The following is a 57671-nucleotide window of genomic DNA, read 5'->3' as shown; positions in this document are numbered from 1 at the left end:
CTATGGCTGGCCACACCAACCCTATACGTGGGCGAACCACAACCTTCCGTCCGGCCCACTTGTACGTTTACTCGATGGTTCGCGGCACGTTCCGGTTGCGGTCCTCTTCCGAGACCCAGGTCTCTTCGTCCTCGACCAGGTAGTCGGGACGGTCGCCCTGGTTCTTCTCCTTCTCAGACCGTCGGCCCTTGCCACCCGCGCCGGCTGCACCTGCCTGCGTTCCACCTCGGCTGCCGTGCAAGCCCGCACCGCCACCAGCACCCTTGCCGACCCCCTTGGCCGCGCCGACCACGCCACCACGGGCCCTCGCGAGGGCTCCACGACCACCGGCGCTGGCGCCGCCGCGGCCAGCTGCACCGAGTCCACCGCCCATGCCGCCCATACCAGCTCTGCCTCCGGCACCACGGCCTGCCGCCGCTCCACCGGTAAGCCCGCCGCGCCCGCCCATGGCTCCAATGCCGCCAGCGGCACCGCCGGCAAGACCGGCAGTTCCGCCAGCAGCTCCGATGCCGGGGCTTTGCGCTCCACCAGTACCGAACCCACCACCAACACCTGCGCCGGCTCCGCCAACGCCCGTACCAGCACCGCTCCCAGGCAAGGGAGAAATGCTGTCCACGTTCGTCCCGGTTGTTGGGAGACTCGTCTTGGTCGTCGGCAGCTGGGAGCCTCCTGTGATTCCCGGGTCCCGGGGCACCGTGGGCGTCGGCTTAATGTTTGCCGTCGGCCCTGCACTCCACGGCTTGGCGGTATAGCTCCCACTCCCTGGACTTGAACTACCGGAAGACGGCATGGAAATGGGTGTGGGCATCGGTGTTTGCGGATTCGGAGGCGAGAAGATGTCCTTCTGATCGTCAATTCCGCCGGGCGGCTTGGCGTAGACCTTGTAATTGACCCCAAGTTGCTCCATGATTGCCACCCCCTTCAGCTGCTCTTCCTTGCCCTTCGACAACGAGTCCGCATTCGCCTGGCGGGCGGCATCGGTACTCACGCCCTTGTTGATGTCGGCCAGCAGTTGCTCATCGCTACGATTGTCGTCCGTGAGCTTGTCCCAAGCCCTGTCCCAACCGGAAGGCTCGTTGACGTCGCGCATCTTGGCCATTGAGTTGCGCAGGTCATTCTGAACGGCGTGCATGATTTCGCCGTAGTGGTTGGCCCACGCGGCTCCGGTCCGAATGTTTCCCATAATCTCGTTGGCCTTCTTGCGGAACGCCTCGGCCGCGTCGCCCTCCCAATGTTCGAGGACATTCTCCACAGCGCTCTGCATCATGCCCGCGACACTGTCCTTCGCGGAGACCGAGTCCACACCGCCGGTCTTGCCATCGCCGTCGCCACCGGACAGGATGTTATGGACCGACTTCCAGTGCTGGCTGACCTCGTAGATACGGTTGGGATCCGCGTCGAGGATCATGGATCGCAGCTCGGGGATACCCATCTTCATGAAGGGCGTGTCGAGCTTGCTGCGATCCGGCCCACCCATACCCCCGTTTGGGAGCGACTCTAGCTTTTCGTCGTGCTTGTCCTTGATCCGCTGCTTTTCTGCCTGCTGCTGAGCCTCGATCTGCTCTGCAGTCGGCGTGTAACCGTAGCCGTACATTCTTGAACATCCCCTCCGTCAGTGACCGGTCGCCGAACCGCTTAGTTGATCGAACCCTTGGAAGTAGTACTCACACCCTGCGAGTTCGCCTGCTCCTGGTTGCTGTACTTGTCTCTGACCTTCGAGGTGCTTGAGCCGAAGTCGTCGATCAGCCCGTGCAGGGCCTTGATGATGTTCTCGATCCTGGTCTTCTGCTTTTGGTGAGCGTCGTGAAGTTCATTGGACTCCAAGAACTTCGCGCTGCCGAACGCCGTACTCGGGATGTCCGTCTCGTACTTGGCCTTCGTGTTGGCCTTGTCCATGTCCGAGAGAAGGCCGTTGAGCTTCCGGATAACCTCATCCAGCGCGCTCAGATCAACCCGCATTCCGTTGCTCATACCCCGTTGTCCTCTCCCCTGTAACTCAAGTTGTCAGCAGCACTCAATGGCCGCGTCATCGCCCGGCCCGTCCAACCCGTCGCCCACGCCAGTCCCGCACAGCCACCCCGCTCCCCGCAACCACCAACACCAGCGCCAACCCGGTCCCCAGGACGTAGATGGCCGTCCGTCGCTGCCGTTCCGCCTCGCTCTCGCCCATGGTCACTGCCATGGGCACGGCCCCGCCGGCCCCGGCCTTCACCACCGGGTCCGGGGTCGGGGAAGACGCCGGGGTCGAGTCGTCGGACAGTGCTGCCACCGGGTCCACCACGCCCCAGCCGATGAAGCGGTTGGGGCCGCGGCCCGTCCGTTGTGCCGTCTCCTCGATCCGGGTGGCGATCTGGGCCGCCTTCCACGTGGGGTGCTTCTCCTTCAGCAGGGCTGCGACCCCCGCCACGTACGGTGCCGCGAAGCTCGTGCCGTCGGCCGTGCACTGGCCGCCCTTCGGGACCGTCGACACCATGTCCACGCCCGGGGCCGCCACGTCCACGAAATCGCCGGACTGCGAGAAGTACGCGCGTTCGTCGTTGCGGTCGGACGCCGCCACCGCCAGCACGCCCGGATACGACGCCGGGTACGTGTCCGCCGACTTGCCGTCCGCCCCGTCATTGCCGGCCGCCGCCACGATCAAGGCGCCCGCGTTCACGGCATCGGACACGGCGCTCTCCAGCGTCGCGTCCGGCTTCTTGTTCGCCGTGTCCGAGGAGATGTTGATGATGCGAGCGCCGGCCGCAACCGCCGCCCGGATCGCCTGGGACATCGTTCCCGAGTTGCCCTGCTTCTCCTCGCCGCCCGTGTAGCGGTACGAGATGATCTTGGCGTCCGGCGCGATGCCCTCGAAGCCCGTGCCCTTGATCGGGCGGGCCGCGATGATGCCCGCCACCCGGGTGCCGTGGCCCTCCAGGTCCTGGGTGCCGGAGCCGCCGACGTACGACTTGCTGCCCGTCGCCATCGCACCGCTCAGCTGGGGGTTGGAGGCGTCGACGCCCGTGTCGATCACCGCCACCGTGACGCCCTTGCCCGTCGCCTGAGCCCAGAGCTGGTCCAGGAGGATGCGCTGGAGCGACCACGGCGTCGACTTGATGACGTCGCCGCCGAAGACGCACTCCGTGCTCGCGGCGAGACCGAAGTCCGCGCCCTTGCCCGCGCCCCCGGAGCTGCCCGTGTCCGCCAGTGCGGGCTGGGCCGGCAGTGCCGTCACCACGCTGATCCCGGCCGCCGCCAGCACGCCGAACACCCGCTGCAACGGGCGGGTTGCCGTGTTCTTGCCGGCGCGGCTACGCGAACGGGCGCTGTGGCCCTTCACGTTCAGGCCCCTCATGTCCAGGCCCCCAGGGCTTCCTCGACGTACCAATGACGGACGTACCGATAACGAATGTGAAGATTTGCCGGAATTGCTGTGTACGACCCCGAAGCAGAGGTCGGCCCAGCGGTCGCGTTGGCGTCCGCTGGGCCGATTCTCTTCATCTCAGGTCCCTTAGGTCCCTCGGGTCGCCGGCGGGCTCAGCCCCAGGTCGCGGCGTTGCTCTTCTCGGTGGACTGGTAGTTCTCGGCCGCGTTCTGCAGGGCGGTCGAGATCTTCAGCAGGGTCGAGTGCAGGTCCTGCGCGGTCTGGTCCCATTCGCGCTGCTTGCGCTGGTAACCCTCCTGCGCCTCACCCTCCCAGGTGGCGGCGACGCGCTTGACCGAGGCCTCGAGGTCCTCGAGCTGCTGCTTGATACGGCCGGCGGTGCTGCGCACGTCCGTGGAGGCGTTGGTGATGGTCGCGTAATTGACGAGGATCGACATCGTCATTCCCTTTCAGGAAGTGATCAGGAAGTGATCAGGAAGACATCAAGCTGGGAAGCGTGTGGCGAGTTCGGTGATCCGGCTCTGTCAGCCGAAGTCCGACATGATCTTGCTGATCTCGGAGTTCTGCTGCTCTTCCGACGCGGAGTAGTTGCTCCGCGTGGAGTCCACGGCTTCCTTGATGTCGTTGAGGATGTCGCTCATCTTCTTCGCGTCCGCGTTCCAGCGCTCCTGCAGCTGGTGGTACGACGTGGCCGCCTGGCCCTTCCAGCCACCCGCGATCTGCTCGATCACTCCGTTGAGACGGCGGATCTCGCCCTGCAGCTGCCCGTTGACCGTGTTGATGTCATTGGAGAGCTTGGTGAGTTCGTCCTCTGTTACCCGGAACTGGCCGGCCATGTTGACCTTCCCCCATGTCGTCGTTCGTGTTGATGGATCCGGGAAACCGAAACCCTGCCTGGTGCCCGGAAGACTTCGCACCGTTGAGCGCTGCAAACACTCTATCGTCAGCCTGTCACTCATCCACAGACAGGACCAATCAGTTACACGGCTCACACACTTGAGCGATCGACTTGTGACCCACAGGCCGTCTTACCCTCAAGTGCCCCTGCTGACCCGTCCGTTGACGGGTCAACGGCTTCACCGACTCACCGATTCACCGACTCACTGGCTCTGTTCCTGCGCCGCGCTGCCGGTGTCCAGAGTCGGGCCCTTCGGGATGAATGTCGCCCATGTCTGCGGCACCACCGCGGGGTTGGAGACGTCCTCGTACCCCAGTCGCGTACGCGCCTTGTCCGTCTCGCTCGCGTCACCCGACGAGGACGAGGACGACGAGGACGACGTGTCCGTGCCGCTCGCCGCCGCCTCGCTGTCGTTGTTCGCCGGCAGCGCGTACCGCAGGCCCGTGTCGGTCAGCAGGTACGTCGCACCGCCGCCCACCGCCGTGCCGGAGACCTCGCGGAAGAGCAGGCCGGAGCCCGAAGAGACGTACGCGCTCAGCGAGTTGGAGACGGCCCGCTTCGGGAACGCCGTGCCCGCCCAGGCGGCTAGCTCCGGCTTCTTGTCCGCGCCGATCGTGCCGTCGTACACGCTGCAGGAAGTGGTACGGGCCTCGCCCGTGCCGGTCGCGGCGGCGGGGTTCGCCTGTCGCGGTACCTGCTGGGGCCAGCCCTTGTCGCCGTAGAAGGACTCCGCGGCACCGCCGTTCGCGGCCGAGATCGTCTGGGACGGGACCTCGACGGCGGAGGTGCCGACCGCGTCCGGCGACGCCATGAGGAGGGCGGCGACGAACGGGGTGATCGCGGCGACCTTGTCCTTGAGCACGACGAAGTAGCCCTCGCCCTGGGCGTCCTGGGACTTGACCACCTGGCCGACCTTGCCCGCCTCGGCGGGCAGTCCCTGGACCGAGGTCGCGGCACCGGCGTCCGGGACCGTCGGGAAGGTGATGACCCCGTCGTAGTTGAGGGTCTTCAGCCACTCCTGGCTCACCGGCTGCGCCTCGGCCCGGCCGCCGATGACCGCGGACTTCAGCTGCTGCATGGTCGTGTCGTCGAGCGGCGTGGTGCCGCCCAGCAGGAAGGCGTTGCCCTTGCCGTCGACCAGGTACTCCCGCCCGGTCTTCTTGTCGACGACGTACAGGGCCTCGCGGGAGTCCACCTTGCCCGGGCCGGCCAGCGTCTTGGCGTCGTCGGCGTCGAGGACGAAGACGGCGCGGGAGATGGCGTCGTCCGAGCCCTCGGCCGGGCGCTCGCACACCGCCCAGGTCTTCGTCTTCTGCGCGTCGTCCGCGGAGGGCAGCCGGTCGGGCGCGTACGGGATGCCGAGGGTCGCGCCGTGCGCGATGCCGCTCTTGTCGATCTCCTTGCCGGAGACCTCCAGCACGCTGCCCTTGCCCTTGTCCAACAGGAGCTTGGCCGAGGCGTAGTTGAGGACGGGGTGCAGCGTCGGGACCTTCTTGCCGCTCGACGTCTTGTCGTTGAGGACGACGTAGCGCGTCGTGGAGTCGCTGTCGACGATGATGTACTCGCCGGGCTTGTCCCAGCCCGCGGGCGCCGTCGGCTTGATCACGCCCCAGGCGATGAAGCCGACGACCAGGACCACGCCGAGCGCCAGACTCGGCGTCACCGTGCGCATGGGCCGCGGCGCGCCCTCCTCCGAACCGCCCGGCGACGGTGCCAGGAAGGCCGCGACGGTGCGCTTGCGAGCGAAGTTGTAGGCGGCGAGCTCGTCCTGACGCTTGGCCATGGTCCCCGTTTCTCCCGTTTTGTCCTGCACAGCGGGCCTCTCCGGCCCCGCAGGCCCCTACTATGCCCTGCGCCACGGGAGGCCGGTCCACCAGGTGTACGGCCGCCCCCGCATCTTCACAGAGCTTCTCCACAGCGCGCCTTCACCCGGCGCCGGTCCGTGAAAGGCTGGCCACCTGGGGTTTCGGTGTCCCCTGTGTCGCCTCACGATTCGCAGCGGGTACCGTGAGCCACTCGCATCGACGAGCCCGCTCGACGGGCATGTGCGAGCACTGACGACGTAGGCCCGGCGAACGGCCACTACTTCGCGAAAGGGATGTCCCGGGGGATGAGCAGCGCTACGAGCACTCGGCGCGGACGCCGCGCACCGCAGCAACAGGGAGGTCCGGGCGGCAGACGTACGCCGGCCGCTCCGGCCGCGTCCACCGCCGCGTCGCCGCGCACGCTCCCCCGCCCCGGCGGGCTGGGGCCGGTACGGCTGCAGCAGCTCGTCCTCGTGGAGCTCGCGGCCGCGGTCATGCTGGCCGCCTGGGCCGCCGACACCTCCTGGCTGCTGGCCCCGGCCGGCGGCGTCGCCGCGCTGCTGCTGCTCCTCGCGGTGCTGCGCCGCGGCCGCCGTCCGCTGCCCGAGTGGTACGAGACCACCCGCGCCCTGCGGCAGCGCCGCCGCGACGCCAAGCTGCCCGTGCCGCCGGGTACGGACGCGATGCTCGCCCCGGTCGTGGAGTGCGACCCGGCCCTGCGGACGTATGCCTTCGTCTCCCGGGACAACCGCTCGATCGGCATGATCGGCGACGGGACCTTCCTGACCGCCGTCCTCTTCGTGCAGCCTGCGGACGAGCCGCTGCGCCCCGCGGCCGCCGGACGCCAGCTGCCGCTGCGGCTGATCCAGGACGCCCTGGAGGTCGACGGGATCCGCCTCGCCTCCGCGCAGGTCGTCCAGCACACCCAGCCCGCACCTGCCCCGCACCTGCCCCAGCAGTCGCTCGCCGCGCGGTCGTACGGCCCCCTGCAGGCGCAGGTCGGCTCGCCCGCGCTGCGGCTGACCTGGGTCGCCCTCAAGCTCGACCCGGAGCTGTGCCCGGAGGCCGTGCAGGCGCGCGGCGACGGGGTCCCCGGCGCGCAGCGGGCGCTGCTGCGGGTGGCGGACCAGCTGACCAGCCGGCTGGCCGGCGCCGGGTTCAAGGCGACGATCCTGGACGAGACCGAGCTGGTCCAGGCACTGGCCACGTCCAGCTGCCTCAACCCGCGCGCCAACCAGCAGCACTCCGCACAGGACGGGCGCACCCAGCGCCGTACCGTCGAAGCGGTGAAGACCTGGCGGGTCGACGACCGGTGGCACACCACCTACTGGGTGTCCCGCTGGCCGCAGTTGGGCAGCGGCGGGGTCCAACTGCCCGAGCTGGTCACGCGGTTCACCTCGCTGCCGGTGCTCGCCACGACGTTCAGCATGACCCTGAGCAAGGCCGGCAACCGAGGCGTCTCGCTCACCGGGCACATCCGGGTCACCGCGCGCGGTGACAGTGAACTCGGCCAGGTGGGAAGGGAGTTGGAGCGGGCCGCGGGTGCCGCGAAGGTCGGCCTGGTCCGTCTCGACCGCGAACAGGTGCCCGGCGCCCTCGCCACTCTGCCGCTCGGAGGTACGTACTGATGTCGCATCCCGCTCCTCCCATGCCGCCGGGACAGCAGGGCCGTACCCCCGGACGCACGCCCGCGCACGTGGCCTCGCCCACCGACACCGGCATGATCCCGATCATCCGGCAGCCGGAGACCGCGCAGCAGCAACGGCGCATCTTCAGCCCGGGGTTCGGGTTGCGCGGCCCGCGCCGGGGCCGGCACGTCGTCACCGCCGACGAACTCGCGGCGATCAGCATGCCGATCGGCGACGACGGTGTGCTCATCGGCAATGACGCGGAGGGGCAGCCGGCCGTGCTCGGCCTGTCCCGCCCGACTCCCTTCGACGTCGTACTGGTCGGCGGTCTCTGGCTCGCCCAGGTGCTGGCGCTGCGCGCCGCCGCGACCGGCGCCCGCGTGGGCGTGGAGACCGGACGCCCGCAGGCCTGGCAGCAGTTGGCGCAGGCGGCGGGCGGCGGCCAGCAGTGCGTGACGGTGTACCCGGTGGGCCGCGTGCCCGCGCAGGGACCGTCGGTGTCGAGTCCGGTCGTCCTGATCCGCGACTGCGGCATCCGTCCGCCGCGCGGCCGTGTGACGTCCGTGCCGTGGCAGGCGGTCGTCACCGTGCTGCCGTTCGTCAGCGAGCACGCGCCGCGCTGGCTGTCGCAGGCCCATCTGGTCGGCATCCAGCGGATCTCGCCGCAGGAGACCGAGATCGTACGGGACACTCTGGGCATCCCGGGCGAACAGCTTCAGCATCTGCCGACCCTGCACGACGCGGTCGCCATGTGGTGCACCCGCAAGCACCAGAAGTTCGTCATGACGGAGTCCACGGACGCGGAGACGGGGCTGCTGGGCGTGGCCCGCCGGATGGACTGAACGGACCGGGACGGGTCGTCGTCCACGCGGACGGACCGGCCCCTCGGAGCAACCGGTGGAGCAACCGGTTTGCTCGTACGAGGGGTTGGGCGCCCTGGGCCGGGGCTTCGGCCCGGTGCCCGCGAGGCTTCGGCCTCGGTGGCTCCGGGGGCTTTTCCGTCCCGCCATGCGAGTGATTAGGCTTCTGGTGGTGCGGTGACGATCGCAGTCGCGTGGGACTCGCCACTCGGTCCGCCCGGCCGCGACGACGACCAGCTCAGCAGCAGTGGCTGACCAGGAGGCAAGCAGTGAACAGGGATCGGTCCGAGTACAACGGCGGTGCCGCCTCGGACGGGGACGATCACGAGGTGGATCTCACCGGCGAGTTCGAGATCGTCTACGAGCCGCCCGCCTGGTACGCCCAAAGCACACAGGGTGGCTCTTCGGGCGGGGGACAGCAGGACACCGGCCGCACGTCCCCACCACCTCCGACGGGCCCGCCCATCGGCTCACCCACGGGGCCCCCGGGCATCGCTCCCCAGGGTCCCGCGCGCACCACTCCCCCACCCGCGCAGGGCCAGGGCGCCGGCCAGGGCCCGAGTGGCTACGGCTTCCCCCAGCAGCAGCCCGGCCCCGGCGCACCGGCGGCCGCGCCGGGCAGCGGCTACGGCTACCCACAGCAGCCCGGCCCCGGCACGCCACCACAGGGCCAGGACACGCCCGCCGCTTTCGGCACGCCTCAGCCGAGCCAGGGCACGTCCGGCGGTTTCGGGGCGCCCCAGCAGCCGGGTCAGCCCGGTGGTTTCGGGGCGCCGGCACAGGCGGGCCAGCCCGGCGGCTTCGGGACGCCCCCGCAGGCGGGCCAGGACACCTCGGGCGGATTCGGAACTCCACCGCAGCCCGGGCAGGACCCTTCGGGCGGATACGGAACTCCCCCGCAATCGGGTCAGGACACCTCCGGCGGCTTCACCGCACCCCAGCAGCCGGGTCAACCGGGTCAAGACGCGCCCGGCGGTTTCGGCGTGCCCCCGCAGTCCACGCCCGCCGCCGCTCAGCAGCCGACGGCCGCCCAGCCGCCCGCGGCACCCGCGCAGTCGCCCGCCGCGCCCCAACAGCCCCCGGCTGCCCCGCCCGCCGCCGCGCCCGGCTTCCCCGTGCTGCGGCCGGTCGACGAGGACACCCAGGGCGGCGCGTCCGCCACGGCCACTCCGCCCGCCGGAGTCCCGTCAACCGGCGTCCCCTCGACCAACACCCCCGCAGCGGGCGTCCCGGCGCCGTCCACCCCGGCGGCAGGCGTGCCGACATCAGCCACCCCCGCCGCGGGCACCCCCGCAACGACCACCCCTGCGGCGGGCGTTCCAGCGACGTCCACCCCCACCGCAGGCACCCCCACATCCACCACCCCCGCCGCAGGCGCAGGCACCCCCGCGTCCGCCACCCCGGCAGCCGGCGTCCCCGCGGCCGACGCCCCTGAACACCCCGCCCCCGTCCCCGCCACCGCCCCCTCCCCGGAGCCCGAGCTGAACTACGCCGCGGCCGACGCCGAGGCGGCGCGGCTGTTCGGCGGTGCGGACGAGGACGAGCCGGAGGCGGACGGCACCGCCGAGGCGGAGTCGGCCGAGGTGGCCGCTTCCGACGCCGACGAGCCCGCCCAGCACGGCCAGTCCGACGCGGACGCGCCCGCGCAGACCGACCCCGAAGCAGCCCAGGCGACAGCTGCGGCGACGCCGGACGCGACCCGGGACGCAGCCGCCGCGCAGCCGCCCGCGGCCCCGGCCCAGCCCCCGGCCCCGCAAGCCCCGGCACCGCCCCAAGCCGCCACCCCCGGCCTCCCCCCGCTGCCGCAGGGCTTCACCCCCGCGCACCCCGCCGAGGGCGCCCCGCAGCAGCCCGGCCACCCGGACCAGCACGCGGCCGCCGCCGCGGGCCAGCCCCCAACACCCGGCTACGGCACGCCCACCCACCCCGGCCAGGCCACCCCCCAGCACCCCGGCCACCCGGACCAGGCCGCAGCAGCAACCGCAGCCCAGCCCGCCGCCGGTCAACCACAGCCCGCCGCCTACGGCTACCCCCAGCAGGCCCCCCAGGCAGACCCGCAAGCCGCCCCGGGCCAGCCGCACCCGACGACCGGCCAGCCGCAGCCCACCCCCGGTCAACCGCACGCCGCCCCGGGCCAGCCGCCCCAGCCCGCCGGCTACGGCTACCCGCAGCCCCCCGCCCAGCCACAACCCGGCCAGCCCGGCCACCCCGGCCAGCAGCCCCCGCCCCAGGGCGCCTTCGGCCCGGCCCAACCGCAGCCCGGTCACCCGGCGCAGCCCGGTCAGCCCGCGCCCGTCGACCCCCGCTTGGCCGGCCGGCCGGGACAACCCCAGCCGCCTCAGCCGCCCCAGCCCGAGGCCGGCGGTTACGGCTACCCCCCGCAGGCCCCCGGCCAGCCGCCGCAGCAGCCCGCGCAGCCGCAGCCCCACCCCGGTCAGCCGCCCGCCGCCGGATACGGCTACCCCTCGCAGCCGGGTCAGCCCGAGCAGCCAGGGCAGCAGCCCGGTTACGGCTACCCGCCCCCGCCGCAGCCCGGCTACGGCTACCCCCAGCCCGACCAGCAGCAGCCCGCCCCCTACGGGAACCAGGGCGGCCAGGGCTGGACCGCGCCCCCCGGCCCCCAGTCCGGTCCCGGTGCCCCCCAGCAGCAGCAAGCCGCCCCCGGCACGCCCCTCGGCTACAACGCCGCCGTCGAGCTGTCCTCCGACCGGCTGCTGCGCAACCAGCCCAAGGCCCGCAAGAACAACCAGGGCCCGTCCCGCTTCAAGCTCGGCGCCAAGAAGGAGCAGGCCGAGCGGGAGCGGAAGCTCGGGCTGATCCGCACGCCCGTGATGTCCTGCTACCGCATCGCCGTCATCAGCCTCAAGGGCGGCGTCGGCAAGACGACCACGACCATGTCGCTGGGCGCCACGCTCGCCACCGAGCGGCAGGACAAGATCCTGGCGATCGACGCCAACCCGGACGCCGGCACCCTCGGCCGCCGGGTGCGGCGCGAGACCGGTGCCACCATCCGTGACCTGGTCCAGGCGATCCCGCAGCTCAACAGCTACATGGACATCCGCCGCTTCACCTCGCAGGCTCCCTCGGGCCTGGAGATCATCGCCAACGACGTGGACCCGGCGGTCTCCACCACCTTCAACGACCAGGACTACCGCAGCGCGCTCGACGTGCTGGGCCGTCAGTACCCGATCATCCTCACGGACTCGGGCACCGGTCTGCTCTACAGCGCGATGCGCGGAGTGCTCGACCTGGCCGACCAGTTGATCATCATCTCCACCCCGTCGGTGGACGGCGCGAGCAGCGCCTCGACCACGCTCGACTGGCTGTCGGCGAACGGCTTCGCCGACCTCGTCCAGCGCTCGGTCACCGTGATCTCCGGTGTCCGCGAGACGGGCAAGATGATCAAGGTGGAGGACATCGTCGCGCACTTCGAGACCCGTTGCCGCGGTGTCGTCGTGATCCCCTTCGACGAGCATCTCGCGGCGGGCGCCGAGGTGGACCTCGACATGATGCGGCCGAAGACCCGTGAGGCGTACTTCGACCTGGCCGCCCTCATCGCCGAGGACATCGCGCGCACCCAGCAGGGCTTCGGCAACCCGAACATGCAGTACCAGCAGCAGCCGCAGCCGGGTTACCCGGCCCCGCCGCAGCAGCCCCAGCAGCCGTACGCCCAGCCCGGCGGCGCCCCGCAGCCGGGTCAGGGCTGGGGCCAGCCCCCGCAGCAGCCCGCTCCGGGCCAGGGCTGGCAGCAGCCACCGGCACCGCAGCAGGACCAGGGGCAGCAGCCGCCTCCGCCGGGTGCCGTACCTCCCGGGTGGACACAGCAGTAGCCTCAACAGCGAAGGGCGGCCGGTGCGTTGAAGCACCGGCCGCCCTTCGTCGTCGTAACAACACCAGAGCCGGAACGGCTACTCGGCGGCCGCGATCAGCTCCCGGCACCGCTTCACGTCCTCGGCCATCTGCTCCAGCAGGGCCTCGAGGGAGTCGAACTTGGCCTGGCCGCGGACGTAGGCGAGGAAGTCGACGGCGACGTGCAGGCCGTACAGGTCGAGTCCGACGCGGTCGATGGCGTACGCCTCCACCGTGCGCTCGGTGCCGTCGAACTGCGGGTTGGTGCCGACGGAGATCGCCGCCGGCATCGCCTCGCCCGCCGCGTGCAGCCAGCCGGCGTAGACGCCGTCGGCCGGGATGGCGGTGTGCGGGAGGGTCTCGACGTTCGCGGTCGGGAAGCCCAGCTCCCGTCCGCGCTGAGCACCCCGTACGACGACCCCCTCCACGCGGTGCGGGCGGCCGAGGATCTCCGCGGCCCCCTCGACGTCTCCCTCGGCGACCAGGCGCCGGGTGAGGGTGGAGGAGAAGGGCTCGCCGCCCCCGGCCTCACCGCGCACGTACAGGTCGACGACCTCGACCTCGAAGTCGTACGTCTTGCCCTGCTCGGCGAGGAACTCGACGTTGCCCGCGGCCTTGTGGCCGAAGCGGAAGTTCGGGCCCTCGACGACCGCCTTGGCGTGCAGCTTGTCGACCAGGACCTTGACGACGAACTCGGCGGGAGAGAGCTTCGAGAACTCCGTCGTGAACGGCAGGATCAGCAGCGCGTCCACGCCCAGCTCCGCCATCAGCTCGGCGCGCCGGTGGTGCGGGGCGAGGAGCGGCGGGTGGCTGCCCGGCCGCACGACCTCGCTGGGGTGCGGGTCGAACGTGACGACGACGGAGGGGACGCCCAGCTCACGGGCGCGGTCCACGGCATGCCGGATGATCAACTGGTGACCGCGGTGGACTCCGTCGTACGAGCCGATGGTGACGACGCTGCGCCCCCAGTCCTCGGGGATGTCCTCCAAGCCACGCCAGCGCTGCACTGTGACCGCTCCTCGAACCCGTGTCCGTGTGTACCGACTCTTACGCAGGTCTAAGGGTGCCATGCCGGACCCGTCCCGCCCGCATCGGCATGGGGGCTGTGACCCGACGCACGCGGCGACGAGGGCTCACGCGGGCACGCGTACGCCCGACAGGTTCTCGATCATCCGGCGGGTGCTGGGGCCGACCACGGCCGCCCAGGTCTGCGGGGCGTCGGTCAGCCAGCCCGCCATCCGGGCCGCGAAGCCGGGGACCCGGCGGCCCAGGTCGACCAGGCCGCGGTCGAAACGGGCCGCGCCGTCCGGGGTGCGGACCAGGAGCAGTCCGGTGCGGTGGACGAGGTCGCGGATCTCGTCGCCGGTGTGCAGGGCGGTGGCGTGCAGCAGGGCGTCCAGGACGGCCGGGGCGTGCTCGTGGGCCAGCAGGAACTCCAGGAGTTCACGGCGGAGCGGGCGGGAGGCGGGGGTGCCGGGGGCGGCGAGTACAGCGGCGAGCGCGGCCCGGACGTCCTCCGTGCCGCCGTCCAGCAGCCCGGTCACGAGCGGGAGGAGAACGGCCCGCGCCCCCGCCCCCTGGTCGAGCCGCCGGTCCACGTACGCGGCCACGTCGGCGGCCGTCTCCGGGCGTCGCTCGACGGCCTCCCGCACCAGCGCGGCGACCCGTCGGGCCAGCGGGGGCGTGGTGACGTCGGCGAGCGTGCGCAGCGCCGCGCCCGCGTCCGGGCCGCCGAGCCGTGCCCGGAAGGCCTCGAGGACCGGCTCGGGGTGGGTCGTGAGGGCGGCGACGAGGGCGCTCGGCGGGAAGTGCGGGTCACCGGCCGCGAAGTGCCGCAGCGCCTGCGGGAGATGGCGGGCCCGGGTCTGCGGGTCGCGGACGAGGAGGGCGAGCGCGCCGCCGTGCAGGGTGCAGTCGGCGGGGCGGGCGAGCAGGGCGAGGGCGACGTACCGGAGCAGCTCGCGGTCGGCGTCCGTACGCACGTGCGGGGCGGCCCGCAGGCCGTACGCCACCGCCGCCACCCGCCGGGCCGGCCGCTCGTCGTGCGCCCACCGGTCCACGGCCCGGCACACCGCCGAGGGCTCGTCCTCCGCCAGCACGGCCAGCAACTCGTCGGCCCGCCGGTGCGCACACTCCACCAGCGCCTCGGTGAGATCGTCCAGCGCGAGATGCCGATGCGTGTGCAACAGCGCCTGCGCGGCCTTGGCGACGGTCGCGTGCGGGGTCGCGGGGAGCGGACGGTCGTCGTCGAACCAGTGGGTGAGGAGCGGTTGTACGGCGGTGGGGTCGGCGGCGAGGAGACGGGAGACGGTGTCGAGGAAGCGGGGGGTCGGGGCGGTGGTGGTGGGCTCCGGGGGGCCGTCGGCGAGGAGGAGACGGCGGAGGAGGTCGAAGCGTGGGCCTTCCGGCAGGGGGAGTTCGGTCCAGAAGGCGGGATCGAAGGTGCCGGCCAGGGGGTTCGGACTCTGGCCGGAAACGGACCGTGAGGTGTCCCGTGCCCTCGCCACCAGCCAGTCCGCGAGCCGTTGCAGCACACGCAGATACGGCATGGCGTCCGGCACCCGCAGCAGCGTCCCGGCGAGGAGGTGGGCGGGCCACCAGGAGTGCGGGTCGGTCTCGAGGGCCTGCACCAACTCCTCCAGGCGGGCGGCGAGTCGGTCGGTGCCGTGTTCCCGGGCGAGGAGGAGCAGGGCCTGTACGACGGGGCCGATGCGGTGGCGCGGAACGGGGAGGGGGTGGCCGGTGTCGTCCGGGGCGCGGCGGCGGTGGACCAGGACGTGCAGGGCCTCGTCGAGGTCGAGGTGCATGCCCTGGATCCAGTCGGCGAGTTCCTCGTGGGCGAAGCGGTAGCCGTTGCCGGCGGGCACGAGGAGGCCCTCGGTGAGGACGGCGGACGCCCAGCCGGTGCCGCCGCCGAGCCCGGCCGGGGCCTGGCCCCAGGGGAAGACGGCCTCGAAGGACGCCCGGTCCAGCTCGCCCTGTCCGGGGCCGAGGCTGCGGCGGGCGGCCTCGTGCACCTGGCCGGAGACCTTCGCGGCGAGGCGGCGTACGGCGGTGCCGCGCAGGCCGTTCCCGGCGGCGAGGCGGACGGCGACGCGGAGGCACATCAGGTCGAGGTAGGCCGAGAAGACGTCGTCGCGGTCGAGGTGGGGGTGGGGATGGGGGGTGGTGTCGGGAAGGGCGGTGCGGACCTCGGAGAGGAGACGGAGGGTGAGGGGGTGGCGGGCGTCGGGATCACCGAGGGCCCCCTCCGGGACGCGGTACCGCGCACGGGCCTTGCGGGCCTCCTCCGGTTGCAGGTCACCGAGGTGCACACAGGGCTGCGGACCGCCGCCGGACGACGAGGTGGGCCTGTGCAGCAACTCCCCCGGAAACTCCGCCCCGGCCCCCTCCCAGTACTCCGCCCGGCACGCCACCACCAACCGCGCCCCGGTCTCCCGCAGCCAACTCGCCGTCCCCTCCGACCACTTGCCGAGCCGATGCGCCAACACGGGCGGCATCTCCTCGGGCCCGTCGAGCAGAAGAAGCAGAGCCCGCCCGGCAGCCTGGGCGACGCCGGCCACACGGGTCGGGCCGGTGTCGCCGAGGGGGGTGGGGTCGGGGTCGCCGGGGCGGGTCGGGTCGGTGCCGCCGGGGCGGGTGGGGTCGGTGCCGCCGAAGCAAGCACGGCCGGCGCCGGCGAGGCGAGCGGTGCCGGTGCAAGCACGGCCGGCTCCGTCGAAGCAAGCGGGGTCGGTGCCGCCGCAGCAAGCGCGGCCGGTGCCGCCAAAGCAAGCAGGGCCGGTGCCGTCGAAGCGAGTGAAGTCGGTGCCGTCCAGGTGGCCCGAGTCGGTCGCGTTGCCCGCTCCCGCTCCCGCCCCCATCCCCACCTCCGCTCCCGCGTCCACCTCCGCTCCCGCGTCCACCTCCGCTCCCGCGTCCGCCCCCGCTCCTGCGCCCGCGCCAGCTCCCGCTCCCGCTCCTGCGCCTGCGCCCGCGCCTGCTCCCGCCCCCAGCCCCGCCACAATGCGCGCGGCACGCGTCAGTGCGCGCTCCGCCGCGTCCGCGATCGACGTGTCGTCCTCGTGTAGATCGGCGCCGCGGAGCCACAGCGTGGGGGCCGGTTCGGGGGCGCGGTTGCGGCGGGCGGCGAGGGTCGCGAGTTCCGTCGTACGGCCGCTGCCGGGTGCGCCGACGAGGCCCAGGACCGCGGCCGACCCTTGCGTGAACGCCGCGAACTCCCTTGCCGGCGCCGCCCGTTCGACCGGCTCCACGCACGCGGGCGGCGTGGCGGCGGCCCGCCCGACGTATCCGGCCAGCGTCCCCGGCGGGCCGTCCTGCCCCACCGACGTGGCCGTCAGCTCCAGTACGCCGGCCAGGTTGAGGTCGGCCCCGTACGCCGGGACGGTCGCCGCGTTGCGGGCGAGCAGCTCGGCGAGCGGACCGTCCGGCGCGGGGCGCAGCGGCACGGCGAACCCGGTGTCGCGGTGCCCGGACTGCAGGGCGGTTCCGAGTACGGCGATGACCGCGCCCGTCTCCGCGTCGATCACCGGTCCCCCGGCCGCTCCCCCGCCCAGCCGCAGCGCGTCCTGGCCCGCGGTGCCGATCGCCAGCTCCAACGCCTCGTCCACGATCCGGAATCGGTCCGTGGCCGCGTAGGTCACCGACGTCGTACCCAGCACCCGCGCCTCGCGCCAGCACCCGGCGGCCAGCCGTACGTACGTCCCGGTCTCGACGCGCTCCCGGACGGTGACCGGCAGGGGATCGACCCCGAGCCCCTCGGTCCGTACGAGGGCCAGGTCCAGCTCCGGCAACGGGGTCACGGCATCGGCGGTGACCAGACAGCTCCGGTCCCCGGCGGCGTGCAGCACGAGCCTGGGCAGCCCGTCGACCGCCTCGTGACTGGTGACGACGGTGCCGTGGTGATCGGCGACGAACCCGGTGCCGCGGGGGCGGCCGGCGAGGTCGTGGATGCGGACGAGGGCGAGGGCGAGAGAGGCTTCGGGATCCCGACCGCCGGAAACCCGCGCATCGGCGACCCGCCCGCCAGAAGCACGCCCACCGGAGGCACGCCCGCCAGAACCCTGACCACGCCCGCCAGACGCCTGAGCCGACCCGTCAGAAGCACGTCCCCCAGAAGCCTGAGCACGCCCGCCGAAAGCTTGCCCGCCCGAAGCCCGTCCGCCCGAAGCCCGTCCGCCCGAGGCCTGCCCCTGCCCCTGCCCCTGCCCCTGCTCTGCGGATCCCCGCCCCCCAGAACCCAGCCCGCCGGAATCCCGCCCAGCCTCAGCCCGCCCCCCGGCCGCCGATTCCTCGCCGCCCCGCCCCGCGCGGTCCCGCCCCCGATGCGCCCCACCACGCCCGGCCTGCTCCCGCTGCGCACCACCGCGCCCGGCCTGCTCCCGAGACCCCCGCTCGGCGCCCCCCGTCGCCCGCCGGGACCGCTCTCGTCCCGTCATGGCCGAACCTCCCCGCCGTACACCTGTGCCCTGCTCTTCGACCGTAGGCGCGTGGTGATCAGTGGGACAGATCGCGTGGCGAACGCGCCCCCTTCCACTCCCTCGGTTCACTCCGAGCGCCTGCCCGGACGGGTGAACAGGCGGGGGTCGCTGGATACACCCTAGGGGTGGGGGGAACCGAGGGGGGACCGTGGAGCGGCGATGCAACCCCGTGATCGCCGCTCCACGGTCGGGCAGCCTCGGTGACCCCGGCCCCCGGACCGACCGGTGTCAGGCGAAGACGGCCAGGCTCTTGGCCTTGCCCTTCTCCGCCTCGACCAGCGCGAGAAGGCGGCCGTCGGGGTCGAAGACGGCCACCGGGCCGGCGCCAGCGTACTCGTCCGGCATGTCCAGACGTACGCCGTTGGTCAGCAGCCGGGCCCGCTTGGTGTCCACGTTCCAGCGCCGGAAGGCGGCCGTGGCGGCCTCGGCGATCGGCATGACCGTCAGCTCCTGCTGGAGCTGGTCGAGCGTCCTCGCCGCGTCCAGCTTGTAGGGGCCGACGCGGGTGCGCCGCAGTGCGGTGAGATGGCCGCCCACGCCCAGGTCGGCGCCCAGGTCGCGGGCGAGGGCCCGGATGTAGGTGCCGGAGGAGCAGACCACCGAGACGACCAGGTCGAGGACCGGGGTGCCGTCCTCGGCTACGGCGTCCCGGACGTCGTACACCGAGAAGGACGAGACGGTCACCGGCCTGGCCGGGATCTCGAACTCCTCGCCCTCGCGGGCCCGTTTGTAGGACCGGACGCCGTTGATCTTGATGGCGCTGACCTTGGACGGCACCTGCATGATCTCGCCGGTGAGCTTGGCGATCCCGGCGTCGACGGCCTCCCGGGTGACCTTCGAGGCGTCGGCCGACCCCGTGATCTCGCCCTCGGCGTCGTCGGTCAGGGTCGTCTGGCCCAGGCGGATCGTGCCCAGGTACTCCTTCTCGGTCAGCGCGAGGTGCCCGAGGAGCTTGGTCGCGCGCTCGACACCCAGGACGAGCACGCCGGTCGCCATCGGGTCGAGGGTGCCGGCGTGGCCGACGCGCCGCGTCCTCGCGATGCCGCGCATCTTCGCGACCACGTCGTGCGAAGTGAAGCCCGACGGCTTGTCGACGATGACAAGCCCGTCGGGCGTCCGGTTCTGCTGGGTCATTCGGCGGTGTCGTCCGTCTCGTCCTCGTCGCCCGGCTTCTTGTACGGGTCGGCGTCGCCCGCGTAGGTGGCGCCGGCCGAGACCTCACGCACCTTCTCGTCGGACAGGCGCGCCTTGTCGAGGAGGTCCTCGATGGTACGGGCGGTGTCCGGCAGGGCGTCGGCCACGAAGGTGAGCGTCGGCGTGAACTTCACGCCCGCAGCCGCGCCGACCGCGGAGCGGAGCACGCCCTTGGCGCTCTCCAGGCCGGCCGCCGCGGCCGCCCGCTCCTCGTCGTCCCCGTACACCGTGTAGAAGACGGTCGCCTCCCTCAGGTCCCCGGTGACCCGGGTGTCCGTGATGGTGACGTGCGAGCCGAGCCGCGGGTCCTTGATCCCACGCTGCAGCTTCTGGGCCACCACCTCTCGGATGAGGTCCGCCAGCCTCTTGGCACGCGCGTTGTCGGCCACTGGTCCGTCTCCTTAAGTGCTTACTTCTTGCTTCAGTCTTCGTCGCTGTGGAGCCTGCGTCGAACCGAGAGCAGTTCCACCTCGGGCCGCCCGGCGACCAGCCGCTCGCAGCGGTCCAGTACGTCGGAGAGGTGTCCCGTGTCCCCGGAGACCATCGCGAGCCCGATCTCGGCCCTGCGATGGAGGTTCTGGCTGCCCGTCTCCGCCACGCTCACCGCGTACTTGCGCTGGAGCTCGGCCACGATCGGACGGACGAGAGAGCGTTTCTCCTTCAGCGAGTGGACGTCGCCGAGGAGCAGGTCGAAGGACAGAGTCCCCACATACATGTGTGTCCGGATGTCCCGCCGGTTCGGGGTACGGGCGCCGCGTCGACGCCGATACGGGAACCGTACACGCAACGGCCGGGGCCGATCGACGGAAATTCCGTGAGGAACTTCCCCGCCGACCGGCCCCGATCGCGTGCTGGATCAGACGCGCGGCTTCTCGCGCATCTCGTACGTCGCGATGACGTCGTCGACCTTGATGTCGTTGAAGTTGCCGAGGTTGATACCGCCCTCGAACCCTTCGCGGATCTCGGTGACGTCGTCCTTGAAGCGACGCAGACCCTCGATGTTGAGGTTCTCCGCGACCACCTTGCCGTCGCGGATGAGGCGCGCCTTGGTGTTGCGCTTGACCTCGCCGGAGCGGATGAGAACACCCGCGATGTTGCCCAGCTTGGACGACTTGAAGACCTCGCGGATCTCCGCCGTACCGAGCTCGACCTCCTCGAACTCCGGCTTGAGCATGCCCTTGAGGGCCGCCTCGATCTCCTCGATCGCCTGGTAGATGACCGAGTAGTAGCGGACGTCCACGCCCTCGCGCTCGGCCATCTGCGCCGCGCGGCCTGCCGCACGGACGTTGAAGCCGATCACGATGGCGTCCGAGCCCATCGCCAGGTCGATGTCCGACTCCGTGACCGCACCGACGCCGCGGTGCAGGACGCGGATGTCGACCTCTTCGCCGACGTCCAGCTGGAGCAGGGAGGATTCCAGGGCCTCGACCGATCCGGACGCGTCGCCCTTGATGATCAGGTTCAGCTGCTGGACCTCGCCGGCCTTCAGCACCTTGTCCAGGTCCTCCAGCGACACGCGGCGCGTGCGCTTGGCGAACGCGGCGTTGCGCTCGCGGGCGGCGCGCTTCTCGGCGATCTGACGGGCCGTACGGTCCTCGTCCACCACCAGGAAGTTGTCGCCCGCACCCGGGACGTTGGTCAGGCCCAGGACCTGGACCGGCGTCGAGGGCCCGGCCTCGGTGACGTTGTTGCCGTTGTCGTCGAGCATGGCGCGGACGCGACCGTAGGCGTCGCCCACGACCATCGTGTCGCCGACCCGCAGGGTGCCTCGCTGGACGAGGACCGTGGAGACGGCACCGCGGCCGCGGTCGAGCCGGGACTCGATGGAGATGCCCTGCGCGTCCTGGTTCGGGTTGGCCCGCAGGTCGAGCGAGGCGTCCGCGGTGAGGACCACGGCCTCCAGCAGGGAGTCGATGTGCAGCCCCTGCTTGGCGGAGATGTCGACGAACATGGTGTCGCCGCCGTACTCCTCGGCCACCAGGCCGTACTCGGTCAGCTGACCGCGCACCTTGGTCGGGTCGGCGCCCTCGACGTCGATCTTGTTGACCGCGACGACGATCGGGACGTCGGCCGCCTTGGCGTGGTTGAGCGCCTCGACCGTCTGCGGCATGACGCCGTCGTTGGCCGCGACGACCAGGATCGCGATGTCGGTCGACTTCGCACCACGGGCACGCATGGCGGTGAACGCCTCGTGACCCGGGGTGTCGATGAAGGTGATCTTGCGCTCTTCGTCGTTGACCTCGGTCGCGACCTGGTAGGCACCGATGTGCTGGGTGATGCCGCCGGCCTCGCCCGCGATGACGTTCGTCTTGCGGATGGCGTCGAGCAGTCGGGTCTTACCGTGGTCGACGTGACCCATGACGGTCACGACCGGCGGACGGACGACCAGGTCCTCCTCGCCGCCCTCGTCCTCGCCGAACTCGATGTCGAAGGACTCGAGCAGCTCACGGTCCTCCTCCTCGGGGCTGACGATCTGAACCGTGTAGTTCATCTCGTCGGCGAGGAGCTGCAGCGTCTCGTCGGAGACGGACTGCGTGGCCGTGACCATCTCGCCGAGGTTCATCATGACCGCGACGAGCGACGCCGGGTTGGCGTTGATCTTCTCCGCGAAGTCGGTGAGCGACGCGCCACGGGAGAGACGGATGCTCTCGCCGTTGCCGCGCGGCAGCATCACGCCGCCGACGCTCGGGGCCTGCATGGCCTCGTACTCCTGGCGCCTCTGCCGCTTCGACTTGCGGCCGCGGCGCGCGGGACCGCCGGGACGGCCGAAGGCGCCCTGCGTGCCACCACGACCGCCCGGACCACCGGGACGACCGCCGAAGCCGGGACGGCCACCGCCGCCGGCACCCGCACCGGGACCACCGGGACGGCCGGCGAAACCGCCGCCACCGCCACCGGGACCGCCGGGACGGCCGGCGAAGCCGCCACCGCCGCCGCCACCCGGACGACCGGCGAAGCCGCCACCGCCCGGACGACCGCCGCCGCCACCGCCGGGACGACCGCCGCCACCGGGACCACGGCCGCCGGGACCGCCGCCACCGGGGCGGGGGCCGGCAGCGGGACGCTGCGGCATCATGCCGGGGTTCGGACGCGGGCCGCCGGGGCCGCCGCCACCGGGACGCGGACCGCCCTGCGGACGGGGCATACCGCCCGGGGTGGGACGCGCGCCGCCCGGAGCCTGCGGGCGGGGACCGCCGGCAGCACCCTGGGGACGGGGACCGCCCTGGCCCTGCGGCCGCGGAGCACCGCCGGGACGCTCACCCGGGGCACCCGGGCCGCCGGGACGCGGGGCGCCGCCCGGACGGGGCGCCTGCGGGCGCGCCATGCCGGTGGAGCCGCCGGAGGTGAAGGGGTTGTTGCCCGGACGGGGACCGGCCGGACGGGCGCCGGGACGCGGCGCCTGGCCGCCCGGACGCGCGGTGCCGGGACGGTCACCGCGGTCGCCGCGGCCCTGGCCGCCCTGACCGGGACCGCCCGGACGCGGGGCGCCGGGACGCGGGGCCTGGCCGGCCGGGCGCGGGGCACCCGGACGCGGGCCGGAGCCCTGACCCTGGGCCGGAGCGGCGGGAGCCGCCGGAGGCGCGGTGAACTCGGGCGTGGTCGGAGCCGGGGACGCCGGGGCGGGCCGCGGCGCGGGCTTCGGGCCCGGGGTGGGACGGGGGCCGGGAGCGGCCGGCGCGGCGGGTGCCGCGGGCCTCTCGGCGGCGGCCGGCTTGGGGGCCGGCGGGCGCGGGGCGGCCGGACGGGCGGCCTGCGCGGGAGAGGGGGCTGCCGGACGTGCCGGGGCAGCCTTGCGTGCGGGGGCGGGCTTGCCGCCTCCGTTGCCCTGCTGGAGGGCGTCCGTCAGCTTACGGACGACGGGCGCTTCGATGGTCGAAGACGCCGAACGGACGAATTCACCGAGTTCCTGGAGCTTGGCCATGACGACCTTGCTCTCAACCCCGAACTCCTTGGCGAGTTCGTATACCCGGACCTTAGCCACTTCGCTCCTTTTAGGTCCGGGTGCGTCCGGACCGTCGCTACTTCATGGGCGTACTCATCGCGTGCTCATCGAGTGCTCATCGCAATCTCGACCTACTTCCAACTCGCGGGGTACCAGGCCGTACGGAGGTTCCGCACGACACGTCTTACGGTGTTGCCTGCTCGACGTAGAGGCGCAACGCCTCGGTGTCGAGCGGTCCCGGGACGCGCAGCGCCCGCGGGACCGCCCGGCGACGGACCGCCAGGTCGAGACAGACCAGGGTGGGGTGCACATAGGCACCCCGGCCAGGCAGCGTACCGCGATGATCGGGGACGCACTGTTCCCCGATCGCCACGATCCGCAGCAGATCCTTCTGGGCCGCTCGCTCCCGGCACCCCACACAGGTGCGCTCAGGGCATGCGCGGGCTCGCGTCCGGCCAGACACTCTTAAGTCTACCTCCCCGCACCGACCTCATCCCTTTGGGGCAAAAGTCGAACGGTTGTTGTCGTGATCTAAGCCAGCAGCGGCTCAGATCTATTCCTCGGGCTGCTCGGTCTGCTCGGTGTCCGGCCGGATGTCGATCCGCCAGCCGGTCAGCCGGGCCGCCAGGCGGGCGTTCTGGCCCTCCTTGCCGATCGCCAGCGACAGCTGGTAGTCCGGCACCGTCACGCGCGCGGAACGGGCGGCCAGGTCCACGACCTCGACCTTGGAGACGCGGGCCGGGGAGAGCGCGTTCGCGACCATCTCGGCCGGGTCGTCCGACCAGTCGACGATGTCGATCTTCTCGCCGTTCAGCTCGCCCATGACGTTGCGCACCCGGCCGCCCATGGGGCCGATGCAGGCTCCCTTGGCGTTCAGGCCGCTGCGGGTGGACCGCACGGCGATCTTCGTCCGGTGGCCGGCCTCGCGCGCGATGGCGGCGATCTCCACCGAACCGTCGGCGATCTCCGGCACCTCCAGGGCGAAGAGCTTCTTCACCAGGGCGGGGTGCGTGCGCGACAGGGTGACGGACGGGCCGCGCACACCCTTCGCCACCCGGACGACGTACGACCGCAGCCGCATCCCGTGCGGGTACGTCTCGCCCGGCACCTGCTCCTGCACCGGCAGGATGGCCTCCAGCTTGCCGATGTCCACGAGCACGTTCTTCGGGTCGCGGCCCTGCTGCACGACTCCGGTGACGATGTCGCCCTCGCGGCCGGCGTACTCGCCGAGCGTCGCGTCGTCCTCGGCGTCGCGCAGCCGCTGCAGGATGACCTGCTTGGCGGTGGTGGCGGCGATACGGCCGAAGTCGGACGGGGTGTCGTCGAACTCGCGGGGCTCCTGGCCCTCTTCGAGGTCCTCGGGGTCTTCCTTCGCCCACACGACGACGTGCCCGGTCTCCCGGTCGAGCTTCACGCGCGCGTGGCGGTGGCTTCCCTCGGTGCGGTGGTAGGCGATGAGGAGGGCCGACTCGATCGCCTCGACCAACAGGTCGAAGGAGATCTCCTTCTCCCGTACCAAGCCCCGCAGGGCACTCATGTCGATGTCCACGGCTACGCCTCCTCTTCCATCTCGTTCTTGCTGTCCTTGCGGTTGAACTCGACCTGCACGCGCGCCTTGTCGATGTCGGAGAAGGCGAGTCTGCGAGCGGTGGCCTTACGTCCCTTCACGCCGGGCACCTCGAGGTCGAGACCCTCGTCGTCGACCTTCAGGATCCGCGCCACCAGTTCCCCGCCCTCGGCCAGCTGGAACCTCACCAGCCGGTCCACGGCGCGCACATAGTGCCGGTGTTCCTTGAGGGGGCGCTCCGCGCCCGGGGTGCCGACCTCGAGGGTGTACTCCCCCTCGCCCATCGCGTCGGTCTCGTCGAGCTTCGCCGAGAGCGCGCGGCTCACATCGGCGATCTGGTCCAGGTCGGCACCGGTGTCGGAGTCGACGACCACCCGCAGCACCCGCTTGCGTCCGACGGAGTCCACTGCGATCTCTTCGAGATCCAGGCCCTGGGAGCTGACGAGCGGTTCCAGGAGCTCTCGCAGCCTCTCGCTCTGGGTGGTGCTCATCCGGGTGACTCCTCGGCCGCGTGTGCTGTTGTGGGATGGTCGCGTGTCTGGTCAAAGGGTATCCGGTCGCAGACGGTGTTGCCGTCCACCTGTGGACGGGCGGGTGCCGATGAGCGACGCCGGGCGGGGGCGCGGGTACCGTGATCACGGCGGGCCGGTCTACCCGCCCGTGTGTTCGTACGAGCCCCCCGAGGACGTCAGCCGTGCCGTACCCCCCACCGCCGCGCACCCCCTCGGGGCCGCGCAGAAGATCCCTGCTCGCCTCGGCCGCCGGAGCCGCCCTGCTCGTGGGCTGCTCGTCCGGCGCCGACTCGGAGGAGAGCACCGGCGGCAGCCCGTCGGTCACCGCGAAGGCACGCGCGCGTGCGGCGCGGGACAGCGTGGGGCTGGTGGAGCGGTACGACGCCGTCCTCGCCGCGCACCCGACGGCGGCGGAGCGGCTGGCACCGCTGCGGGCGGAGGTCGCACGGCATGTGGCGGCGTTCGGGGGGACGGTCGGAAAGGCCGGTGCGAGCGGGAGCGGCACGCCGCAGTCACCGTCGGCCGGGTCCCCGTCCGCGCCGAGCTCCTCGCCCGCCACCACCGAGCAGGACGCCCTCGCGGAACTCGCCGCCGCCGAGCGGGCCCTCGCCGATCAGCGAACCGCCGCGCTGCTGGACGTGCCCGGCGAGCTGGCGCGGCTGCTGGCCTCGGTCGCGGCGGCCGGGGCGGCGCACGCGTATCTGCTGACGGAGGGGGCCAAGTGAGCGAGACGGACGAGAAGGAGCTCAAGGCGCTCCAGGCGGCGCTCGCCGCCGAGCACGCGGCCGTCTACGGCTACGGGGTCGTCGGCGGCAGGATCCGCGAGGGCCGTCGTACGGAGGCCAGGTCCGCGTACGACGCCCACCGCGCCCGGCGCGACGCCCTGGTGCGGGAGGTCCGGGACCTCGGCGGCACGCCGGTGGCCGCGGCCGCCGCGTACGCGCTGCCGTTCCCGGTGCCGGACTCGGCGGCGGCCGTGCGGCTGGCGGCGGAGCTGGAGGACCGGGTGGCCGGGGTGTACTCCGACGTCGTGCGGGCGACCGAGGGCGAGCGGCGGCGGTCGGCCGCGGGGGCCCTGCGGGAGGCGGCGGTGCGGGCGGTGCGCTGGCGCGGCGAGAGCGTAGCCTTCCCTGGTCTCGCCGAGCGGGCGGCCACCGGGTCGGCCTCGCCGTCACCCACGGCGTGACCCGTACCGGAAGGGATCTGCTCGCGTATGGCTTTCGAACCGCCGCCGCGTCTGGTGAGGGCGCTCGGTGAGACGGCACCGGACGGTGACGACTGGTTGGAGAAGCTGCCGACGGCGGCGCAACAGGCCGTCGCGCTACGCGAGTTGACCGTGGAGCGGGTGCAGGTGCCGGGTGGGCGCAGCAGCCTGGTGGTGCTGGTACGGCGGCCCGACGGCGCCCCGGCCGTGCTGAAGCTGGCGCCGCGGCGGGCCCGGCCGGAGGGTGAGCGGGCGGCGCTGTCCCATTGGGGCGGGGTGGGGGCCGTACAACTGCTGGAGCCGTTCACCGCGGAGGGTGTGCTCCTGTTGGAGCGGCTGCATCCGGATGTGTCCCTGCGGTCGTTGCCGGAGGCGAAGGCGTTGCTGGAGGCGGCGGGGACGTTGCGGCGGCTGTGGGTGGAGCCGCCGGGTGGGCATTCCTTCGAGACGGTGGCCGAGCGGACGGGGCGGCAGGCGGAGGCGATGCGGGCCGGGGCCGACGGAGAGGTGGCGTCGCTCGTCGACGCCGCGTTGGCCTCGCGTGCGGAGTTGTTGGCCGCGCCGCCGGAGGAACGGTTGCTGCACGGGACGTTCCGGCAGAGCAAGGTGCTGGCCGGGGAGCGGATGCCGTGGCTTGCGGTGGGGCCGGATCCGGTGGTGGGTGAGTGTGCGTTCGATCTGGCGCGGCTGGTGCGGGATCGGGTGGAGGACTTGATCGCCTCGCCGTCGGGGGCGGCGACGACTCGGCGGCGGGTGAAGCGGCTGGCGGAGTCTTTGGACGTGGATCAGGAGCGGCTTCGGGGGTGGACGTTGTTCCGGGCCGTGGAGTCGGGGGTTCGGGCGCGGCGAGTGGGGCGGCCTCGGGATGCCGAGCTGTTGCTTGAATTTGCCGGGTGGCTTTAGGGCGGATCAGCTCGGGGGTTCGGGTTGTGGTCGGGCTGCGGGTGCGTCGTGGCTTGTCGCGCAGTTCCCCGCGCCCCTCTAGGGGCGTTGCAGGCGGCGTTCTGCCAAATTGGCCAGCAAGGCTGCCGCGTCTGACAGGACCGTGTCGTCGAAGGTGGCCCTCGGGGAGTGGTTGGTTGGGGCCGTTTTCGGGTCACCCGTCGCGTCGGCGCCCAAGAAGGCGAAGGCGCCCGGCACGCGGTCCAGGACCCTCGAGAAGTCCTCCGAACCGGTGATCGGGTCCGGCATCGGCTCGAAGTACTCCTCGCCGAAGGTCTCGCGGACCGTGTCGGCCAGGAAGATGTGCTCGACGGTGTCGTTCACCGTGAGCGGGTACTCCGGGCTGAAGTCCGCCTCCGCCGTCAGGCCGTGGGCCGTCGCCATGTCCTGGCACAGGCGCACGGCGGCCTCGGCGACGCGTTCCGCGGCCTGTGCGCTGAACGTTCGTATCGTCGCCTCGAAGACCGCCTCGTCCGGGATGATGTTGCGCCTGGTGCCGGCGTGGAAGGTGCCGACGGTGATCACCACCGGGTCGAAGACGTCGAAGCGGCGGGTCACCATCGTCTGCAGGGCGGTGACCATCTCGCAGGCCGTCTGGATGGGGTCGAGGGCGTCGTGCGGCCGGGAGCCGTGGCCGCCGGCGCCGAGCACGCGCACGTGCAGGCCCGCCGAGGCCGCCATCAGGGGCCCGGGGCGGGAGGTGAAGACGCCCGTGGGGTACGACGACGAGGTCACGTGCAGTCCGTAGGCGGCGTCGGCCGGGCGGCCCGCCGCCTCCAGCACGCCCTCCTCGATCATGTGCCCGGCGCCGTCCCAGCCCTCCTCCCCCGGCTGGAACATGAACACCACGTCCCCGGCGAGGAGTTCACGCCGGTCGGCGAGCAGCCGGGCGGCGCCGACGAGGCCGGCGGTGTGCAGGTCGTGGCCGCAGGCGTGCATGGCGCCGTCGATCCGGGAGCTGAACTCCACGCCGGTGCGCTCGGAGACCGGCAGGGCGTCCATGTCGCCGCGCAGCAGCACGACGGGGCCGGGGCCTTCGGGGGCCGCGCCGCCGCGCAGGACCGCGGTGACGGAGGACAGGGTCGTGCCCGTGCTGATCTCCAGCGGCAGTCCGTCCAGTGCCGCCAGCACCTTCTCCTGGGTGCGCGGCAGGTGCAGGCCGATCTCCGGTTCCCGGTGCAACGCCCGGCGCAGCTGGGCCAGTTCGCCCTGGATCTCGTGTGCGTCCGCTCGCAGACTCATCCCGTTCCCCCTCGTACGTCCAACGCTTGGGCAGTGTCAGGAGACTGCCCAGCCGTGGGCCGCTCAGGACATTCCCGTCGCCGTCAGTTTGAGCGCGAGGACGGGGCAGTCGGCCGCGGCTCTGCGGGCCCGTTTGAGGGTGCGGGCGGGGACGGGGGTGCCGTCGACCAGGGGGTAGCCCCACTCGTCGAGGGTGATGTGGTCGGGGAGGAGCTCGGCGCACAGGCCGTGGCCCCGGCAGGACGTCCAGTCGATGTCGATCTTCTGGGCCGGCTTCTGGTCCATGTCAGGGCTCCTGGGGGACGGGCAGCAGGGGCGTCGGGTCGGTCGCGGTGCACAAACCCCTTGCGTGGGCGTCCAGTTCGGGCGCGAAGGTGGTGAGGGCGCTGCGGACCAGGCGGACCGTGCCGTCGGGGTGGTGGCAGGCGCCGCGGCCCTCGACCAGGCCGGACCAGCGGGCCAGGTCGGTGCGGGTGGTGGACTGGGGGCCGGGGGTGGCGAGGGTCCGGAAGGCGGCGGCCATGCGGGGCAGGCCGTTCAGGCAGGGGCCGCACTGGCCTGCCGACTGAAGTGCCAAGTAACGCAGGACTCGGGCCGTTTCGGTCAGGCCGCAGCGGGTGGTGGGGAGGGTGGCGATGACGCCGGCTCCCATTGTCGTGGCGTCCAGGGGGAGTTGCGCCGCTTCCGTCGCCGGGAACCAGGTGCCGTGGTAGCCGCCGAGGAGGACCGCGGACATGCCGTTCAGCGGGACCAGGCGGTGCAGGGGCATGCCGAACGGGGCTTCCACGACCCGGGGTTGGCTGCCCGGCGTGTGCAGCGTGCACAGGGCGCTGCCGGGCTGGGAGGGGGTGCCGGCCGTGCGGTACCAGTCGGGGCCGTAGCGGGCGATCAGGGCCAGGTGGGCGAGGGTCTCGACGTTCTGGACGAGGGTGGGGGCACGGCCCACGCCGCGTTCCCGGACCGGCGGGTCCTGGTGGGTGGGCAGGGCCTCGGCTCCGCCCACGAAGCGGGCCAGCGCGGACGCCTGGCCGGACAGGAAGCGTCTGGGGAGTCGTACGACCTTGACGGCGACCGGGTCCCTGCGGTGGGCCGCGGCCGACTCCAGGTAGGACACGCCCTCCTCGGCCGCGAGGTAGGCCTCCCCCGCGCCGACCGCCCGCGCGGCCACCTGGAGGCCGTCCAGGACCAGGTGCGGGGAGAGGGCGAGCAGGGTCTTGTCCTTGCGGCTCGCGGGTTCGCCCTCCGCGCCGTTCGCGACGACCACCGGGGCGCGGCCGGTGCGGCGGGCCGCCTCGGCGACCGCGGCGAGCTTGCGGTGCACCGGGAACGCCGCTCCCCCGCGGCCGGTCAGCCCGGCCTCGGCCACGGATCTGAGCAGGGCGGCCGGATCGCCGTGGCGCAGCGGGCCGTAACGCTGTTCGTGGGTGGGCAGGTCGGCCGGGGCGCCGCCGGGGGCCAGCAGGCGCGGGGACATGTGGAGGTCGGGGAAGGTCGCGGTCATCAGTGGGCTCCTTGGGCGGGGCGGAGCAGGGTGGTGGCGGTGCGGATGCCTCCGGCGGTGATGACGGTGGCCACGCAGGTGATGGTCAGCCAGGTCATCCAGTCGGTGCCGGCGTCGGTGCCGATGCCCAGGCCGTGGATCAGGGCGACGGGCCAGGAGGCGTAGGCCAGCCAGTGGAGGGCGCGCCAGGTGCGGTAGCCGATGCGTTCGCGCAGGAGGCTGGTGATCAGGACGGCGAGCAGGAGGTCCAGGGCGACTGTGCCGAGGCCGAGCCAGAGGGGCTCGTAGTCGCCGATGAACGGGATGAGGACGTCGGTGAGGGTGATGTTGACGTAGCTGTCCATCACCGCGAGTGCGATGTGCAGGGCCAGGAAGGCTGTTGCGGAGAGGGAGAGGGTGCGGTGCAGGGAGACGGTGCCGAAGCGGGGGAGGCCGGGGATGCGGCCGCGGAGTCGCACCGCGATGCCCAGGACGACTACGAGCGTGAAGAGGACCAGGGAGACGGCACCGGTGGCTCGGTTTGCGTACCAGAGGGTTGCGCTTGTCATGCGGCTGTCCCTCGGTGGGGGCTGGTCGCGCAGTTCCCCGCGCCCCTGGGGGGCGTAGGCCAGCCCGGTGTTGTTATGACCAGGCCGTCCAGCGCCACCAGTCGGGCCGGGAGGCCCAGGCGCGTCAGCCAGCGCTCTGCGCCCGGGCCCTTCACCAACGCCGCCGTCGTTGCCGCGTTGGCTTCTGCGCAGGTGGGGGCCGCTACCGACACCGTGCGCCACGGGGTCTGGGCCGGCAGGCCCGTGTTCGGGTCGGTGATGTGGTGGAGGGTGGTGTCGCCGCGGCGCCAGTTGCGGGCCGACGTGCCCGATGTGGCGAGGCCTCCGCTGTGCAGGCCCACCGTGGTGTGCGGGCCCTCGGGCGGCGTCCGGTCCACCGGGGCCGTTACGTCCTGGACGCGGATCTGCCAGCCGTCCGCCGGGGGCTTTCCCGCGACCGCCGTGTCGCCGCCCAGGCTCACCAGGACTCCGCAGCCCGCCGTCCGCGCGAGCATCGTCGCGGCCTTGTCGGCGGCCCAGGCCTTCGCCGTGGCGCCGAGGTCGAGGCGTACGCCGGGCGGGACCGTGACCGTGCCGGTCGCGCGGTCGAGGCGGACCGTGCGCCAGCCCGGGGCCCGCTTCACCGTGAGGCGCACCGGGCGGTCGTCCTCCTGGACCAGCGTGAAGTCGCGGTCGTAGCCGATCGCCTCCATCGCCGAGCCGACCGTGGGGTCCACGGCCCCGTCGGTCGCCTCGGCCGCGCGCAGGGCGACCGCGAGGGCCTCCGCGAGCAGCGGGCTGACCCGGACCGGGCGGCCGGCGCTGTCGTCCAGGGCGGCGAGTTCGGAGTCGGGGCGGAAACGGCTGCAGGCCGCGTCGACCTCGGCGAGGTGCCGGGCCAGGAGCAGGTTGCAGGAGTCGAGCAGGGCCGGGTCGGTGACGACCAGGCGGACCGTGGTGCCGAGGGCGCGCCAGTCGGCGGCGGCGGTGGTACGCGGCTTCAGCAGCGTGCTCATCACGACGCTCCCGAGGTGGAGTCGGAGGAGCCGCTGCCGTTGGAGGACGTGAGCCCGCCGGAGGAGGACGAGGAGTCGCTCGATGACGAGCTGCTGGACGACGAGGACGAACTCGTATCGCTGCTGCCGGAACTCGTACTGGTACTGCTCGAACCCGTGTCGCTGCTCGTGGTGGACGACACGGCGCTGGTGTCCGTGTTCATCGTGCCGATCAGCGCGAACATCCCGGCCGCCGCCGCCAGCGTGACCGCCGCCGCGGTGGCCGCCGTGCGCCGGGCCCCTCTGCGGACCAGCGCGGCGGCGCCCCGCTCCCTTCCCCTGCCTTCCATGGCCGTTCCCCTCCCGAATGTGGTGACGTTCTGTCACGCACTACGTTCGGGGAACGGTCTGAGAGAAGTCTGTGAGGTCCCTTTAGGCCCCCAGAGACGTTTCTGAGGAGTTCCTTTACGCGGTGAGGCGGGCGATCGCCTCGTCCACCGTCAGTTCCTCGCGCTCGCCGGACTTGCGGTCCTTGAGCTCCAGGACGCCCTCGCCGGAGCGGCGGCCCGCGACCAGGATCTTCGGTACGCCGATGAGCTCGGCGTCCGTGAACTTCACGCCCGGGGAGACGCCGGCCCGGTCGTCGACCAGGACGCGCAGGCCGGCCGCGCGCAGCTTCTCGGAGACCTCCAGGGCCAGCTCGATCTGGAGGGCCTTGCCCGCGGCGACGACGTGCACGTCGGCCGGGGCGACCTCGGCGGGCCAGCACAGGCCCTGCTCGTCGGCGGTCTGCTCGGCGAGGGCGGCGACGGCGCGGGAGACGCCGATGCCGTAGGAGCCCATGGTGACGCGGACGGGCTTGCCGTTCTGGCCGAGGACGTCGAGCTTGAGGGCGTCGGCGTACTTGCGGCCCAGCTGGAAGATGTGGCCGATCTCGATGGCGCGGTCCAGCTTGAGGCCGGTGCCGCAGTTCGGGCACGGGTCGCCCTCCTGGACGACCACGACGTCGACGTACTCGTCGACCTCGAAGTCACGGCCGGCGACGACGTGCTTGGCGTGCATGCCGTCCTTGTTGGCGCCGGTGATCCAGGCGGTGCCGGGGGCCACGCGCGGGTCGGCGACGTACTTGACCTTCTCGCCCAGGCCCTGCGGGCCGACGTAACCGCGAACCAGGTCGGGGCGGCCCGCGAAGTCGGCCTCGGTGACCATCTCCACGACGCCCGGCGCGAAGTGCGCCTCGACCTTGTCCATGTCGACCTCGCGGTCGCCGGGCACGCCGACGGCGATGATCTCGCCGTCCACCTTCACGAGAAGGTTCTTGAGCGTCTCGGAGGCCTGGACGCCGAGGTGGGCGGCGAGGGTCTCGATGGTCGGGGTGTCGGGGGTGGGGATCTCTTCGAGGGCGGGGACGGCGGCGGCGTCCACCGGCTTCAGCTCGTATGTGATCGCCTCGGTGTTGGCCGCGAAGTCGCAGTTCGGGCAGTCGGCGAAGGTGTCCTCGCCGGCCTCGGCCGGGGCGAGGAACTCCTCCGACTTGGAGCCGCCCATGGCGCCGGCGGTGGCGGCGCAGATGCGGTAGTCGAGGCCGAGGCGCTCGAAGACGCGCTGGTAGGCCTCGCGGTGCAGGGCGTAGGACCGGGCGAGGCCCTCGTCCTCGGTGTCGAAGGAGTACGAGTCCTTCATCAGGAACTCGCGGCCGCGCAGGATGCCGGCGCGGGGGCGGGCCTCGTCGCGGAACTTCGTCTGGATCTGGTAGAGGATGACCGGCAGGTCCTTGTAGGAGGAGGCCTGGTCCTTCACGATCAGCGTGAAGATCTCCTCGTGGGTGGGGCCGAGCAGGTAGTCGCCGCCCTTGCGGTCGTTGAGGCGGAACAGCTCCGGGCCGTACTCGTCCCAGCGGCCGGTCGCGTCGTACGGCTCGCGGGGCAGCAGCGCGGGGAGGCTGACCTCCTGGGCGCCGATCGCGTCCATCTCCTCGCGGACGATCCGCTCGACGTTGGCCAGCACCTTCTTGCCGAGCGGCAGCCAGCTCCAGATGCCGGCGGCGGTACGGCGGACGTAGCCGGCGCGGACGAGCAGCTTGTGGCTGAGGACCTCGGCGTCCGCCGGGTCGTCGCGCAGCGTCTTCGCCATCAACTGGGACATGCGCTGGACCGGTGCGTTGGCCATGGTTCTCGTACTCCTGCCGGGAAAACGGTGATGGCTAGGAGGTTAGCCGGGGTCGCTGTGCCGGTGGAAATCCGTCAGCGGCGGCGGAGCGGCAGAGGGGCGCCCATGACCGCGTACGGCTTGGGGGCGCTGGGGAAGAGGACCTGGCGGGCCAGGTCCTGGTAGCCGAGGGAGCGGTACAGGCCGCGGGCGGGACTGTCGACGTCGATCGCGGAGAGGATCGAGCGGGGTTCGGTGGCGCCGTCGGTGATCCTGGTGATCAGGGCGCGGCCGATGCCGAGGTTCTGGTGCCGGGGGTGCACGTGCAGCTCGGTGATCACGAAGGAGTCGTCGAGCCAGTGCTCGTGGCCCTGGGCGCGGAGGTAGGGCTCAACGACCGTGGACCACCAGTGGGTACGGTCGTTCGGCATGCCGTAGACGAAGCCGACCAGGTCGCCGCCGACGGTCGCGCCGAGCGCGCGGGCCCCCGGGTAGGTCATGTGCCGCACCACGATCTGACGGCGTACGGCGACCTCGTCCGCGCCGAGACCGAAGGCGACGGCCTGCACCGCGAGCGCCTCGTCGACCCGGGCGGACAGATCGAGCGGACCGATCACGACGTCGTCGGGCCGGCGGCGATGTCCGTGACCGGGAAAGTGCAGCATGCGGGGGAGACTACAGGTCCCGTACGAGCCTCAGAACAGCACTGTGAACAGCGGCTAGAACAGAACGCTCATGAACGCGCCGACCTCCTGGAAGCCGACTCGGTGGTACGTCCTTCTCGCCGGGGTGTTGAAGTCGTTGACGTAGAGGCTGACGATCGGGGCCACGTCCGCCAGGGCGTAGCGCAGGACCGCCGCCATGCCCGGGGCCGCGATGCCCCTCCCCCGGTACTCGGGGGCCACCCACACGCCCTGGATCTGGCAGGCCTGCGGGGTCGCCGCGCCGATCTCCGCCTTGAAGACGACCTTGCCCCGGTCGTCGAGGCGGGCGAAGGAGCGGCCGGAGCCGACCAGTTCGGCGACCCGGGCCTGGTAGAGCAGCCCGCCGTCCCCCGCGAGCGGCGAGACGCCCACCTCCTCGGTGAACATCGCCACGCACGCCGGCATGATCGTCTCCATCTCGTCCTTGCGGATGCGGCGGACGTACGGATCCGGGGCGATGTCGGCGGGCATGCGGTCGGTGACCATCAGCGGCTGGTGGGCGCGGACCTCGCGGGCCGGGCCCCAGCCGGCTTCGAGCAGGCGCCACAGCTGGGCGGTGGGCTCGGCCGGGCCGACGATCGAGGAGCAGCGGCGGCCGGCCCTCCGCGCGCGGTCCGCGAAGGCGCGCACGGCGCGCGGGGTGGCGCAGATCGGGACCAGGTTGGCGCCGGCGTAGCAGAGGGACGTCAGCATGCCGTCCTCGTAGTAGCCCCACATCTCGCCGCCCAGCCGCCACGGGTCGAGGCCCGCGACCTGCACCCGGGACGTCACGAAGGCGTTCGCGACCGGCTCGCGGTCGAGGACGGCGAGCGCGGCGTCCAGGTCGCTCGGTTCGAGCACCCGGGAGGTGGTCTGGGTCAACACGTGCGGGACCTCACCCTGAGGGTTCGCTGATCTCCGCACTGTACCTGCCGATTTTGTGCCGCGCCGCCCCGTGCGGCGACGCGGCAGAGCGGGTGCGTCAGCGGTGGCCCGTGGGGTGGCCGTAACCCACGTGTGTCTCGTCGATCCGCAGCTGTCGGTGGAAGGCGGGGGCGGTCGCGGCGGACCAGGTCGTGGGCACGTCGAGGCGGAGGCGGCGGGTGCGCGGGCCCGCCGGGAGGCCAACGCCCCGCCACTGGGAATGTGACGGGGCGTGGGAGTGAACGGCGGGGTCAGCCCGCGACGGAGACCTCGGGCTCGCCGGAGGTGACGCCGTCGGCCTCCATCTGCTCGGCCAGCTTCATGGCCTCCTCGATCAGGGTCTCCACGATCTTGGACTCGGGGACGGTCTTGATGACCTCGCCCTTGACGAAGATCTGCCCCTTGCCGTTGCCGGAGGCGACGCCGAGGTCGGCCTCGCGGGCCTCGCCGGGGCCGTTGACGACACAGCCCATGACGGCGACGCGGAGCGGGACCTCCATGCCGGTGAGGCCGGCCGTGACCTCTTCGGCGAGCTTGTAGACGTCGACCTGGGCGCGGCCGCAGGAGGGGCAGGAGACGATCTCCAGGCCGCGCTGCTTGAGGTTCAGCGACTCCAGGATCTGGTTGCCGACCTTGACCTCCTCCACGGGAGGTGCGGAGAGGGACACGCGGATCGTGTCGCCGATGCCCTGGGAGAGCAGCGCGCCGAAGGCCACCGCCGACTTGATCGTGCCCTGGAACGCCGGGCCCGCCTCGGTGACGCCGAGGTGCAGCGGGTAGTCGCACTGGGCGGCGAGCTGCTTGTAGGCCTCGATCATCACGACCGGGTCGTTGTGCTTCACCGAGATCTTGATGTCCCGGAAGTCGTGCTCCTCGAAGAGCGAGGCCTCCCACAGGGCGGACTCGACGAGCGCCTCGGGGGTCGCCTTGCCGTACTTCTGCAGCAGGCGCCGGTCGAGGGAGCCGGCGTTGACGCCGATGCGGATCGGGGTGCCGTGGTCCTTGGCGGCCCGCGCGATCTCCTTGACCTTGTCGTCGAACTGCTTGATGTTGCCCGGGTTCACCCGGACCGCGGCGCAGCCGGCCTCGATGGCGGCGAAGACGTACTTCGGCTGGAAGTGGATGTCGGCGATGACCGGGATCTGCGACTTCTTCGCGATGGTCGCGAGCGCGTCCGCGTCGTCCTGGGTCGGGCAGGCCACGCGGACGATCTGGCAGCCGGACGCGGTGAGCTCGGCGATCTGCTGGAGGGTCGCGCCGATGTCGGACGTACGGGTCGTGGTCATCGACTGCACGGATACCGGGGCGTCGCCGCCGACCGCGACGGATCCGACCTGGATCTGCCGGCTCTTCCGCCGCTCGGCAACCCTGGTCGGAACGGACGGCATGCCGAGAGAAATCGCAGTCATCTGCTGTGCAACCCCAAGTCGTGGATCAAGGTCCGGTCCCGGAACAGCGGGCTCCAGGCTTCGAGATTACGGCACCCGCGCAGGCCCGAGCACATCCCGCCTTCAAACGCACTCAAAGGAAGGCGGCCCGGAACCGAGGGTCCCGGGCCGTCACGAACTCCACATGGCTAGGTGATTTTCACCGGGTTAACCACGTCCGCCACCAGCACGAGCAGCGTGAAGCAGACGAAGATCCCGGCCACCACATAGGCCACCGGCATCAGCTTCGCCACGTCGAACGGGCCCGGGTCCGGGCGCTTGAGAACCTTCGCCACGTTCCGCCGCAGGGACTCCCACAGCGCCCCCGCGATGTGTCCGCCGTCGAGCGGCAGCAGCGGGAGCATGTTGAACAGGAACAGGGAGAGGTTGAAGCCGGCGACCAGCATCACGAACATCGCCAGCTGCTGGGTGGCCGGGATGTCCAGGGTGAAGATCTCGCCGCCGACCCGGGCCGCGCCGACCACGCCCATCGGGGAGTCGGCCGCTCGCTTGCCGTCGCCGAAGGCCGCGTCCCACAGGCCGGGGATCTTGCCGGGCAGGCCCGCGATGGAGTCGACGGCGTCGCCGACGCGGTCGCCCATCCAGGTCAGGGACTCGCCGAAGTCCTGCTTGACGATGCCGGTGGCGGCGCTGAAGCCGAGGAAGCCGGCGCTGACGTACTTGCCCTCGACGATCTGGCCGCTGGAGTCCTTCTTGGCGACCTGGTTGGTGGCGATCGTGGCGTGGAGGGTGACCTCCTGGCCCTTGCGGTCGACGACGATCGCGACGTTCTTGCCGGGGTCGGAGCGGATCAGGTCGGAGAGCTTGTTCCAGTCGTCGGTCCGTACCCCGTCGAAGGAGACGATCTTGTCGCCGGGCTTGAGGCCCGCCGCCGCGGCCGGGGAGGCCGCGTCGCCCTTCTTGCAGGTGTCGCGGTTCTCGCTCTGCGCGATGACGCACTGGGAGACCGAGCTGACCGTGGTGGTCTGCTGGGAGATGCCGAAGCCCATCAGGACCGTGAAGAACAGGGCCACGGCCAGGATGAGGTTCATGAACGGGCCCGCGAACATCACGATGACCCGCTTCCAGGGGGCGCGGGTGTAGAAGAGGCGGGTCTCGTCGCCGGGCTTGAGCTCCTCGAAGGCGGCCGAGCGGGCGTCCTCGATCATGCCGCGCCAGGGCGAGGTGGAGCGGGCGGTGAGCTGGCCGTCGGGGCCGGGCGGGAACATGCCGATCATGCGGATGTAGCCGCCGAACGGGACGGCCTTGATCCCGTACTCGGTCTCGCCCTTCTTGCGCGACCAGATGGTCGGGCCGAAGCCGACCATGTACTGGGGCACGCGGATGCCGAAGAGCTTGGCCGTGGACAGGTGCCCCAGCTCGTGCCACGCGATCGAGACCAGCAGGCCGAACGCGAAGACGACTATGCCGAGGATCATCATCAAGGTCGTCATGCACGCGCCTCCGCGATCGCCGTCAGTTCCCTGGCCCGGGCCCTTGCCCAGGTCTCCGCTTCGAGGACGTCCGACACGGTGAGTGAGGTTCCCGTACGCGGGGTGCCGTGCTCCTCGACCACCCGTGTCACCGTCTCCATGATCCCGTTGAAGGGCAGCGCGCCGGTGCGGAACGCCTCCACGCACTCCTCGTTGGCCGCATTGAACACCGCCGGGGCGGTGCCCGCGAGCTCACCCACGTGCCTCGCAAGGTTGACCGAAGGGAACGCGTCATTGTCGAGCGGGAAGAACTCCCACGTCGACGCCTTGCTCCAGTCGAAGGCCGGGGCCGCGTCCGGGACGCGCTCGGGCCAGCCGAGGCCGATGGCGATGGGCCCGCGCATGTCGGGGGGCGTCGCCTGGGCGATGGTCGATCCGTCCGTGAACTCAATCATCGAGTGGACATACGACTGGGGGTGCACGACCACCTCAATGCGGCTGAAGGGAATGTCGTAGAGGAGGTGTGCCTCGATCACCTCCAGGCCCTTGTTCACGAGGGTCGCGGAGTTGATCGTGATGACCGGGCCCATGGCCCAGGTGGGGTGCGCGAGCGCGTCCTCGACGGTCACGTCCGCCAGCTCGGCCTTCGTACGGCCGCGGAAGGGCCCGCCGGAGGCGGTGACGACCAGCTTGCGCACATCCGCTCTCGTCCCCGCCGCGAGCGCCTGGAACAGCGCCGCGTGCTCGGAGTCGACCGGGATGATCTGACCGGGCTTGGCGAGCGCCTTGACCAGCGGGCCGCCGACGATGAGCGACTCCTTGTTGGCGAGCGCGAGGGTGCGGCCCGCCTCCAGGGCGGCGAGGGTCGGGGCGAGCCCGATGGAGCCGGTGATGCCGTTGAGGACGGTGTGGCAGTCGGAGGCGGCGAGGGCGGTGGCCGCGTCGGGCCCGGCGAGGATCTCGGGCAGCGCCTCCCCGGCGCCGTACAGACCGCTCAGCGCTTCGCGCAGCTGCGGTACGACGTCCTCGCGGGCGACCGCGACGGTCCGCACCCGGAGCCGGTGCGCCTGCTCGGCGAGGAGGCCGACCCGGCCGCCGTTGGCGGAGAGCGCGGTGACCCGGAACCGGTCGGGGTTGCGGAGCACGAGGTCGATGGCCTGGGTCCCGATCGAGCCCGTGGAGCCGAGGATCACCACGTCCTTCGGGCCGCTGCCCGCCACCGGGTCGTAGACGAGGTGTGGATCCGCGAGAGGTGCTGGACTGTCGCTCATCCCTCCATTGTTGCCGTAAGGACGGTGTGTGAGGACAGCGCGTCCCCCTCTCGGGGGGCGGGGAGGGGAACGCGCTGTCGGGTCGGGTCAGCGGATCGGGCGGTGGACGTTCTCCTTCTTCGACGGGCCGGGGTCGGCCTCGGCGATCCACAGGCCCTCGCCGGACGGGTCGACGATGCCCTCCTCCAGCCATTCGTACGTGCCGGACATGACGCCCTTGACGACCTTGCGGTCGAGGTCGTCGGTGTTGTTCCACAGGCGCCCGAAGAGTTCCTCGACGCGCAGCCGGGACTGACGGCAGAAGGCGTCGGCGAGCTGGTAGGCCTCGCGGCCGTGGTCGCCCTGGCTGCGCAGGAGCTCGGCGCGGACACAGGCCGCGCTCATCGCGAAGAGCTCGGCGCCGATGTCGACGATCCGGCCCAGGAAGCCCTGCTTGGTCTCCATCTTCCCCTGCCAGCGGGACATGGCGTAGAAGGTGGAGCGGGCCAGCTTGCGGGAGGTGCGTTCGACGTAGCGGAGGTGCGGGGAGAGGTCGACTCCGTGTTTGAACTCGCCGTAGGAGTACGGGAGTTGACCCTGTCCCGCGACGAGCTTCGGCAGCCACTTCGCGTAGAAGACGCCCGCGTTCGCGCCCGCCTTCGCCTTGTCCTGGAGGGACTTCTCCGGGTCGATGAGGTCACCGGCGACGGACAGGTGGGCGTCGACGGCCTCGCGGGCGATCAGGAGGTGCATGATCTCCGTCGAGCCCTCGAAGATGCGGTTGATCCGGAGGTCGCGCAGGACCTGCTCGGCGGGGACGGCCCGTTCGCCGCGGGCCCGCAGCGACTCCGCCGTCTCGAAGCCGCGGCCGCCCCGGATCTGGACCAGCTCGTCGGCGATCAGCCAGGCCATCTCGGACGCGTACAGCTTGGCGAGGGCGCCCTCGATGCGGATGTCGTTGCGGTCCTCGTCGGCCATCTGCGAGGACAGGTCCAGTACGGCCTCCAGCGCGAAGGTCGTCGCCGCGATGAAGGAGATCTTCTGGCCGACGGCCTCGTGGTGGGCGATCGGCTTGCCCCACTGCTCACGCGCCGCCGACCACTCGCGGGCGATCTTCAGGCACCACTTGCCGGCGGCCACACAGGAGGCGGGGAGGGAGAGCCGGCCCGTGTTGAGGGTGGTGAGCGCGATCTTCAGGCCCGCGCCCTCCGGGCCGATACGGTTCGCCGCCGGGACGCGGACCTGGTGGAAGCGGGTGACGCCGTTCTCGATGCCGCGCAGGCCCATGAAGGCGTTGCGGTTCTCGACGGTGACGCCGGGCGAGTTCGTCTCGACGACGAAGGCGGTGATGCCGCCCTTGTGGCCCTCGGACTTCGGGACGCGCGCCATGACGACCAGCAGGTCGGCCACGACACCGTTGGTGGTCCACAGCTTCACGCCGTCGAGGACGTAGTCGTCCCCGTCCGGTACGGCCGAGGTCGCGAGGCGGGCCGGGTCGGAGCCCACGTCGGGCTCGGTGAGCAGGAAGGCGCTGATGTCGGTGCGGGCGCAGCGCGGCAGGAACTGCTCCTTCTGCTCGGTCGTGCCGAACAGCTTGAGCGGCTGCGGTACGCCGATCGACTGGTGCGCCGACAGCAGCACGCCGATCGCCGGGGACGCCGAACCGGCCAGCGTCAGCGCCTTGTTGTAGTACACCTGGGTGAGGCCGAGCCCGCCGTACTTGGTGTCGATCTTCATGCCGAAGGCGCCGAGTTCCTTGAGGCCGTTGATGACCTCGTCGGGGATGCGGGCCTCGCGCTCGATGAGGGCGCCGTCGACCTTGGTCTCGCAGAAGTCGCGGAGCTTGGCGAGGAACTCCTCGCCGCGCTGGGCCGCCTCGTCGGTCGGCATGGGGTGCGGGTGGACCAGGTCGAGCCGGAAGCGGCCGAGGAACAGTTCCTTGGCGAAGCTGGGCTTGCGCCACTCCTGTTCCCGGGCCGCCTCGGCCACCTGGCGGGCCTCACGTTCGGAGACGGTAGGGCGTCCAGCAGATTCTGTGGGGCTTGCGGACATGAGGCTCACCTCGCCGCGAATCGGGATCTCGGACCGTAATTGGTTACCGACGGGTGCTACTCGATCGTATGTACCCGATCCGGGGCGAGCCCACCACCCTTCGCGCGCCCGTTCAGCCGATGTTGACGGAGTACGACTTCGTGTCCAGGCGGCCGGTTCCCTTGAAAACCTCGGTGCCGGACTCGATGCCGGAGACGTACTTGTCGTTGGAGAGCAGCTTGCGCCGGACGAGTGCCTGGGTGAAGTCGTCCAGGTCGAGGGTGGCGCTGGTGGCGTTCGCGCGGCGGACGAAGGAGTACACGTTCCAGCCGATGTCCCCCTGGTAGATGTCCCACATCGCCCCACCGAGGCTGACGCTGCCGTACTTGGTGCCGAGGGGGCCCGCGCCGCCCTGCCGGTTGAGCCAGATCATGATCTCGTCGGTGGGCTGGTCCTGCCAGTCCGCGGTGTTCTTGGCGTGCAGCCACAGGTCGTACGAGACGTTCATGGTGCCGGGGCTGGACGGGAGGGAGAAGTCCCAGGTGGCGGTCACCTTCTTGCGGTCGCCGACCCGGATCGGCAGCCCGGTCGTCGCCTTGTCGACCTTCCAGCCCCAGTGCCAGCCGAGCACGGTGCTCGCGTACGACTTCACGTCGTAGTCCTTGCCGGTGGAGCTGTTCGCCAGGCTGTAGTCCGTGCCCCACGAGATCGTCGAGCCCGACCGGGAGTTGGCCCACACGCACTGGGTGCCCGTGTACTTCCCCTCGTTCCAGAGGTTGTTGTTCACGTAGTACTTGCCGAGGGTGATCGTGTCGAAGGCGGTGCACTCCTTGTCGGTCTCGCCGGCCTGCGCAACGGTCACGCCGGCCGCCGCCGCGAGGGCGACCGCGGAGGCGAGGAGGGTCTTCCTCTTCTTGGACAGGCGCGGTCTGCGGTGTTGCATCGGGGGTCCTTCCGGGGGACGGTTCGTCTACGACCTCTACGGCCTCTCAGTGGCCGCCGACCCCGCCGGAGGTTGCCCCCCCCACGGCACCGACACCCTCGTAAGAGAATTGCTGTCGAAGCGCTTCGACAACCTATGGACACCCACGCCCGCCAGAGCTAGTGTCGAACCACCCTCACACCCACCCCTATACGCAACGCGCACTGTCGAAGCGCTTCACACCGCTGGGAGAGCTGGATGGTCACCCTCGCCGAGGTCGCCCAGCACGCCGGAGTCTCGGCGAGCACGGTGAGCTATGTCCTCAGCGGCAAGCGGTCCATCTCCGCGACCACCCGGCTGCGGGTCGAGCAGAGCATCCGCGAACTGGGCTACCACCCGAACGCGGGCGCGCGGGCCCTGGCCAGCAGCCGTTCCAACATCATCGCCCTGATGGTCCCGCTGCGCACCGACATGTACGTACCGGTGATGATGGAGATCGCCATCGCGGTCGCCACCACGGCACGGACCCATGGCTACGACGTCCTGCTGCTGACCGGCGAGGAGGGCCCGGACGCCGTGCGCCGGGTCACCGGCAGCGGGCTCGCGGACGCGATGATCCTGATGGACGTCGAACTGGACGACGAGCGGCTGCCGTTGCTGCGCGGCACCGACCAGCCGTCCGTGCTCATCGGGCTGCCGGCCGACACAACCGGCCTCACCTGCGTGGACCTTGACTTCAGGGCCACGGGCGCGCTGTGCGTGGAGCACCTGGCGATGCTGGGCCACCGCGACATCGCTGTCATCGGCGAGGCACCGGCCGTCTACGAGCGGCACACCGGCTTCGCCGAGCGCACGCTCGACGGACTCCGGTCGCGTGCCCAGGAGTTGGGGGTACGGCTGCTGCACCGGCCGTGCGAGGGCGGGTACGACGCGATGGCCGTCACGCTCGCCCGGATCCTCGACGAGCGTCCCGGGACGACCGGGTTCGTCGTGCAGAACGAGTCCGCCGTCGAACCGCTTCTCGCGCTGCTGCGGCAGCAGGGCCGGGCGGTCCCGGAGGACGTGTCCGTGGTGGCGATCTGTCCGGACCAGGTTGCCGTGCAGGCCTCGGTGCGGCTGACGTCCGTGGCCATCCCCGCGCAGGAGATGGGCCGTTACGCCGTGGAGCATCTGGTGGCCAAGCTCGACGGGCGCGGGACCGACGAAGTCGTGCTGATCGCACCGGAGTTGACGGTGCGGGCGAGCACGGGCCCGGCGCCCGCCCGTGCTTCCTGACCCGGTACTTCCTGAACCCCGTTCTTCCCTTCACCCCGCTCTTTCTGACCCCGTTCTCTCGCGTGCCCTGTGGGGCACCCTCATGTCTTCGGGAGCACTCCTCGTGAACCAGCCTGCCGAAAACCGGACTCAGGTCAGCCTGGCGCAGTCCTCGCCCACCGTCGGGACGTTCCGTGAGCGGGACGGGGCGCTGGAGTGGAGCGGCCGTCAGGAGACGGTCCGGATCGAGCCGTGGGGTCCGGACGCGGTCCGGGTCCGGGCGCGGCTCGGCGGTCCGATCCTGGAGGGGCTGCCGGGCGCACTGTTCGACACCGCCCCGGCCACCGAGAGCAGCGTCAAGATCGGTGACGGGGAAGGGCAGTTGACGGTCGGCGCCCTGACGGTGGAAGTGAGCGCCGAGGGCCTGGTCCGCTTCCTGCGCACGGACGATCGCAGCGAGGTGCTCGCCGAGGAGCGGGCGCACTTCTGGTGGCCGGGGTCGCGGCTCTACACGGCGGTGGGCAACGGCCACCACCGGCTGGAGCAGCGGTTCGCCGCATACGAGGGCGAGAGGCTGTACGGGCTGGGGCAGCACCAGCACGGGCGGTTCGACCAGAAGGGGCTGGTGCTCGACCTGGTGCAGCGCAACGCCGAGGTCGGCATTCCGGTGCTGTCGTCGAGTCGCGGCTACACACTGCTGTGGAACAACCCGGCCATCGGGCGGGTGGAGCTGGCGGGCAACGGCACCCGGTGGGTCGCCGACTCGGCCCGGCAGATCGACTACTGGATCACGGCGGGGCCGCCGGCCGACGGCCAGCGGCGCTACAGCGCGGTGACCGGGCGTACGCCGATGCTGCCGGAGTGGGCGGCGGGGTTCTGGCAGTGCAAGCTGCGGTACCGCACGCAGGACGAACTCCTCGGCGTGGCACGGGAGTACAAGCGGCGGGGGCTGCCGATCGCCGCGATCGTCTGCGACTTCTTCCACTGGACGCATCTGGGCGAGTGGAGGTTCGACCCGGCCGAGTGGCCGGACCCGGCCGCGATGGTCCGTGAACTCGACGAGCTGGGCATCAAGTTGGTGGTCAGCGTCTGGCCGTCGGTGTCCCCGCTGAGCGAGAACCATCCGGTGATGGAGCAGCGCGGGTACTTCATCGGCACGCAGTACGGGCCCATGGCGCACGCGGACTGGCCGGACAAGGAGGTCGCGTCGACCGTCCAGGTGGCGTTCTACGACGCGACCAACCCGGACGCGCGGGAGTTCGTGTGGTCGAAGGTACGGGACAACTACCTTGCGCCGTACGGCATCACGGCGTTCTGGCTGGACGCGTGCGAACCGGAGCTGAAGCCGGGGTTCCAGGAGAACCTGCGGTACTGGACGGGGCCGGGACTGGAGGTCGGCAACAGCTATCCGGCCGAGAACTCCCGCACGTTCTATGAGGGGTTGAGGGCCGAGGGGGAAGAGGTCATCACCCTCAACCGGTCGGCCTGGGCGGGCAGTCAGCGGTACGGCGCCGCGTTGTGGTCCGGCGACATCGGGACGGACTTCGCCACCCTGCGGCGGCAGATCGCGGCCGGGCTCAACACCGCGATGTCCGGGATCCCCTGGTGGAACACGGACATCGGCGGCTTCCACGGCGGGGACCCGGACGATCCGGCGTACCGCGAGGTGATGGTCCGGTGGTTCCAGTTCGGGGCGTTGTCGCCGTTGATGCGGCTGCACGGCTTCCGGGATCCGGGGATGCCGCTCGGGCCGGACATGACCGGCGGCCCGAACGAGGTGTGGTCGTACGGCGAGGAGGCCGGGGCGATCCTGGAGCGGTACCTGCGGCTGCGGGAGCGGCTGAAGCCGTATGTGCTGGAGGTCATGCGGGAGGCGCACGAGGAGGGGCTGCCGGTGATGCGGCCGCTGTTCCTGGAGTTCCCGGAGGACCAGGGGGCCTGGGGGGTCGACGACTCGTACCTCTTCGGGCGGGACCTGCTGGTCGCGCCGGTGCTGGTGGCCGGGGCGACGGCCCGCACGGCCTATCTCCCGGCGGGGGCGACCTGGACGGACGCGTGGACCGGGCGGACGTACGCGGGCGGCGCGGCGGTGACGGTGGACGCACCGCTGGACCGGATCCCGTTGTTCTTCCGGGACGAGGCGCGGCTGCCGGTCAGGGACTGAGCCGGACGGGTCGGCCCTCGCGCGAGGGCCGACCCGGTTGCTCAACTGCTGCTGACGCTCTCGCTGTTGACGGTGAAGTCCAGGCCGCCGGACGACGAGGTGATCTCGAAGCCGAACTGGAGGTCACCGATGGTCACGTTGCCGAACCAGCCCTTGGTGTCCTTGATCCACTTCAGGATCGGGAGGATGTTGACGGTGCCGGAGGACGAGTTCGAGGTGCGGACGAAGGAGAACACGTCGTTGGCGCCGTTGTTGCCCTTGTAGACGGTCCAGGTGTGGCCGCCGAGGGTGAGGGTGCCCTGCGAGGTGCCGAGCGGGCCGACGGCTCCGGTCTTGTTGACCCAGAGCATGATCTCGTAGTCGTAGTTGGTGTCCCAGATGTCGTACGACGTGTTGTACGCGCCGGACGGCGGCACGGTCACGTTGTAGCTGCTGGAGAGCGAACCGAGCGAGGTGATCGACTTGTTGATCACCTTCTTGGCGTTGGGGTAGGACTTGATGCCGCCGGTGTTGGGGTGGTTGGCGTTGACGCCCCAGTTGGTGCCGGAGTTGGCCCAGATGCACTGGCTGCCGGCGCCGGAGCCCCAGATGTTGTTGTAGAGCGTGTAGCCGTTCAGGGTGGTGCTGCCCCACTGGTCGCAGGAGCTCCAGACGGCGGCCGAGGCGGGGGCGGAGGCGAGTCCGACGGTGGCGCCGAGCGCGAGGGCGGGGGCGACGATCGCCATCGTGATCCGCTTCTTCAGCGTGCTTGTTGCCATGGTGTCCCTTCCATGGGTGGGGGGAATTGCGCGGGTTACCACGTCCCCAGGGCGAGGACGTGGTCTTCTCCGGCGACCAGGTCGAGCGGCCGGGCGCCGGAGGAAGTCCGGAGTTCGACGCGGTGGGTCCGGGTGGGGCGGATCACCGCGGTCGCTTCGTGCGGGCTCCAGGTGAGGTCGAGTTCGGCTCCGAACCGGGTGCGGACGCCGAGGAGTCGGCCGTTCGGGTAAGCGGCCGGCAGTGCGGGCAGCAGGACCAGCCGGTCCGGGGTGGACTGGACGAGGGACTCGATGATCACGGCCGGCAGGGTGTGCGCGGCGTCCGCGTTGTAGACGTCGAGGTGCGGGTAGTGGGCGCTCATCAAGGAGGCGTGGAAGAAGTCGCCCTTGAGCACCTGGCCGAGCGCGTGCGCGACCCGTTCGCCGTCGCGGAGGCGGGCGGCGACCAGGGCGTGGTGCAGATGGCCGTGGGCGGAGTCGTTCTCGGCGCCGCGCAGTTCGAGGGCGCGGTGGGCGGCGGCCGCGAGCTCCGGGGTGTCGTACGGGTTGATCTCGTCGAGCGGCCAGACCCCGTAGAGGTGGCTGAGATGGCGGTGGTCGTAGGTGTCGTCGAGGCCCGGCCAGGCCCATTCGGCCAGCGCGCCGTCGGCGTTGATCCGGTGCGGCGGGAGCCGCTCGGCGAGGGCACGCCGGCGGTCGGCCTCCGGGGTGCCCGGGTGGTATTCGGCGCCGGTGAGCAGCGCGTGCCGGGCGGCCGAGAGGTCCATGGCCGCGTTGATCGCGCCCCAGCTCGCGTTCGCCGGACGGTTCTCGGGCGAGTAGGAGGGGACGACGACCAGGTTGCCCTCCGGGTCCACCCGGGTGAGGAAGTCCTCGTAGAACAGGGCCACTTGGCCCAGCGCGTGAGCCGTCCGCGGACTCCTCGTCCCCTCGGTCTCGTCGTGGTCGACGATGGGCTTGAGCAGCCAGTCGGCGCCGGCCGTCCACAGGTGCAGCGGGTATTCGCGGCTGAAGTGGTACGACAGCCCGGACTCGCCGTCGGTGTGGGCGGGAGCGACGACTCCGCGGCAGCCGAAGACCGTGCGGGCGTTCTCGGCCCAGTCGTCGAGCTGACGGTCGATCAGAGAGGCGAGGGCGGCCGTCACTTCGGGCAGGGCGGCGGCTGCGGCGGACGCGGTCTGGAGGTTGACGTTGGCGTCGTTGGTGAAGGCCGCGGACCAGGCGGTGTCCCAGTCGCCGGTCCACAGACCGGTGAGGCGGGGCGGGTTCAGACCGCTCGCGGAGAGCAGGTGGTAGCGGCCGGCGGCGAAGAGACGCTCCAAGAGGGCAGGGCTGTCGGGGCGAGTGAGCAACTCCGAGCCGGGGAGGACGCGTTCGGCGGGGTCGGCGGCCAGGTCGAGGGTGACGCGTTCGTAGGCGGTGCGGTGGAGGGGGGTGTGGCGGGCGAGGAGGGCGGTGTACGGGTCGGGGGCGGACGGTGCAGTCGGGTCGGCCGGGGGTTCCGTCGCCGTGGCTTCCGCCTCCCCCAGCAGGTCGTGCAGGGTGCGTGCGTGAGGGGCGGTGTCCAGCTCGCCCGTGTGGCGCAGGACGCGGGTCAGCAGGAGCACCGACCGCGCGCCGGTGACCCGTACCCCCGGGGGCGTGACCGTCGTACGACCGCCGCTGACCGCGACCAGCGTCAGGCCGGTGTACGCCGTCTCGCTGCCGGGGTAGCGCACGCGCAGGGTGAGCAGGGCGCCCTCGGGCGTGAGCACTGCGCCGTCGCCGACGGCCAGGTCGGCGGGCGCGCCCGGGAGGCGGGGATCCAGCGCGATGTCCAGGTCGCCGCCGGTGATGTGCTGGACGATCACGTCGTCCGCCCGCGACACGAAGACGCGGCTGCGCCGACCCTCGCACTCGGCCTCCACCACGCCGGTGGCGAAGTCGACGGAACGGCGGTAGCCGCGCGGGTCGTCACCGGCGGGCCTGCGCAGCCGTACCTGGAAAGCCGGGTGGAAGGGCTGCACCCACTGGAGGTCACGGCCGTCGGTGAAGGTCTCGGCGGCCTTCAGTTCGCCCGCGAGCAACTCGTCCTGAAGGAGGGGGAGTTGAGCGGCGAGCCGCGGCGGGCGGGCGCTCTCGCCGCCGTTGGGGCGGACGAGGGCGTGATGGGTGACGACCACGCGCTCGTCGTTCGGATCGCCGAACACGAGGGCGCCGTGATGGCCGTTGCCGCTCAGGAAGCCGTCCTCCCAGCGGGTGGCGGGACGGGGTTCCCAGGTGCCGTGGATGTGGTTCATGGGCGCAACACCATCACGCCGTACCGGCCGAGCGTGACCTCACCCTCGACGGTCGCCCCCGTCAGCAGGTCCTGGTGGCTGCCCGGCACCTCGACGGTCACCGACTCGCGCCCGTGGTTGAGCACGAAGAGCAGGTCGCCGCGGCGGACCGCCTCGACCTGGTCGGGCAGCCCGTGCAGCACGGGCCGGACACCGGCCCCGTCGGCGACCTGGGCGAGCAGGGTGCGCAGGGCGTGCGGCTCGGGAAGCGTGGAGACGTACCAGGCACGCCCGTTGCGCAGCACGGCGGGCAGCCCGCCCAACTCGCCGCCCTTGTAGGCGACTTCGACCGTACCGCCGTCCCCCTTCTCGATCTCCTCCGACCACAGGGTCCCGCGGAAGCCGTCGGTCTCGACGGTCTCCCCCTCGTCCAGCGGCCACCACTCGTGCAGCGTGCGGATGCCGAAGAGCCCGCGCAGCCGGGCGTCCATGCCGCCGGTCCGCACCCGGTCGTCCTGGTCCGCGACGCCGGTCAGGAAGCCGGAGACGAGGGTGCCGCCGCCGCGGACGTAGGCGAGGAGGTTGTCTATGGCCGGGTCCGTGAGGGCGTACAACTGCGGGACGACGACCAGCTTGTAGGCGCTCAGGTCGTGTTCGGGGTGGGCGAAGTCGGTGGTGAGGTGGGCCTGCCAGAGGGCGCGGTGCCAGGCGGTGAGTACGGCGGTGTGGTCGACGCGGGTGGAGAGGCGGCCCTCGTGGGCGCCGGCCCACCAGGAGTGCCAGTCGTGGAGGACCGCGATGTCGTTGCGCGTATGACTGCCCGTCACATGCCCGCCGATCCGACGGAGTTCGGCACCGAGCCGCTTGACCTCCTGGAAGGTGCGGCCCTCCTCCCCCGCGTGGCCGACCATCCCGGAGTGGAACTTCTCCGCGCCCTGCCGGGACTGCCGCCACTGGAAGTAGCAGACGGCATCGGCGCCGCGGGCGACGGCCTGGAGGGACCAGAGACGGTTGAGGCCGCGCGGCTTGGGGTGGTTGACGCCCCGCCAGTTGACGGGGCCCGCCGCCTGCTCCATCAGCATCCAGGGGCCGCGGGCCTGTGAGCGGGTCATGTCCTGGACGAGCGCCCCGTGTTGGGCGCCGAAGGGATCACGCGGGTCGGGGTAGAGGTCGACGGAGACGACGTCCTCCTCCTCCGCCCACCGCCAGGCGTCCTGACCGGCCCACAGCGGCATGAAGTTGGTGGTGACGGGGATGTGGTCCGGGCTGTGCCGCCGCACGATGTCACGCTCGGCGACGTAACACTCCAGGAGCATGTCGGAGGTGAACCGTTTGAAGTCCAGCACCTGGCCGGGGTTCTTCAGATAGTGGGCGCGGCGGGGTGTGTGGACCTCCGCCCAGTCGCCGTAGCCCTGACTCCAGAAGGCCGTGCCCCAGGCGGAGTTGAGGGCGTCGAGGGTGCCGTACTTGTCCCGCAGCCACTGCCTGAACCGGGCGGCGGCCTCGTCGCCCCAGTCGTAGGTGCAGTACTCGTTGTTGATGTGCCACATGACGAGGGCGGGGTGGCCGCCGTAGCGGGCGGCGAGGTCCTCCGTGATCGCGGCGGCGTGGCGGCGGTACACGGCGCTGGAGTGCGAGAAGTGCTGCCGGCCGCCCCACCACTCGGTGCGGCCGTCCTCGTCGACGGGGAGGGTCTCGGGATGCAGCCGGCCCAGCCAGGGCGGGGGCGAGGAGGTGGGGGTGGCGAGGACGACGCCGATGCCGTTCGTGTGCATCAGGTCCATGAGCCGGTCCAGCCAGCCGAACTCCCGCTCCCCCGGGCGTGGTTCGAGCTTCGCCCAGGAGAAGACGCCGAGGGTGACGGAGTTGACGCCGGCGTCCTTCATCAGACGTACGTCCTCGTGCCAGGTCTCCTCGGGCCACTGCTCGGGGTTGTAGTCACCGCCGAAGAGGATGCGCCCCCGGGTGGCGTCGGCGAGGGAGGCCGCCTTGCCGGGGCCCATCAGACGGGCTCCCCGTACTGGATCCCGCGCCCGTTGGTGGCGAGGTAGACGCGCCCGTACACCCGCGGGTCCCCGACGATCGTCTCCCCGATCCACCCCCACTGGTGCCGGTCGTCGTTGATCCGCACCCAGCTCTTCGCGCCGTCGTCCGAGCGGTAGACGGCCGTGACGGCCTCCGTCGAGCCGACCTGGTAGATCGCCGGAAAGTCGGCCCCGTCGGCCGCCTTCCCGAAGCCGAGGGTGTACGAGGCCCGGCAGCTGTCGACCTTCGAGAAGGTGGCCCCGCCGTCGGTGGACCGGTACAGCCCGTTCTCCTTGGCGCTCAGCCACAGGTCGCCGGACCGACCCGGCGCCGCGACCAGCTTGAACTGGCTGTCGCCGGAGGGCAGCCCGGACACACGTTCGGTGAAGGTGCGGCCACTGTCAGTGCTGGCGAGTACTTTTCCCGTATCGGTGTCGTACGCGTAGAAGAGCGTCGGGTCGGCCGGGTCGGCGACCGGCGTGGCGCCCTTCGGGAAGGAGGAGATCTCGGTCCAGGTGGTGCCGTTGTCGTCCGACCGGTGGGCGGGGTACTTGGTCCCGTCCCAGTGCACGAAGGACCACAGCAGCACGCCGCCGTCGGCACTGGCGGCGATCGGCCCCGGTGCGTCGTGGGCGATGGAGGGCTGGGCAGCGAAGGGCGCCCAGGTCCGGCCGCCGTCGTTCGAGTACGCCCCGTTGCCGTGGTCGCCCCACCCGGTGCGTACGACGTACGCCGGCCTGCCCGCGGCCTGCGCGAGCCCCGTCGCCGACCCGAACACGGGGTTCGTGGCCATGCCGCGGGCCGGCGAGGCCGTGAGCCGCTCGTGGTACATGACCCCGATGTCCCTGGACCCGCTCAGCAGGTGCGCCTCCCCGACCGGGGGCGACACCAGCTGCACCACGGAGGCCTCTTCCAGGCCGCGGATCCACGGGGCCCAGTGGGTCAGGTCCCGGGTGCCGTAGAGGGTGGCCCCGGTGCCGTACACGACGTGCCGCGAGTCGTACGGGTCGACGGCGACGGCCTGGATCCACCAGCCGAACTTCGGCTTGTCGTCCCCCCAGTCGAGATAAGGAGTCTCGGACACGTCGAAGACGGCCGCGTCCTTGAGGGACGTCCAGGAGCGACCGCCGTCGGTGGTCCGGAAGAGCGTGTCGACGTCCGCCCACCGGTTGTTGGTGGAGACGACGACGGTGCCGGCCCGCCGGGCATCGACGGCGACGCCGCCGTACCCGAAGGCGTCACTGCCACCCGGCACCACGGGAGTGACGTCCGTCCAGGTGCCGGTGGCCGTGCCCAGCTTGTGCACGCTTCCGTCGGACTGCCCGTTGGGCCCGGGGGCGTCGGCGTAGCTGACGTACAGCTCACGGGCGTGACCGTCATAGGCGGCCCGCACCGGCACCTTGGCGGAGACGCCGGTGGGCTGCCCGGGAACGGCCTCCCATCTCTCCCCGTCGGCGGTGCGGAACAGATTGGTGGAGCTCCCGTCCCCGTCACCCCACCCGGCGTACAGGGTGCGTCCGGCGGCGACGAGGAGGGTGACGCCCTGCCCGGAGGCGGACGGCACGCCCGGAAAGCCACTCGCGGCTGCCCAAGTTGCGCCCCGGTCCCTCGACTTGAGCAACCCGTCGTGTCTGGTACCGAGCCAGAGGGTGTCCCTGTCCCGAGGATCGACGAGCAGCCGCTCGCCCATGCCCCGCCCGTCCTCGTTGGCCCCGAGCTTGACGCCCAGATCGGCACGGGCCCAGGTCGCCCCGCGATCGTCGGACCGCAGCACGGCTCCGTTGCCGGCCCAGGACTGGGCGTAGGTGCCGAGGGCGAGGTAGAGCCGGTCCGGGTGCGCCGGGTCCACCGCCATGGCCTCGACCCCGAGGAGGTTCCAGTCGTCCCAGCCGAGATGATCGATGAGGGGGATCCAGCGGGCGGCCCGGTCGTCCCAGCGGTAGGCGCCGCCGATGTCAGTACGGGCGTAGGCAAGGCCGCGCACGGAGGGGTGGAAGAGGACGCCGGTGATGAATCCGGTGCCGCCGATGACGGCGTTGCGCCAGCGGTAGGTGGGGGCGGTGACGTCATCGGCAGCCTGCGCGCGCCCTTCGAGGGGCGGCAGCGCGGCGATCGCGGCAGCGGCCACGGTCCCGGCGAGGACGGTGCGACGACTCAGACGGGACGCGAACATGACACATACCTCGTTCTGTGAAGAGAGGGATGGGGAGCGCCCCTTCAGGGCCGCGGCCCATTGGGCAACCGGTCACCCCTTGACCGCGCCGGTCAACATGCCCTTCTTGAAATGCCGCTGCACGAACGGCGACAGGACGGCCACCGGAAGCAGCGCCATCACCATGACCGCCATCTGCACCGCGAGCCCGGACAGTTGCCCCGTCCTGATCGCCTGCCCCAACCCCACCGGCGCCTCCTGCTTCTGCACCAGCTGGATCATGACGTTCTGCAGCGGCATCATGTCCTGGTTGTTCAGGTACAACGACGCGTTGAACCAGGCACTCCAGTACCCCACGGCGTAGAACAGCGTGATCACGGCAAGCACGGCACGCGACAGCGGCATCACGATCTGCCAGAGGATCCGGAAGTCCCCGGCCCCGTCGATCCGCGCGCTGTCGGTGAGTTCCGAGGAGATCCCCATGAAGAACCCGCGCAGCACAAGGATGTTGAACACGCTGATCGCACTGGGCAGGATCAGCGCCAGATAGCTGTCCGTCAGCCCGAGGGACTGCACGAGTAGATACGTCGGAATGAGCCCGGCGCTGAAGAACATGGTCGCCAGCAGCATCATCAGGATCCAGCGGTGTCCCAGCGTGCCGATCCGGGAGAGGCCGTAGGCGCACAGCACCGACACCGTCATCGAGAACACGGTGCCGACGAGGGTGACGAGGACGCTGATGATCGCGGCACGGGTGACCTGGCCGCCGCTGAGGAGTTCCTTGTAGGCGATGAAGGTGAGGCCCTTGGGCACCATCACCAGGCCACCGGCCTCGGTGATGGTCTTCTTGGACGAGAGGCTGGTGACGACCACGATCCACAGCGGGAAGAGGACCGCGAGGCAGGCGAAGGTCAGGGCTATGCCCTTGCCGGCCAGACCCGCCCTGGAGGGTGCCTCCTCCCAGGTCGGCCGGGGCGGGGCAGCCCACCGGGACGAGGACTTGCGCACCCGTTCGTCGACGACGGCGGTCACTTCTTGTACACCCCCTGCTCGCCCATGAGATGGGCCACCTTGTTCGCGGCGAGGACCAGACCGATGCTGACCACGCCCTTGACGAGTCCGGCGGCGGCCGCGTAGCCGAAGTCCTGGTTGCGGACGCCGTTCCACCAGACGAAGGTGTCGAGGACCTCCGCGGCGCCCGGTCCGACGGCATCGCGTTGCAGCAGGATCTGCTCGAAGCCGACGGTCAGCGCGTCGCCGACCCGCAGGACCAGCAGGAGCGCGACGACCGGGCGCAGTGCGGGCAGGGTGACGTGCCACATGCGGCGCCAGCGGCCCGCGCCGTCCATCGCGGCGGCCTCGTAGAGGTCCGGGCTGACCGAGGCCAGCGCGGCGAGGAAGACGATGATCCCCCAGCCGGCGTCCTTCCACACGCTCTGCGCGGTGACCAGCAGCTTGAAGATGGCCGGGTCGGTCATCAGATCGATGCCGTTGTGGCCGTGTTCGCGCAACTGCTGGGCGAGCATGCCGGCGCCGCCGAACATCTGCTGGAAGACGGCGATGACCAGCACCCAGGAGAAGAAGTGCGGCAGGTAGAGGACGGCCTGCGCGACGGCCCGCACCCGGGGTCTGACCACGCTGTTGATGAGCAGCGCGAGCAGGATCGGGATCGGGAAGAACAGCACCAGCTGGAGGAAGAACAGCACGAAGGTGTTCTGGACCGCGTCCCAGAAGGCCGAGTCCTGGAAGATCCGCTGGAAGTTCTCCAGGCCGACCCAGGGACTGTGCAGCATGGAGACGATGCCGTTGTCGCTGACGTAGGGGTCGTAGTCCTCGAAGGCGACGATGTTGCCCAGGATCGGCAGGTAGTTGAAGACCAGGATCAGCAGCAGCGCGGGCAGCGTCATCAGCAGCAGCACGCGGTCGCGTCTGAATCTCAGCCGGAGGCCGAGCTTTCCGGTCCGTTTCCGTGCACCGGTGGCACCGCCGGACGCCACCGGGGTCTTCGCCGGCTTCGTGTTGGCCTCGGCCCTGCTACGAGGCACCGTGCTGTGGGACACGGCCGTTCTCCTTGCCTCGGTACCGGGTCAGCTCGCCGCCGAGCCGTTCTCGTCGAGCAGTTGCTTGTACCAGTCGCGCAGCTTGTCCCCGCCCTGCTTCTTCCAGTCGGAGACCGCCTGCTGCATGTCGCTGATCTTCTTGTGACCGCGGGCGATGTCGTCCTCCAACTGCTCGAAGTCGTTGGAGAGGTTGGTGTAGCGGGCGGGCTCGGTGATCTGCAGGCCCCAGAAGGACGACTTCTTGGTGAAGGCGCCCATCCGCTGCTGCCACTCGACGCTCGCCTTGGTGACGTCCGGGAAGTCGGGGTGGGCGATGGTCGAAGCGGGGCTGGCGACCATGACGAAGGCGTTGACGACCTCGTTGTTGCCCTTGTCGTTCTTGACGGGCACGCCGTCCTTGATCGTGTAGTGGGTGCCTTCGACGCCGTAGTTGGTCATCATCCACTCCTTGGTGCCGTACGGCGCCGCGGTGACGTTGGCGACGGCCAGCACGTCACGGATGACCGACTCGGAGGCCTTCCGGTTGACGAAGGCGAAGATGCCGGCCGGTTCCGCGGCCCACAGGGTGGGGTCGTCACCGTCGTGGCCGAAGAGGTCCATGCCCCAGATCTTGAAGTCCGGGTTCTGGGCGGCCTGGGCGGCCTGCTGGCCGTACCAGTTGGAGATGTCGTTGTTCCAGATCAGGAACTCTCCGGCGCCGAACTTGCTGCCCGGGTCGGTGGCCTGGCTCTTGCCGAGCTTGAAGTCGGGATGGACGTAACCGGCGGCGAAGAGCTTGCGGGTCCACTCCAGGGCTTCGAGGTACTCCTCGGTCTCGACGCGGTAGACCAGCTTGCCGTCGACCTGGTTCCAGCCGAGCGCCTTCTCGGAGCCGGACAGCACACCGAAGATGTTGAACGCCGTCCACTTCATGTCACCGCACGCCCAGCGCTTCGCCCTGGCGTTGGTGATCTCCTTGCACAGTGCGGTGAACTCGTCGGCCGACTTGGGCAGTTGGTAGCCTGCCTTGTCGAAGAGGTCCTTGCGGTACAGCGGCACGATGTTGGTGACATAGGAGGCCGGCATCGGCAGACCGCGCAACTTGCCGCCGAAGATGGAGCGTTGCCAGGCGTCGGTCGGGATCGCGGCGAGGTTCGGGTACTCCTTGACCTTGTCGCCGGAGAGGTACGGTCCCAGGTCGGCGAACTTGCTGATGATGGCGCTGGGTATCTTGCCGCCCATGTTCCAGCCGGGGATGACCACCACGTCCGGTACGTCGCTGGAGGCGAGGACCGCGCCGAGCTTCTGGTCGTAGGTGTTGCCGTCCTGGTTCTGCCACTGGACGTCGACGCCGATCAGGCTGTTCATCGACGTGTAGTAGGGGTTGTCGCTCTTGGGCGGCGAGCCCCAGAACGGCGACATGATGGTGACCTTGCCGCCCTTGCCGAGCTTCTTGGGCACCGAGGTCTTCAGAGTGGTGACGTCGAGCTTGCTGGTGAACCCCATCGAGGAGCCGTTCTTGGACGGGATGTCCGGGGTCACCACATTGCTGGCCACATACGCCGGCAGCAGCTTCTTCGCGTTCTTGCCCGACGTCGTGCCGCCGCGCGAGTCGCTGTCCGAACTCCCACAGGCGGCGAGCAACGGCATCCCACCCGCCACCGCCACGCTGGCGACCGCGGTCGAGGCGAGGAAGCTTCTCCGGCTGGGTCCGGAGGAGCCGGAGGAAGCGGAAGCGGCGTTCGGCGTCATTGCGTCAACCCTTCGTGGCGCACCAGGACACCCGGCGGTGGCCGTCGGCTGCGGTGTCTCGAGTGGAACTGGCTGAGCTGAAGCGGTGCTCCGACCACTGCGGATGCATTCGACAGTCGAAGCGCTTCGATGTTGCTGCGAGGTTAAGTGAAGGCCAGAGGGTGCACAAGGGTCGATTCCAAGATTGATCCGAGGTGTCCACGAACCAGCCGCGCTCATATGCCGCTTGATATGTCGGCACGGCTTCGGAGTTGTTGCCCCGGGGTGTCTTGACACCCGGTGGTCAATCGAATGAGCATCGAAGCGCTTCGAAAGCGCCTGGCCGCTCCATCGCAAGGGGATCCCCAGTGACCGAACAGACGCCGCCCACGCCGCCGTTCCGCGATCCGCAACTGCCCTTCGCGAAGCGCATCGACGACCTGTTGGAGCGGCTGACCCTGGAGGAGAAGATCTCCTTCCTGCACCAGTACACGCCCGCCGTCGAGCGCCTCGGCGTCGACGCCTGGCGCACCGGTCAGGAGGCCCTGCACGGCGTGGCCTGGATGGGCCCGGCGACCGTGTTCCCGCAGGCCGTGGGCCTCGGCGCCACCTGGAACACGGATCTCGTACGCCGCGTCGGCGAGGCCGTCTCCAAGGAGGCCCGGGCGATGCGCGCCCGCGACGACCGTGTCGGCCTCAACGTCTGGTCGCCGACGGTCAACCTGCTGCGCCACCCGCTGTGGGGCCGCAACGAGGAGGGCTACTCCGAGGATCCGAAGCTGACGTCGGCGATTGCGACGGCGTACACCCGGGGCCTGCGCGGCGACCATCCGACGTACTGGCGCACGGCACCCGTCCTCAAGCACTGGCTGGCCCACAACAACGAGACGGACAGGGCGACTTCGTCGTCCTCGGTCCGCCCGCGGGTGCTGCACGAGTACGACCTGCGCGCCTTCCGCGAGAC

Annotated in this window: 45 protein-coding genes (1 of these 45 running past the window's edge); 10 read left to right on the top strand and 35 right to left on the bottom strand. The window is 71.3% G+C overall.

All coding sequences use genetic code 11. The features are described 5' to 3' along the window. Window positions 1-67: 67 nt before the first annotated feature. From MQP27_RS43140 to eccB, 6 genes are all read right to left on the bottom strand, one after another. Window positions 68-1594, bottom strand: coding sequence for a WXG100 family type VII secretion target (locus tag MQP27_RS43140; RefSeq protein ID WP_242775854.1), 1527 nt, complete (start codon window positions 1592-1594; stop codon window positions 68-70). Between the two features lie 41 nt (window positions 1595-1635). Continuing rightward, on the bottom strand, window positions 1636-1971 hold the full coding sequence (locus MQP27_RS43135; protein ID WP_242775852.1) for a hypothetical protein: 336 nt from the start codon (window positions 1969-1971) through the stop codon (window positions 1636-1638). A 55-nt stretch (window positions 1972-2026) separates the two neighbouring features. Next, a complete protein-coding gene (mycP, locus tag MQP27_RS43130) occupies window positions 2027-3331 on the bottom strand; it encodes a type VII secretion-associated serine protease mycosin (protein WP_242775850.1) in 1305 nt (434 codons plus the stop codon). A 182-nt stretch (window positions 3332-3513) separates the two neighbouring features. After that, window positions 3514-3804 carry a WXG100 family type VII secretion target gene (locus MQP27_RS43125; RefSeq protein WP_242775848.1) on the bottom strand — a complete coding sequence of 97 codons (291 nt, stop codon included), beginning with the start codon at window positions 3802-3804 and terminating at the stop codon, window positions 3514-3516. 81 nt (window positions 3805-3885) lie between these two features. Further along, window positions 3886-4197 carry a WXG100 family type VII secretion target gene (locus MQP27_RS43120; protein WP_242775847.1) on the bottom strand — a complete coding sequence of 104 codons (312 nt, stop codon included), beginning with the start codon at window positions 4195-4197 and terminating at the stop codon, window positions 3886-3888. 264 nt (window positions 4198-4461) lie between these two features. After that, window positions 4462-6042: a type VII secretion protein EccB gene (gene eccB, locus MQP27_RS43115; RefSeq protein ID WP_242775846.1), complete on the bottom strand. Its 1581-nt coding sequence runs from the start codon at window positions 6040-6042 to the stop codon at window positions 4462-4464. A gap of 327 nt (window positions 6043-6369) precedes the next feature. Here eccB and eccE point away from each other — a divergent pair, with 327 nt between their 5' ends. The 3 genes from eccE (at window position 6370) to MQP27_RS43100 (ending at window position 12382) form a co-directional block, all read left to right on the top strand. Further along, window positions 6370-7692 carry a type VII secretion protein EccE gene (gene eccE, locus MQP27_RS43110; RefSeq protein WP_242775844.1) on the top strand — a complete coding sequence of 441 codons (1323 nt, stop codon included), beginning with the start codon at window positions 6370-6372 and terminating at the stop codon, window positions 7690-7692. Further along, the gene (locus tag MQP27_RS43105; protein ID WP_242775842.1) at window positions 7692-8534 is read left to right on the top strand and encodes a hypothetical protein; all 843 of its coding nucleotides are present in this window, start codon (window positions 7692-7694) and stop codon (window positions 8532-8534) included. The genes eccE and MQP27_RS43105 overlap by 1 nt, the downstream gene beginning before the upstream one ends. A 287-nt stretch (window positions 8535-8821) precedes the next feature. Next, window positions 8822-12382, top strand: coding sequence for an SCO5717 family growth-regulating ATPase (locus MQP27_RS43100; RefSeq protein ID WP_242775840.1), 3561 nt, complete (start codon window positions 8822-8824; stop codon window positions 12380-12382). 78 nt (window positions 12383-12460) lie between these two features. Here MQP27_RS43100 and MQP27_RS43095 read toward each other — a convergent pair whose 3' ends face one another. From MQP27_RS43095 to rimP, 9 genes are all read right to left on the bottom strand, one after another. Beyond that, window positions 12461-13408 (bottom strand): bifunctional riboflavin kinase/FAD synthetase, encoded by a 948-nt coding sequence (locus MQP27_RS43095; RefSeq protein ID WP_242775839.1) that lies wholly within the window; start codon window positions 13406-13408, stop codon window positions 12461-12463. A 126-nt stretch (window positions 13409-13534) separates the two neighbouring features. Then, entirely contained in the window at window positions 13535-17353 is a 3819-nt protein-coding gene (locus tag MQP27_RS43090; RefSeq protein ID WP_242775986.1) for a trypsin-like peptidase domain-containing protein, read from the bottom strand. A gap of 756 nt (window positions 17354-18109) precedes the next feature. Further along, a complete protein-coding gene (gene truB, locus MQP27_RS43085) occupies window positions 18110-19015 on the bottom strand; it encodes a tRNA pseudouridine(55) synthase TruB (RefSeq protein ID WP_242775837.1) in 906 nt (301 codons plus the stop codon). Continuing rightward, the gene (gene rbfA, locus MQP27_RS43080; RefSeq protein ID WP_242775835.1) at window positions 19012-19464 is read right to left on the bottom strand and encodes a 30S ribosome-binding factor RbfA; all 453 of its coding nucleotides are present in this window, start codon (window positions 19462-19464) and stop codon (window positions 19012-19014) included. The genes truB and rbfA overlap by 4 nt, the downstream gene beginning before the upstream one ends. A 32-nt stretch (window positions 19465-19496) precedes the next feature. Continuing rightward, window positions 19497-19790 carry a DUF503 domain-containing protein gene (locus MQP27_RS43075; RefSeq protein ID WP_242775834.1) on the bottom strand — a complete coding sequence of 98 codons (294 nt, stop codon included), beginning with the start codon at window positions 19788-19790 and terminating at the stop codon, window positions 19497-19499. A gap of 141 nt (window positions 19791-19931) precedes the next feature. Beyond that, window positions 19932-23057, bottom strand: a complete 3126-nt coding sequence (gene infB, locus MQP27_RS51550; RefSeq protein WP_242775833.1) for a translation initiation factor IF-2 — start codon at window positions 23055-23057, stop codon at window positions 19932-19934. 145 nt (window positions 23058-23202) lie between these two features. Beyond that, entirely contained in the window at window positions 23203-23481 is a 279-nt protein-coding gene (locus MQP27_RS43065; RefSeq protein WP_242775831.1) for a YlxR family protein, read from the bottom strand. Between the two features lie 90 nt (window positions 23482-23571). Then, a complete protein-coding gene (gene nusA / locus MQP27_RS43060) occupies window positions 23572-24567 on the bottom strand; it encodes a transcription termination factor NusA (protein ID WP_242775829.1) in 996 nt (331 codons plus the stop codon). Between the two features lie 2 nt (window positions 24568-24569). After that, complete coding sequence (gene rimP, locus MQP27_RS43055) at window positions 24570-25076, bottom strand: ribosome maturation factor RimP (RefSeq protein ID WP_242775827.1); 507 nt, start codon at window positions 25074-25076, stop codon at window positions 24570-24572. A gap of 203 nt (window positions 25077-25279) precedes the next feature. Between rimP and MQP27_RS43050 the strand changes: the two genes are divergently transcribed. From MQP27_RS43050 to MQP27_RS43040, 3 genes are read left to right on the top strand one after another with little or no spacing between them, the layout of a single operon-like run. Beyond that, complete coding sequence (locus MQP27_RS43050) at window positions 25280-25822, top strand: hypothetical protein (protein ID WP_242775825.1); 543 nt, start codon at window positions 25280-25282, stop codon at window positions 25820-25822. After that, window positions 25819-26283 carry a ferritin-like domain-containing protein gene (locus tag MQP27_RS43045; protein ID WP_242775823.1) on the top strand — a complete coding sequence of 155 codons (465 nt, stop codon included), beginning with the start codon at window positions 25819-25821 and terminating at the stop codon, window positions 26281-26283. The genes MQP27_RS43050 and MQP27_RS43045 overlap by 4 nt, the downstream gene beginning before the upstream one ends. 27 nt (window positions 26284-26310) lie before the next feature. Then, window positions 26311-27204 carry an aminoglycoside phosphotransferase family protein gene (locus tag MQP27_RS43040; protein ID WP_242775820.1) on the top strand — a complete coding sequence of 298 codons (894 nt, stop codon included), beginning with the start codon at window positions 26311-26313 and terminating at the stop codon, window positions 27202-27204. Window positions 27205-27282: 78 nt separating this feature from the next. Here MQP27_RS43040 and MQP27_RS43035 read toward each other — a convergent pair whose 3' ends face one another. The 5 genes from MQP27_RS43035 to MQP27_RS43015 all read right to left on the bottom strand — a co-directional run bounded on the left by MQP27_RS43035 (window position 27283) and on the right by MQP27_RS43015 (window position 31529). Then, a complete protein-coding gene (locus tag MQP27_RS43035; protein ID WP_242775818.1) occupies window positions 27283-28485 on the bottom strand; it encodes a M20 metallopeptidase family protein in 1203 nt (400 codons plus the stop codon). 63 nt (window positions 28486-28548) lie between these two features. Continuing rightward, entirely contained in the window at window positions 28549-28770 is a 222-nt protein-coding gene (locus MQP27_RS43030) for a ferredoxin (protein ID WP_242775817.1), read from the bottom strand. A gap of 1 nt (window position 28771) precedes the next feature. Further along, window positions 28772-29986 carry an NADH-ubiquinone oxidoreductase-F iron-sulfur binding region domain-containing protein gene (locus MQP27_RS43025; RefSeq protein WP_242775815.1) on the bottom strand — a complete coding sequence of 405 codons (1215 nt, stop codon included), beginning with the start codon at window positions 29984-29986 and terminating at the stop codon, window positions 28772-28774. After that, window positions 29986-30534 (bottom strand): ferric reductase-like transmembrane domain-containing protein, encoded by a 549-nt coding sequence (locus tag MQP27_RS43020; protein WP_242775813.1) that lies wholly within the window; start codon window positions 30532-30534, stop codon window positions 29986-29988. Before MQP27_RS43020 ends, MQP27_RS43025 begins: the two co-directional genes overlap by 1 nt. Beyond that, window positions 30531-31529, bottom strand: a complete 999-nt coding sequence (locus MQP27_RS43015) for an FAD:protein FMN transferase (RefSeq protein WP_242775811.1) — start codon at window positions 31527-31529, stop codon at window positions 30531-30533. The genes MQP27_RS43020 and MQP27_RS43015 overlap by 4 nt, the downstream gene beginning before the upstream one ends. 15 nt (window positions 31530-31544) lie before the next feature. Between MQP27_RS43015 and MQP27_RS43010 the strand changes: the two genes are divergently transcribed. Then, window positions 31545-31964 carry a hypothetical protein gene (locus MQP27_RS43010; RefSeq protein WP_242775809.1) on the top strand — a complete coding sequence of 140 codons (420 nt, stop codon included), beginning with the start codon at window positions 31545-31547 and terminating at the stop codon, window positions 31962-31964. A gap of 9 nt (window positions 31965-31973) precedes the next feature. On the opposite strand, the gene MQP27_RS43005 is transcribed toward MQP27_RS43010, so the two are convergent. The 8 genes from MQP27_RS43005 to MQP27_RS42970 all read right to left on the bottom strand — a co-directional run bounded on the left by MQP27_RS43005 (window position 31974) and on the right by MQP27_RS42970 (window position 42347). After that, on the bottom strand, window positions 31974-33677 hold the full coding sequence (locus tag MQP27_RS43005; protein ID WP_242775807.1) for a proline--tRNA ligase: 1704 nt from the start codon (window positions 33675-33677) through the stop codon (window positions 31974-31976). 74 nt (window positions 33678-33751) lie between these two features. Then, the gene (locus MQP27_RS43000; protein WP_242775805.1) at window positions 33752-34321 is read right to left on the bottom strand and encodes a GNAT family N-acetyltransferase; all 570 of its coding nucleotides are present in this window, start codon (window positions 34319-34321) and stop codon (window positions 33752-33754) included. A 54-nt stretch (window positions 34322-34375) separates the two neighbouring features. Then, a complete protein-coding gene (locus tag MQP27_RS42995; RefSeq protein ID WP_242775802.1) occupies window positions 34376-35224 on the bottom strand; it encodes a GNAT family N-acetyltransferase in 849 nt (282 codons plus the stop codon). 290 nt (window positions 35225-35514) lie between these two features. Continuing rightward, window positions 35515-36672 carry a flavodoxin-dependent (E)-4-hydroxy-3-methylbut-2-enyl-diphosphate synthase gene (gene ispG / locus MQP27_RS42990; protein ID WP_242775799.1) on the bottom strand — a complete coding sequence of 386 codons (1158 nt, stop codon included), beginning with the start codon at window positions 36670-36672 and terminating at the stop codon, window positions 35515-35517. Between the two features lie 167 nt (window positions 36673-36839). Further along, window positions 36840-38144: a M50 family metallopeptidase gene (locus tag MQP27_RS42985; protein ID WP_504979097.1), complete on the bottom strand. Its 1305-nt coding sequence runs from the start codon at window positions 38142-38144 to the stop codon at window positions 36840-36842. Beyond that, on the bottom strand, window positions 38141-39394 hold the full coding sequence (gene dxr, locus MQP27_RS42980) for a 1-deoxy-D-xylulose-5-phosphate reductoisomerase (RefSeq protein ID WP_242775798.1): 1254 nt from the start codon (window positions 39392-39394) through the stop codon (window positions 38141-38143). Before dxr ends, MQP27_RS42985 begins: the two co-directional genes overlap by 4 nt. 87 nt (window positions 39395-39481) lie before the next feature. Next, entirely contained in the window at window positions 39482-41425 is a 1944-nt protein-coding gene (locus MQP27_RS42975; RefSeq protein WP_242775796.1) for an acyl-CoA dehydrogenase family protein, read from the bottom strand. A gap of 112 nt (window positions 41426-41537) precedes the next feature. Beyond that, complete coding sequence (locus MQP27_RS42970; RefSeq protein WP_242775795.1) at window positions 41538-42347, bottom strand: GH12 family glycosyl hydrolase domain-containing protein; 810 nt, start codon at window positions 42345-42347, stop codon at window positions 41538-41540. Between the two features lie 237 nt (window positions 42348-42584). Here MQP27_RS42970 and MQP27_RS42965 point away from each other — a divergent pair, with 237 nt between their 5' ends. Then, window positions 42585-43601 carry a LacI family DNA-binding transcriptional regulator gene (locus tag MQP27_RS42965; protein ID WP_242775793.1) on the top strand — a complete coding sequence of 339 codons (1017 nt, stop codon included), beginning with the start codon at window positions 42585-42587 and terminating at the stop codon, window positions 43599-43601. 103 nt (window positions 43602-43704) lie between these two features. Next, window positions 43705-45744 (top strand): glycoside hydrolase family 31 protein, encoded by a 2040-nt coding sequence (locus MQP27_RS42960; RefSeq protein ID WP_242775791.1) that lies wholly within the window; start codon window positions 43705-43707, stop codon window positions 45742-45744. 41 nt (window positions 45745-45785) lie between these two features. Here the strand turns inward: MQP27_RS42960 and MQP27_RS42955 are convergent, their stop codons facing one another. From MQP27_RS42955 to MQP27_RS42925, 7 genes are all read right to left on the bottom strand, one after another. Further along, the gene (locus tag MQP27_RS42955) at window positions 45786-46502 is read right to left on the bottom strand and encodes a glycoside hydrolase family 12 protein (protein WP_242775788.1); all 717 of its coding nucleotides are present in this window, start codon (window positions 46500-46502) and stop codon (window positions 45786-45788) included. A 35-nt stretch (window positions 46503-46537) separates the two neighbouring features. After that, on the bottom strand, window positions 46538-48781 hold the full coding sequence (locus MQP27_RS42950; RefSeq protein WP_242775785.1) for a glycosyl hydrolase family 95 catalytic domain-containing protein: 2244 nt from the start codon (window positions 48779-48781) through the stop codon (window positions 46538-46540). Then, a complete protein-coding gene (locus MQP27_RS42945) occupies window positions 48778-50763 on the bottom strand; it encodes a beta-galactosidase (RefSeq protein WP_242775782.1) in 1986 nt (661 codons plus the stop codon). The genes MQP27_RS42950 and MQP27_RS42945 overlap by 4 nt, the downstream gene beginning before the upstream one ends. Continuing rightward, window positions 50763-52958, bottom strand: a complete 2196-nt coding sequence (locus tag MQP27_RS42940; protein ID WP_242775779.1) for a sialidase family protein — start codon at window positions 52956-52958, stop codon at window positions 50763-50765. The genes MQP27_RS42945 and MQP27_RS42940 overlap by 1 nt, the downstream gene beginning before the upstream one ends. Before the next feature lie 72 nt (window positions 52959-53030). Continuing rightward, the gene (locus tag MQP27_RS42935) at window positions 53031-53969 is read right to left on the bottom strand and encodes a carbohydrate ABC transporter permease (RefSeq protein WP_242775776.1); all 939 of its coding nucleotides are present in this window, start codon (window positions 53967-53969) and stop codon (window positions 53031-53033) included. Beyond that, entirely contained in the window at window positions 53966-54997 is a 1032-nt protein-coding gene (locus MQP27_RS42930) for an ABC transporter permease (protein ID WP_242775773.1), read from the bottom strand. The genes MQP27_RS42935 and MQP27_RS42930 overlap by 4 nt, the downstream gene beginning before the upstream one ends. A gap of 27 nt (window positions 54998-55024) precedes the next feature. Continuing rightward, the gene (locus MQP27_RS42925) at window positions 55025-56728 is read right to left on the bottom strand and encodes an extracellular solute-binding protein (RefSeq protein WP_242775770.1); all 1704 of its coding nucleotides are present in this window, start codon (window positions 56726-56728) and stop codon (window positions 55025-55027) included. Window positions 56729-57075: 347 nt separating this feature from the next. Between MQP27_RS42925 and MQP27_RS42920 the strand changes: the two genes are divergently transcribed. Next, on the top strand, window positions 57076-57671 hold the 5' end (the start) of the coding sequence (locus MQP27_RS42920) for a glycoside hydrolase family 3 protein (protein WP_242775768.1). 2239 nt of this gene lie beyond the right edge of the window; the window shows 596 of its 2835 coding nt (coding positions 1-596); the start codon lies at window positions 57076-57078; its stop codon lies beyond the right edge, outside the window.

The organism is Streptomyces cylindrosporus, assembly GCF_022698165.1.
Classification (GTDB): Bacteria; Actinomycetota; Actinomycetes; order Streptomycetales; family Streptomycetaceae; genus Streptomyces; species Streptomyces cylindrosporus.
This window is presented reverse-complemented; position numbering and strand designations above follow the sequence as displayed.

Coding starts and splice junctions, on each gene's coding strand:
- MQP27_RS43140 (WP_242775854.1), bottom strand. CDS start 1,594: ATGTACGGCTACGGTTACACGCCGACTGCAGAGCAGATCGAGGCTCAG.
- MQP27_RS43135 (WP_242775852.1), bottom strand. CDS start 1,971: ATGAGCAACGGAATGCGGGTTGATCTGAGCGCGCTGGATGAGGTTATC.
- mycP (WP_242775850.1), bottom strand. CDS start 3,331: ATGAGGGGCCTGAACGTGAAGGGCCACAGCGCCCGTTCGCGTAGCCGC.
- MQP27_RS43125 (WP_242775848.1), bottom strand. CDS start 3,804: ATGACGATGTCGATCCTCGTCAATTACGCGACCATCACCAACGCCTCC.
- MQP27_RS43120 (WP_242775847.1), bottom strand. CDS start 4,197: ATGGCCGGCCAGTTCCGGGTAACAGAGGACGAACTCACCAAGCTCTCC.
- eccB (WP_242775846.1), bottom strand. CDS start 6,042: ATGGCCAAGCGTCAGGACGAGCTCGCCGCCTACAACTTCGCTCGCAAG.
- eccE (WP_242775844.1), top strand. CDS start 6,370: ATGAGCAGCGCTACGAGCACTCGGCGCGGACGCCGCGCACCGCAGCAA.
- MQP27_RS43105 (WP_242775842.1), top strand. CDS start 7,692: ATGTCGCATCCCGCTCCTCCCATGCCGCCGGGACAGCAGGGCCGTACC.
- truB (WP_242775837.1), bottom strand. CDS start 19,015: ATGACCCAGCAGAACCGGACGCCCGACGGGCTTGTCATCGTCGACAAG.
- MQP27_RS43075 (WP_242775834.1), bottom strand. CDS start 19,790: ATGTATGTGGGGACTCTGTCCTTCGACCTGCTCCTCGGCGACGTCCAC.
- rimP (WP_242775827.1), bottom strand. CDS start 25,076: ATGAGCACCACCCAGAGCGAGAGGCTGCGAGAGCTCCTGGAACCGCTC.
- MQP27_RS43040 (WP_242775820.1), top strand. CDS start 26,311: ATGGCTTTCGAACCGCCGCCGCGTCTGGTGAGGGCGCTCGGTGAGACG.
- MQP27_RS43035 (WP_242775818.1), bottom strand. CDS start 28,485: ATGAGTCTGCGAGCGGACGCACACGAGATCCAGGGCGAACTGGCCCAG.
- MQP27_RS43030 (WP_242775817.1), bottom strand. CDS start 28,770: ATGGACCAGAAGCCGGCCCAGAAGATCGACATCGACTGGACGTCCTGC.
- MQP27_RS43025 (WP_242775815.1), bottom strand. CDS start 29,986: ATGACCGCGACCTTCCCCGACCTCCACATGTCCCCGCGCCTGCTGGCC.
- MQP27_RS43020 (WP_242775813.1), bottom strand. CDS start 30,534: ATGACAAGCGCAACCCTCTGGTACGCAAACCGAGCCACCGGTGCCGTC.
- MQP27_RS43015 (WP_242775811.1), bottom strand. CDS start 31,529: ATGAGCACGCTGCTGAAGCCGCGTACCACCGCCGCCGCCGACTGGCGC.
- MQP27_RS43005 (WP_242775807.1), bottom strand. CDS start 33,677: ATGGCCAACGCACCGGTCCAGCGCATGTCCCAGTTGATGGCGAAGACG.
- MQP27_RS43000 (WP_242775805.1), bottom strand. CDS start 34,321: ATGCTGCACTTTCCCGGTCACGGACATCGCCGCCGGCCCGACGACGTC.
- ispG (WP_242775799.1), bottom strand. CDS start 36,672: ATGACTGCGATTTCTCTCGGCATGCCGTCCGTTCCGACCAGGGTTGCC.
- MQP27_RS42985 (WP_504979097.1), bottom strand. CDS start 38,144: ATGACGACCTTGATGATGATCCTCGGCATAGTCGTCTTCGCGTTCGGC.
- dxr (WP_242775798.1), bottom strand. CDS start 39,394: ATGAGCGACAGTCCAGCACCTCTCGCGGATCCACACCTCGTCTACGAC.
- MQP27_RS42975 (WP_242775796.1), bottom strand. CDS start 41,425: ATGTCCGCAAGCCCCACAGAATCTGCTGGACGCCCTACCGTCTCCGAA.
- MQP27_RS42970 (WP_242775795.1), bottom strand. CDS start 42,347: ATGCAACACCGCAGACCGCGCCTGTCCAAGAAGAGGAAGACCCTCCTC.
- MQP27_RS42965 (WP_242775793.1), top strand. CDS start 42,585: ATGGTCACCCTCGCCGAGGTCGCCCAGCACGCCGGAGTCTCGGCGAGC.
- MQP27_RS42955 (WP_242775788.1), bottom strand. CDS start 46,502: ATGGCAACAAGCACGCTGAAGAAGCGGATCACGATGGCGATCGTCGCC.
- MQP27_RS42950 (WP_242775785.1), bottom strand. CDS start 48,781: ATGAACCACATCCACGGCACCTGGGAACCCCGTCCCGCCACCCGCTGG.
- MQP27_RS42945 (WP_242775782.1), bottom strand. CDS start 50,763: ATGGGCCCCGGCAAGGCGGCCTCCCTCGCCGACGCCACCCGGGGGCGC.
- MQP27_RS42940 (WP_242775779.1), bottom strand. CDS start 52,958: ATGTTCGCGTCCCGTCTGAGTCGTCGCACCGTCCTCGCCGGGACCGTG.
- MQP27_RS42925 (WP_242775770.1), bottom strand. CDS start 56,728: ATGACGCCGAACGCCGCTTCCGCTTCCTCCGGCTCCTCCGGACCCAGC.